Below are 43,317 nucleotides of genomic sequence, written 5' to 3' on the forward strand. Positions count from 1 at the left end.
GCTTAGGCTTGCTGATAACGTTGCCGAACCTGAGATTGTCGAGCGCGCGGCTAAGGCGGAACGGCAGCAGACGCCGTCCGAACCCATGCTGCAATTGAACGGCGTCGCGAGACACTTTGGTAGCCTCAAGGTGCTGCAAGGCATTGACCTTGAGGCTAACGCGGGTGAACTGGTCGGCCTCATCGGTCCCAACGGAGCCGGCAAAACGACGCTGATGCGGTGCATGAGCGATGGCGCCGAACGCTCCGCAGGAACGGTCGTGCTGTGCGGCAACGATATCCGGCAGCTGGCGCCGGAGCGGTGCGTGCATTTCGGGTTAGGGCGCAAGTTCCAGAATGCAAATGTGTTCGAGAGCCTGACGGTGGCGGAATGTTTGAGGATCGCGAGCGCGATCGTCGAACGGCCTTCGCTCATCCGGCGCTCGGCGACCCTCGCCTTACCGCCGTATGCGATCGAGGTTATCCGTACCACTGGACTCGACCGGAAGTTGAGCGCGGTCGCAAAGGATCTGTCGCACGGCGAACAGCAGGCGCTGGAGCTGGCAATGGTGCTCGCCCTGGAACCACGGATCGTGCTGCTCGACGAGCCTACGGCCGGGTTGACGAAAACTGAGCGCACGCAGATCGGTGACGTGCTGGCCGCATTAGCGCACCGGTATCGGCTCTGCTGTCTGCTGGTGGAGCACGACCTGGACTTCGTTGCAGAGGTTGCCACGCGTATCGTCGTCCTGCATCAGGGGCGTATTGTGATGCAAGGCTCCTTCGACGAGGTGGTCAACTCGGAACTGGTCAAGACAATCTATGCCGGGACGGCGCAGGGTACGGGACCAGTCGGCGATGGTGTCCACGGGGAGGCGTTATGAGCCAGAACGCGCTGGAACTCCGGGACGTGACAAGCGGATACCGGAGCTCAGTGGTACTCCGTAAGCTGTCGATGACCGTTGCCAACGGCGAAGCCGTCGCGCTGCTCGGCAAGAACGGCATGGGCAAGACCACGCTGCTCAAAACGATCATGGGCTATCTGCCGAAGAAGACGGGTGCGATCAGCGTCCGCGGGCAAGATATCACCCGCATGGCGCCACATCGGATTGCACGCGCAGGCATCGCCTACGCGCCCCAGGAACACGCCTTGTTCCAGGATCTCAGCATTCGTGACAACCTGCGCATCGGGCTTGAGAAGGCCTCGGTGTTCGAGGAACGCTTTGAGCAGATCGAGCCGGTTTTCCCGGTGTTCACGAGCCGGCTGAAGCAGTTCGCAGGCACGCTTTCCGGCGGCGAGCAAAAGATGTTGCTGGTTGCCCGCGCACTCATGATGCGCCCGTCGATCATTCTTCTCGATGAAATCACAGAGGGCCTGCAGCCGACCGTGATCGACCGCCTGGCCGAAGCGTTGCTATGGGAACGCAGGCAGCACGGCACGACTCTCCTGCTGATCGAGCAGAACGTGCCTTTCGCATTGAAAGTCGCCGACCGCTATGCTGTGCTGAAGCAAGGCGAAATCATCGACGATGGAAACGCGAAGGATGAGAGCGCGGCGGCATCGATCTTCGAGCACCTGCGCGTCTGACACGCCACATTTTATGAGGCATGATGAGCGCTGTGGAAGCAAACAGCTGCTCTACCGGCTAGAGCAATACAAGGAGGAACCGAATGGCGACGAACTCGCGACACCCAGACGCCTCGCTGTCGGCTGACGCTGGTTGGCGCATCGGCGTCCTTTATTCCCGCACGGGCGTCACAGCTGCGACGGAATCGGAACATTTTTTCGGCACTGCACTGGCGATCGAAGAGGTCAACGCCGCAGGTGGCGTCGACGGGCGCCTGTTGGATCCGGTCGTGTACGACCCAAAGAGCGATCCGGATGAATATCGCCGCCTGGCCACCCGGATGCTGCAGGAGGACGACGTCACGGTGATTTTCGGCTGTTCGACGTCGTCGAGCCGAAAGGCGGTGCTGCCGGTGATCGAGCGCAACAATGCGCTACTCTGGTATTGCTCCATCTACGAAGGCTTCGAGTATTCGCCCAATGTGATCTATACCGGGGCCGTGCCGAACCAGAACAGCATGCAGCTAGCCGCGTATCTGCTACGCAATCACGGCCGCCGCTTTTTTCTGGTGGGCACCGACTATGTCTATCCACGCGAGTCGAACCGGATCATGCGAGACATGGTCGAGCAGCACGGCGGTGAAATCGTTGAGGAAATCTATCTGCCCAGCGACGCAGATCCGGCGGCACTCAGAGAGGTGGTACTGCAGATCAAGGCGGTCGGACCCGACGTGGTGTTCTCCACCGTAATCGGTCGCGGTGCGCGGATTTTTTATCAGTTGTACCGCGAGCACGGTATCGATCCTGCGCAGATTCCGATCGCCAGCCTGACGATGGCGGAAGGTGAAACGCGGATGATCGGCCCCGAGCTATGCGGGAGCCATATCATCTCCGCGAGCTATGTCAACACGCTGGACTATCCGGGTAACAAGCGTTTCCTGAGCTCGTGGCATGCACGTTTCGGAGATCAACCCGCCAGCTTGTGGTCGGAGATGGCGTATAACCAGGTTCATCTCTTTGCGCTGGCCTTGGCTCGCACCCGAAGCCTCGACACTGCAAGACTGGTGGAAGCGATCCACGAGGTTGAATTCGATTCCCCTGAAGGCATGCTGAAAATTGATCCGGAGAACAACCACGCGATTTTGACTCCGCGTATTGCGGTGTGCCGACCGGACGGCTCGTTCGACATCGTCTGGGAGGGGCGTGGCCCGATCAAGCCCGATCCCTATCTGACGTCGTACGGCTTCGCCGAATTCTGGCTCGACGGAGAACGGGCATGAGCACGGGGGCTCGTCGGCTATTTGACGATTTGCGCACGCTGCGCGTCCTTGTGATTCACCCGCCCGGTGACGATCGCAGCGTTCTCGAAGAGCAGTTGCGGCGGATCGGTTGCCCTGTGCGCGTCTTGTGGCCGTTTCCGTCTCAACTTCCCGCTGATGTCGACGCAATATTCTTTCTCGTCGGTCCTGAGACGCGAAGCGCAGGAAACTGGTGTGCGGCCGATACCGAAGCGACGCTGATTGCTTTGTCCGACTACGAGAATCCAACCGCGTTAAAAATGCTGCTGGATACGCAGGCGCACGGCGTGATCACCAAACCGTACCGCTCCACCGGTATTCTTAGCACGCTGGTGCTTGCGCGCGCATCTTCCGGCTATCAGCAGCGGTTGCACAGCAAGATCGGCAAACTCGAAGAGGCGATCAAGGCGCGACGCCATATCGAACGAGCGATTCGCATTCTGATGGAGGCGCACCGGTTAAGCGAAAGCGACGCATACGAGCATATGCGTTCGCGGGCGACGGGGCTTAGGGTGACGGTAGGGGAGATCGCTACGATGGTGATCGATGCACATGAGGCGATGGAGAAGCTTGGGCTGGGGAAGGGAACGGCGTTTTGAACTGGCGTAGTTCGCCAGTCAAACCCCGCGTACCTCAATGTCCGTCTGACTTCCCCCAGACGATCGCTTCCGGATGACGTTCCAGATAATCGGAAAGGGCATTGAGCGAGACAAGCGTGCGGCGCAGTTCGGTCAACGCCTCGTGAACGTCCGACTGCATCGGAGAGTCCTGCTGCAGCGTGGCGTTGGCCGCATTGAACGACTGTGTGGCTGCCGTAAGCGAGGTGCGGGCCTGCGGGATCAGCTCCGTGTTGACCTGCTGAAACAGGGTATTCGCGTTCACGAGCGCCTTGTTCAGATTGCTGCCAAGTTGATCGAAGGGCACGCGATCCAGCTTGCTCACTATGCCGGCGAGCTGGTCCTGAAGCTCATCGAGCGCACTGGGTACGGTTGGAAGTTCGACCGGGCTGCGCCGGGTGTCGATGCTGGCAGCGGATACATGTGGGAAAAAGTCTAGCGCCACATAACGCTGGCCGGTCAGGACGCTCCCCATGCGCAATTGTCCACGCAGACCTCGAGCAACCATTTGACGCAGCAGCGCCTTGCCGGCTTCACTATCGCCCTTTCCGAGTGCTTCCCGGTAACGTTGGCCGAGCCGATGGGGGTACAGATTGAGTGTTACGACCATATCGAAGCTATCACGCGACCGATTGAAGTCGACGTCGATCGCACTCACCCGGCCCAGCTCGACGCCGTGGAAGTCGACCGGTGCGCCGACTGACAATCCGCGCACCGATTGCGTGAACCGCAGGCTCACGGCGGCGGCCGGTCCGTCGTCGGCACGATGCATCGCGTCCTCGCGATTGGCAGCAAGATCAAACGCAGTGCCATCAGCAGATTGCGGCTGGGCAACCTGCAATCGAGGCAAATCGAAAACGATGCCTCCTGAGAGGATCGTCGTCACCGACTGGGTGTCGAGTTTCAAACCGTTGGAATCGAGGCGCAAGTCGATTCCGCTCGCATGCCACCAATGCGTGGCCGCAGTAACGTATCGATCGTATGGCGCTTTCACGAAGACATCGATGTCGACCCGGGTGCCTCCCCCGGCTAGAGCGAAGCCGAGCACCTGTCCGACCTGTACGCGCCGGAAATAGACTGGCGCGCCCACATTGATCGATCCAAGTGATTCGGCATGCAGAACGAATCTCCTGCCGTCCTGGCCGCTAGTCAGTAAGGGGGGCGTTTCCAGACCGGCGAACTCTTTGCATTGTGTTGAAGAACTTCCAACATCGACGGCGATATAAGGACCGGAGATAACCGTAGCCAGCCCGGAAATACCGGCTGTGTCGATCCGCGGACGGACGACCCAGAAGCGAGTGCCGCATGTTGCGAACCGCCTGGCGGAGCCATCAAGCTGCACGGCTGCGAGCACACGCGTGCGGTCGTTCGAGAGTTGTAGTCCCGTCAGTTTGCCTATTTCGACATCCCTGTAACGCACACGGGTTTTACCAACCTCGAGCCCTTCAGCGGTGAGGAAGCTGACGCCGACTTCGGGACCCCGTTGCGTGAGCCGAGGAACAAGGAGTGCGAGACAAAGCAAAGCAGCGGCAAGCGGGACGAGCCATACGGCCGAAGGTAACGGACGGCTTCGCATCAGACGCCAATAACCAGAGTAAGGTAGACGAGTGACGCGAAGATTCCGGCCAACGTGCCTGACACGTCTCTGGAGGCTACACCGCGCGTTTTTGCGATTTTCAAACCGTTAATTGAGTTGTGCCACCAGCGCATCAGCACCCTTGTCCAGGCCGGTCTTTGCGGCGCCGAGCGAACCGAAGGCTGCCGGCAGATTCATGGCGTTCGGATATTGCTTCGAAACGTATGCTTTCAGCAGATGACCGCTCTCGCTGTCATAGACTTCAACTGCGTAGGACACCGAACCACTAAAGGCACCTTGACCACCGCGGACTGCCTGCACTCCGTTATACAGATTGCCCGCAAGGTCGAAATGCATGGCCTGTCCGACGAGCAACGTTGTCTTTTCGGCACCGGTCAGCGTCAGCTTGACCCGCAGGGTGTGAGGGCTGGCCTGATTGGCGGCGTCGAATCGCTTGGCCAGTTTCTGCGCGAATGTCTTTGCCATGTAGTCGGCAAGCGCTGTCTTGTCGGCGTCTTTCATGTCGCCAAACTGGTTATCGCTGCCTTGATACACGATGACGGGATCGAGCATCACCTGCGTGTAGCGCGACCAGGTCACGGGGGATGTGTACCGGTAGGGAATCTTGACGGAATCGTCATCCCGGTTGCGCTGCAACTGTGACGAAGAGGCGATGCCGTTGTAGGCGACGGGCTGCACGCTGGCGCATGCCGCGAGAGTCAGCACCGCCGTGACAGTGAAAAGAAGCGGGACGAGTTTATGCTTGAACATGCTGTGTTCCTGAAAGGGCAGGTTGGGCGCCGACTGGCGTTTGGTTGGAGCGAGAGCCGATGTGGCCGCAGAGTACCATCACCTTTATTGAATGTAAACCGTCTATCCGGTTTGTTTGTTGTATAACCGAGAGCGTACAATTCCACCGCTCGCACGAGCGCTTGCCGGGCGGGACCCTGCGGGACGGCTCGCTGAGATTGAGTTACTGCACCGGATTACTTGCCAGACATGTTCGCGACGCGGCGGCCTTAGGGGCATGCCGAATCGTCGCGACGCCATCAAACTCGATAATGGACAACCAGACCCGTTCAGAGATTTCCCGCAAGAAGGCGATTGAAGCCGCTCTTACCATTCTTAGCCGCGATGGTGTTGGCGGACTGACATTCGATTCATTGTCGCGCGAAAGTGGTATTAGCAAAGGCGGATTGCTGCATCAGTTCCGTACAAAGCAGGGGGTGCTTAGCGCATTGCTGGAGCATCAGCGGCTTCAGTTCGAGCAGATTGCGCGAGACTATATGGCGAATGAGGGTGCGGCCAAGGCCGAACCGACCCTGGCGGCGCAGATTGCGATTTACCGGGAGGCGGTGAAGCAGCCGCATTCGGTGGCACGGGCTGTTCTGGCGGCGCTTATCGAGAGTCCGAATTTGCTTGAAGAGAGCAAGGCGAGCGACGAAGCGAAAATGAAGGCGCTGCATGCGGAGGCGAGTGATCCGGATTTGGCGCTATTGCGGTATTTTGCTGCTAGCGGGATCGCGTTTCATTCGTTGTTGGGGCTTTCGCCGTTGAGTGATTCCACCAGGGATGGGTTGTTTGAGCGGCTGCTGGATGAAGATCGGTGGCGGCCCGCACTGGCGGGGCCCAAGGGGAAGAAAAAGGCTGGCAAGTAATTGCCGCCCGGCGCGGTAGTGGTGGTCTTAGCCTGCAGGCAAAACAACCCGCCTATATGTCACCCACATGACACGACCCACGCGCCACCCCTTCCTTCAGCTATATTGCTAAAGCAAAGCGCAAGCCGTCTCCAATAACCTTGCAAACCACACCGGCGTCGCCATGCAGGCTCTCAGTTTCCTACCCGACAGCTTCGCGGAATACGAGGATCTCAAAGCGATCCTCGACGCCGGCAGCGCAAGCTTCGACATCCGCACGGTTTGCGAGGCGCGCGTCCACGGCAGGACCTTTCCTGTCCTGACCGCGAGCATCGGCTCAAGCGATCCGCAAGCCCCAGCCATCGGATTCTTCGGCGGTATCCACGGGTTAGAGCGTATCGGCACCCAACTCGTACTCGACTACATGCGCTCGCTGCTGTCACGTCTCGAATGGGACGAACTGCTGGTGCGGCAATTGCAATCGGTTCGTCTTATCTTTATGCCCATCTGCAATCCGGGCGGCATGTGGGCAGCCACGCGCGCCAATCCGAACGGCGTCGATCTCATGCGCAATGCGCCGCAAGATGCCGACGAACGCGTGCCGCTGCTCGCGGGTGGCCAGCGTCTGGGCGCCTGGTTGCCGTGGTATCGCGGACGTCGCGGCGCACCTATGGAAGTCGAAGCTGCCGCACTGCTCAAGCTGGTCGACACTGAACTGACCTCGCGTCCTCTTAGCTTCGCGCTCGATTGCCACTCGGGTTACGGCTGGCGCGACAGCATCTGGTTTCCGTATGCGCGCACCCGAAAGCTGATGCCGCATCTGCCTGAAATGTACGCGCTCAAGACGATGTTCGAGCGAGCCCATCCTCACCATGGCTATGCATTCGAGCCGCAAAGCCATCAATATCTGCTGCACGGCGATCTATGGGACTACGCATATGACCGCGCGCCGTCGGAGAGTGTGTTTTTGCCGATGACGCTCGAACTCGGCTCGTGGCTATGGATCAAGAAGAACCCGCGCCAACTGTTTTCGCGGCAGGGTATGTTCAACCCGGTGAAAGCGCATCGTACGGCGCGTGTCCTGCGGCGTCATGCAAACCTGCTGGACTTCCTGACCCGCGCCGCCTTTGCGTGGCATCGCTGGCTGCCGCAGGGCAACGGACGTCAGCAGCTTCTGCACAATGCGATTCAGCATTGGTATCGGACGGCGGGTGAATGAGTACGTGGATCCTGTTGCGTGGACTCACGCGCGAGACGCGTCACTGGGGCCGCTTTCCGGCCATCCTGCGTGACGCCGTCAGGACCGACAGCTTGCTGCAGCTCGATCTGCCGGGCAACGGCGCACTCGTCGATCTGCGTGCGCCGGCCCAAGTGCCGTCGATGATTGAGTTCGTGCGGCGGGCGGTATCGCAAAGCAGCGTGCCCGGTCCCTATCGCGTGCTGGCAATGTCGTTGGGCGGGATGGTGGCGACGGCATGGGCGCAGCACTATCCCGAGGAGATTGACCGGCTCGTGCTGATCAACACCAGCATGCGGCCGTTTAGCAGCATGACGGAGCGTCTGCGCCCGCAGGCGTGGCCTCGTTTGCTGCGTGTCGCGGCCGGATGGCGTGACGCCCGCGAAGCTGAGACGATTATCCATCGACTGACGTGCAACGATCCGCAGGCGTTGGCGGGCGACCTCGCCGCGTGGGCCGCGATTCGCGAGAGCGCGCCGGTGAGCCGCGGCAATGCGCTGCGCCAGTTATGGGCGGCGGCCCGCTTCAACGCCGGCGATACGGTGCCGCGCTGCGCGACCCTGATCCTGTCGTCGGCGCAGGACCGGCTGGTGAATCCGGTGTGTTCGGCGAAGCTGGCGGCGGCGTGGGGTGCGGCGCATATCCAGCATCCGTGGGCCGGCCACGATCTGCCGCACGACGATCCGGTGTGGACCAGCGGGACCGTCGGCGCCTGGCTGCCGGAGGTCGTGGATACGATGGGGAAAAGATTCTGAAGAAGTAGACGGCATGGCGCGGGTGAAAATGCCACGCCGCTTGTTTGCCGCTCGGTCCGCCCGGTAAGCCAGTATTCTTTTGCCGACATATCAAGCGTGCTCGCGCCGCGGGCGACCATGCTAATCTGTCTGAGGAATAGCTTCGCCCAGCCTGACCGGGCTTACTGGGCTCACAAGGAGATCACTGCATGTTTTCACGAATCGCCTCGCGCCGTTCCCTGGCGCGTGTTTTTACAACCGCTTCGCTGGCGCTCGCCTGCAACGCCGCCTGCCTGAGCGCAGCGTTCGCCGAGGCCACCGTTCCCGCTTCCCTGACCCCGGGCGAAGCGACCCATGTCGTCGCTGCACTCAAGGCGAGCGGCACGCAGATCTACACGTGCAAGCGCGACGCCAGCAACAATCTCTCGTGGGCGTTCAAGGCGCCGAGCGCCGAGCTGTACGACGCATCGGGCACATTGATCGTCACGCACAGCGCGGGCCCCTCATGGGCCGCCGCGGACGGCAGCAGGATCACCGGCGCGGTACTCCAGCAAGCGCCGAATACCGATCAGGCCGGCAGCATCCCGCTTCTGCTGCTGCGGGCGACCAATGCCGGTGGCCCCGGCCTGCTTTCCACGGTGCGCTATGTGCAACGTCTCGACACGCATGGTGGCGTCGCGCCAAGCGGACCCTGCACGCAGGAAGGACAGGAAGGGCGCAGTCCATATATAGCCGAATACGTGTTTCTCGGCTAAGACCTCGCAATCGGTTTGACACCTGGGGCAACACCTTAGTAAAGCGTTCGTCTGAAAGTCGATGTGCGGATGCACATTGACTTTCAACTATCTGGCGCATAATTCGTATCACGATGCATTCGATTGCCGCCCGTTGTGGAGGAGATCTTGCAAGCGAAGAACGAAGAATCCGTTGCGCACCTGCTGAACGACGTCATCGAATTCGCACGCGGGCGATTGCCTGAACCGACATTCGCCATCGTCGAACCTTTCCTGCTGCACTACTACGATTTCGTCGATGCCGACGATCTGCAAAGCCGCGCGATCGCCGACCTCTACGGCGCCGCACTGGCGCATTGGCAAACCGCCCAGCGCTTCGTTCCCGGCAGCGAACGATTGCGCGTCTATAACCCGATTCTCGAACAGCACGGCTGGCATTCCGATCACACCGTCATTGAGATCGTCAATGACGACATGCCGTTTCTGGTCGATTCGGTGTCGATGGCGGTCAATCGGCTTGGGCTTGCCTTGCACTCGGTCGTGCACCCGGTGTTCCGCATCTGGCGTGGCGTCGATGGCAGTATCGTGCGCGTCGGTCAGGGTGCAGAAGATGCGGCCGACACGCAGTCGCAACTCGCTTCCTTCATCCACTTCGAAGTAGACCGTTGCGGCGACGCCGCCAAGCTCGACTCGCTCAGGGACGACATCGCCAAAGTATTAGGTGACGTGCGCGCGGCAGTGGAAGACTGGCCGAAGATCGTCGCGATTGCGCGCGGCACCATCAAGGACATGAAGGCGCGCGACACCGGCGTCGAAGGTGCGGAAGCGCGTGCCTTCCTCGAATGGATGGTGGACGACCACTTCACGTTTCTCGGCCAGCGCGACTACGAACTGGTTTCGCATGACGTGGGCTTCGGTCTGCGCGCACTGCCCGATTCGGGCCTGGGCATTCTGCGCGACGCGCTGCGGCCGTTCGGCGCCGCCGATGTCACGCCATTACCGGCTGCCGCCGCGCAGATCATCACGGGCGCCTCGCCAATCTTTCTGACCAAAGCGAACTCGCGCGCCACCGTGCATCGGCCAGGTTACCTCGACTACGTGGGCATCAAGCTGACCGGTGCGGATGGCAAGATCATCGGAGAGCGGCGCTTTATCGGGCTGTATACGTCGACGGCGTATATCGTATCGGCGTCCGAAATACCTATCGTGCGCCGTAAATGCGCCAATATCGTGCGCCGCGCCGGCTTTTTGCCGAAGGGGCATCTGGCGAAGTCGCTGGTGACGGTGCTTGAAACGTATCCGCGCGACGAACTGTTTCAGGCCGAAGAAGACCAGCTCTACGACATCGCGCTTGGCGTGCTGCGTTTACAGGAGCATCAGCGCACCCGCCTGTTCGTACGGCGCGACCGCTTCGATCGCTTCGTATCGTGCCTCGTCTTCGTGCCGCGCGACAAGTACAACACCGACTTGCGGCGCCGCATTGCCAACCTGCTTATCGACGCGTTCAACGGCGCCAGCGTCGAGTTTACGCCCTTGCTTTCGGAGTCGACCCTCGCGCGGATTCATTTCGTCGTGCATGCCGAGCCTGGCGCGATGCCGGATGTGGACACCCGCGAGCTCGAAGCACGGCTCGTGCAGGTGACACGCCGCTGGCAGGACGATCTGGCCGACGCGTTGATCGATGCGTTCGGCGAAGAGCAGGGCAACCGTCTGCTGCAGCACTACGCCGATTCATTTCCGGCCGGCTACCGTGACGACTATCCGGCCCGCACGGCGGTGCGCGACATCGAACTGATCGAGCGGCTGCAGGGCAGCGAGCGGATCGCGATGAACCTCTATCGTCCCATCGAATCCGGTCCGCGCGCGTTTCGCTTCAAGGTGTACCGCGTCGGGCAGCCGATCGCCTTGTCGCGCAGTCTGCCGATGCTCGAGCATCTCGGCGTGCGCGTCGAAGAAGAGCGCCCGTATCTGATCGAAGCGCTGAACGCGACCCCTGCATGGATCCACGACTTCGGCCTTGAACTCGCGGATGACACCGAATTCGACATCGAGCGTGTGAAGAACCTGTTTGAAGATGCCTTCGAACAGGTCTGGACCGGCGAGATCGAAAGCGACGACTTCAACCGGCTGGTGCTGCGTGCGCAACTGGCGGCGCGCGAAGTGACAATCCTGCGTGCCTATGCCAAGTATCTGCGGCAAGTCGGTTCGACCTTCAGCGACGCCTACATCGAGCGCGCGCTGACCGGCAATCCCACGATTGCCGGCAAGCTCGTCGAACTGTTCATGGCGCGCTTCGACCCGTCGCTGGGCAACACGCGCGAGCAGCGTGTGGAAGTGCTGCTTAAATGGATCGATAGCGCGCTCGACCAGGTGCCGAATCTCGATGAGGACCGCATCCTGCGGCAGTTTCTTGGCGTGATCAAGGCCACCCAACGCACGAATTACTACCGGCTCGACGAGGAGGGGCACCCCAAGCCCTATCTATCGTTCAAGTTCAACCCGGCGCGCGTGCCAGGCTTGCCTGAGCCCAAGCCGATGTTCGAAATCTGGGTGTACGCGCCGCGCGTCGAAGGTGTGCACTTGAGGGGCGGGAGAGCCGCACGCGGTGGCTTGCGCTGGTCCGACCGGCGCGAGGACTTCCGTACGGAAGTCCTCGGCCTGATGAAAGCGCAGATGGTGAAGAACGTGGTGATCGTGCCGGTGGGTTCGAAGGGTGGTTTCGTCGTGAAGAACCCGCCGCCGCCCGGCGACCGCGAAGCGTGGATGCGCGAAGGCATCGCCTGCTATCAGACCTTCCTGCGCGGCCTGCTCGATCTGACCGACAACCTGGCCGGCACCGAGGTCGTGCCACCGCCCGACGTAGTGCGGCATGACGGCGACGATCCGTATCTGGTGGTAGCGGCTGACAAGGGCACGGCCACGTTCTCTGACTACGCCAATGCGATTTCTCAGGAGTACGGATTCTGGCTCGACGACGCGTTTGCCTCGGGCGGCTCGGTCGGCTACGACCACAAGAAGATGGCGATCACCGCACGCGGCGCCTGGGAATCGGTGAAGCGGCACTTTCGCGAAATGGGCGTCGACACCCAGACCATGGATTTTACGGTGGTGGGCGTCGGCGATATGTCCGGCGATGTGTTCGGCAACGGCATGCTGCTGTCGCCGCATATCAAGCTCGTGGCCGCATTCGATCATCGCCATATCTTTCTCGACCCGAACCCTGATCCGGGCGCCAGTCTGGCCGAGCGTGGGCGCCTCTTTATCCTCGAACGCTCCAGCTGGGCCGACTACGATCCGACGCTGATCTCGGCCGGCGGTGGCGTGTTTCCGCGTACGGCCAAGACCGTGCCTGTGTCGGCGGCGATGCAGGCGATACTCGGCATCAATGCTGTGGCGTTGCCGCCGAACGAACTGATCCGCGCGATTCTGCAGGCTCCAGTGGATCTGCTCTACAACGGCGGGGTCGGCACCTACGTGAAGGCGAGCCGCGAGACGCATGCGCAGGTGGGCGATCGCACCAACGACGCGTTGCGCGTGAACGGCGCGGATCTGCGCTGCAAGGTGGTAGCGGAGGGCGGCAACCTCGGGCTCACGCACCTTGGGCGGATCGAGTTCGCATTGCGCGGAGGCCGCATCAACACCGACGCGATCGACAATTCAGCCGGTGTGGATTGTTCGGACCACGAAGTCAACATCAAGATTCTGCTCGGTCTGGTCGTGAAGGACGGCGAGATGACCGAAAAGCAGCGTAACGCGCAGCTTGCCGACATGACCGATGAAGTCGGGCTTCTGGTTCTACAGGACAACTACTACCAGACCCAGGCGCTTTCGATCGCGGGGCGCTACAGCGTCGAACTGTTCGACGCGGAGACGCGTTTCATGCGCTGGCTCGAACGGGCGGGGCGTTTGAACCGTGTGATCGAGTTCTTGCCGACCGACGAGGAAATCGCCGAGCGGCAAGCTGCCAAACAAGGCCTGACCTCGCCGGAGCGGGCGGTATTGCTTGCCTACAGCAAGATGTGGCTGTACGACGCGCTGCTCGAATCCGATATGCCGGGGGATCCGTTGGTCAGCAGTATGCTGGTCGACTATTTTCCGAAACCGTTGCGTCACCGCTTCAGGGAACCGATACAGCGCCATCCACTGCGGCGTGAGATTCTCGTCACGTACCTGACCAACGCGCTTGTCAACCGCGTGGGCTGCGAATTCGTGCACCGGCTGATGGAGGAGACCGACGCGCAACCGGGCGAGATCGTGCGGGCCTGCATCATGGCGCGCGACGTCTTCGATCTGGAAGACGTATGGCACAGCATCGACGCGCTCGATAACCGCGTAGCCGACGATGTCCAGGCGCGCATGTTCGTCGAGGTGGCGCGGCTCGTGGAGCGGACGGCGCTGTGGTTCCTGCGGCAATTGCAATCGGGCGCCGTCATCGACGTGACCAATCTGCTGACGCGTTGCCGCGATGCCGCGCAGCGGCTCGCGTCACAATGGCCCGCGCTGTTGCCCGCCGCGGACCTGGAAGCCCTAATGGAGCGGCAACGGATTCTGGTGGATGCTGGGGTGGACAGCGAACTGGCGGTGCGGGTGGCGAGCGGCGAAATCTCCGCGGCGTTGCTCGATATAGCCGAGGTGGCCGCCACCTGCGGCAAGAGTCTCGAACTGGTTGCCGGGGTGTATTTCGCGCTCGGCACGCAGCTCAACTATGGCTGGATCGCCGAGCGCGCCAACGCGCTGCCTGCCCCAACGCACTGGGACATGCTGGCTCGTGCTGCTGCGCTCGCCGAACTGGCCCGCCTCAAGCGCGCCTTGACGACGAGCGCGCTGGCGGGCGCCACGGAATCGTCGACGCCGGACGAACTGGTCGAACGATGGCAAGTCCACCGTGCGGCGCCGCTCGAGCGTTATGCGCGACTGGTTGCCGATCTGCGCGCCTCGGGCGGCTCGAGCCTCTCGGTGCTGCTTGTGATCGTGCGGGAAATGGCGCTATTGGAGCGGACCTGAAGCTGGCCGGCAACGGCGAGGTAAGGGCGGTTGTGAGGGGCTCGCAGAGGGGAGTTGGACGCATGGCACCCTGATTGACCATAATAGCGACTCTTGCCATTCCGCCTTGAATCTGCCATGACCGATCACGTAGCATCGAATCCTGCTGTGCCGCGCCTCACGAGCCTATCGCATGGCGGCGGCTGCGGCTGCAAGATTGCGCCAGGCGTGCTGGCCGACCTGCTCAAGCGCAGTGTGCCGCTGCCGGCGTTTCCCGACCTGCTGGTCGGCACCGAGACCGCCGACGATGCAGCCGTCTATCGCCTGAACGACGAGCAGGCAATCATCGCCACCACCGATTTCTTCATGCCGATCGTCGACGATCCGTACGACTTCGGCCGCATCGCGGCGACCAATGCGCTCTCCGACGTGTATGCGATGGGCGGTAAGCCGATTCTCGCGCTGGCGCTGGTCGGCATGCCGATCAACGTGTTGCCGCACGACGTGATCGCGGCGGTGCTGCGCGGTGGCGAAGATGTCTGCACCCAGGCGGGCATTCCGGTGGCGGGCGGTCATTCGATCGATTCCGTCGAGCCGATCTACGGTCTCGCCGCGCTTGGCGTGGTCCATCCGCAGCGCATCAAGCGCAACGCGGGGGCGCGCGCCGGCGACGTGCTGGTGCTCGGCAAGCCGCTCGGCGTGGGCGTGCTGTCGGCGGCCCTGAAAAAGAACCAGCTCGACGATGCAGGCTACGCCGAGATGATTGCGAATACCACCAAGCTGAACCGTCCCGGGACCGATCTCGCCGCATTGCCGGGCGTGCATGCACTGACGGACGTCACGGGTTTCGGCCTGCTTGGACATACGCTGGAACTGGCGCGTGGGGCGGGGCTGAGCGCCCATCTGCGCTATGCGGACCTGCCGTGGCTGACCGGTGTCGAAGCGTTCGCGGATGCGGGCGTGATCACCGGTGCGTCGGGGCGCAATTGGGCTTCGTACAGCGAGAGCGTTGGTTTGAGCGCTGGGCTGCCCGAGCGCGCCTGTGCGTTGCTCACCGATCCGCAAACCTCGGGCGGCCTGCTGGTCTCTTGTGCGCCGGAGAGCGTCGATGACGTGCTGGCGATTTTCCGCGCGGACGGCTTCGATCGCGCGGTGGTGATTGGTGAGATGCGCGACGGCACGCCGCGCGTCGAGGTGGCGTGATCGACCGATGAAAGAAGAATCGCCGAAAGCCATCTTTTACGCCCTCGCCGCGAACATCGGGATTGCCATTTTCAAGTTCGCCGCTGCGATCTTCACGCAGTCTGGCTCGATGTTCGCCGAGGCCATTCACTCGAGCGCCGACTGTGGCAATCAGCTTCTGCTGCTGTTCGGTCTGCGCGAGGCGCGCAAGCCACCCAGTCCGCTGCATCCGATGGGCGCCGGGCGCGAGATCAATTTTTACTCGCTGCTGGTAGCCTTGCTGCTGTTCTTTGTCGGCGGTGCATTCTCCGTCTACGAGGGCGTGCACCGGCTGTTTGCGCGCGAACCGTTGTCGCACGCTTATTTGGCACTGGCTGTACTGGGTGTCTCGGTCGTGCTCGAATCGTTGTCGCTGGCGGGTGCGGTCAGGGAGATCCGCAAGACGCATCCCGACAAATCCATGTGGCGCTGGTTTCGCGAAACGCGCGAATCTGATCTGCTGGTCATAGCCGGCGAGGATATCGCAGCATTGGCGGGTCTTGCGATTGCATTCGTGGCCGTGCTGCTGACGATGATCACCGGCAATCCGGCCTTCGACGCGCTAGGCTCGATCGGCGTTGGCGTGCTGCTGATGGTGATCGCATGGCTGGTGGCGCGCGAAGTGAAATCGATGATTGTCGGCGAGTCGGCGAGCCCGGAAGTGCGGCGTGCAATCGAAGCCCATCTGCGCGCGCGGCCCGAGATTCATGGCATCATCAATCTGATCACACTCCAGTGGGGCCGCGAGGTCGTTGTCGCCGTGCAGGCCGAGATGATCGCGTATCCGAGCGGCCGCGCGATGGTCGACGCGATCAACGTGATCGAAGCCGATCTGCAGGAAACGTTTCCGCAAGTGCGCTGGGTGTTCTTCGAACCGGACGTGCCACGCGATCAACGGGGCTGATCGTCAGTGATCCGTCCAAAGACGATCGGCTCCATTTAGGCCCAACGCGAAGCGAGCGCGCCCGCGGCACGACGCCGCGTGCAGCGCCGAACCGTACTTACTTGAAGCCCGTCACCTCGTGCGGCACGTACAATTCTTCAAGCTGCCTAACCTCTTCCGCGCTCAGTTTGAGCGAAAGCGCCGCAACGGCATCGTCAAGATGATGTGCTTTGGTCGCGCCCACAATCGGCGCGCTAATAACGCTCTTTTGCAGCACCCATGCCAATGCAACCTGCGCACGCGGCACACCGCGGGTGGCCGCAATCTCGCCAACCCGTTCGACGATGCGGCGGTCCGCTTCTTCCGTCTTCGCATACAGCGTACGGCCGAATTCGTCGGTCTCCGAGCGCGCGCTACTGGTGTTCCAGTCACGCGTGAGACGTCCGCGGGCAAGCGGACTCCACGGAATCACGCCGATCCCTTCGCTTTCGCATAGCGGCAGCATCTCGCGCTCTTCCTCGCGATACAGCAGGTTCACGTAATTCTGCATCGTCACGAAGCGGGTCCAGCCGTGCTTTTCGGCAACGTGCAGTGCTTTTGAGAACTGCCACGCATACATCGACGACGCACCGATATAGCGTGCTTTGCCCGCTTTCACGACGTCGTGCAGCGCTTCCATGGTTTCTTCGATTGGTGTGGTGTAGTCCCAGCGGTGGATCTGATACAGGTCGACGTAGTCGGTGCCGAGACGCCGCAGGCTCGCGTCGATCTCCGCCATGATCGCCTTGCGCGACAGGCCCATGCCGTTCGCACCGGCATGCATGCGTCCGTGGACCTTGGTGGCGAGCACGATCTCGTCGCGCTTGGCCATGTCCTTCAGCGCGCGGCCGACAATCTCTTCACTGGTGCCGTCGGAATAAACGTTGGCCGTATCGAAGAAGTTGATGCCGTGGTCCAGTGCCTGCTTGATGAACGGGCGCGAATCGCTCTCGCCGAGTGTCCACTCATGGTTGCCCCGATCCGATACACCGTAGCTCATGCAGCCGAGGCAAAGCCGAGAGACGTCGAGGCCGGTGCGGCCCAGTTTCACATACTCCATGTCACGCTCCTGTGTGTAATGCCGATGTGTTGTACGGACTTTCAAATGCAACAAACGGCGCGAGCGCATCGGTGATGCGCTCGCATGCCTCTTTTAAGCATATTTGAAAATCGCGGACACTGCACGGCCACAGGCGAACGGCGCCCGATCGATCGTCGCGCTCACTTTCTGGTGGCGCTCCGATCGAGGGCGGACGTATTTGCTGCTGGCAGATATTGCCGGTTGATGCACTCCGCCGCTTAGTGCTGCGGCGAACGGAACGGCGTCCAGACTGGCGTATCGCTGTCCCAATGGTCGAGTTCAGATGGACTCATGATTCACTCCTGTCGATTCGTTTGCGGCGCACGGTGGCGCTGCGACAGGGTGAACTGTAGGCTTTCGCGACGTGCGGATAAACGGCGGATCGACGAAATGAATTGTTGTGAATTCAGAACAATGGCGGCAATCGCAGCGTAGAGGCCGCGCTTGCCGTCATCGTTATTGCGGGGCGGATCAGGCGACCCACTCCGTGATCACCGGCGTATCGAGCGTAGGCGCCGATTCGCGCTCCTCGATCGTGCGCTTCGAGCAAGGCGTATCCAGACTGCCGCGGCCGCTCAGCAGCGGGCAGCGGTCGAATAACTCCGCAATCCAGTCGACAAACACGCGCACTTTTGGCGACAGATGCCGGCTGTGCGGATAGACCGCCGAAATCGGCATAGGCATCGGCTTGATCGCGGGCAGCACTTCGACCAGCTGGCCCGACTGCAGATGCGGCAGCACCATGAAAAGCGCCGGCTGGATCAGGCCAAAGCCTTCGAGACCGCAGGTGACGTAGGCATCCGCGTCGTTGACCGACACCGTGCCCTTCATTTTCACCTCGACTTCCTTGCCGTCGACCTTGAAGGCCCAGTCGATCACGCGACCCGTGCGGCTCGAAAAATAATTCACCGCGCTATGTGACTCCAGATCGTCGAGCGTAAGCGGCGTGCCGTACTTCTGCAGATATTCCGGCGCGGCGCACGTCACGCCTTCGAAGATGCCGATCCGGCGCGCCACCAGCGACGAATCCTGCAGCGCGCCGACCCGCACTACGCAATCCACCCCTTCTTGCAGCAGATCGACCGGGCGGTCGGTCAGGCCGAGTTGCAGGTCGATATCCGGGTAGCGAGTGTGGAATTCACACAGGGAAGGAATCACCAGCAGGCGGCCGATCGAGCCCGGCATGTCGATGCGCAGCTTGCCGTGCGGCTTCTTGTTGCCGCTCTGGAAACTGGTTTCGGTTTCTTCGACGTCCGCGAGAATCCGCACGCAGCGCTCGTAGTACGCCGCGCCGTCCGGCGTGAGCGACAGGCGCCGCGTCGTGCGATGCATGAGCCGTGTGCCGAGGAACGATTCCAGATTCTGAATGATGGTGGTGACCGAGGCGCGCGGCAGGTCGAGCGTCTCCGCGGCACGCGTGAAACTGTTGGTGTCGACGACACGGGTGAACACTTGCATGGCCTGGAGACGGTCCATGGCTAACCTCCAAGAAGGGGCTGGCGGCGCGCAACTCCAATCGAATAGGCGCGGATTAGCCCGGTTTTGCCGGGCGCCGAATTCGATTGTTTGGGCGTACCGAATTGTGTTGCCGGATTATAGGCATTTATTTAGAAGTCTGCCGAACCCACAATTCGCACCATTCCAGTTCTATGCGTATTGCGCCGTTCGACATGAATGCATTCAAACCGCCGTACTCCTCGCCGTACACTTTTGTGCCGCTTGACCTTGCTCAGGCGGACGATGCTCGTTCGGCACATGCGGGGCTCGACGTGACGGATGTGACCATCGAAGGGCACGCGCAGGACATCAAGCTGCGGCTGTACCGCCTGACGGGCAAAACCGCACTGCCAGTACTGCTTTATTTTCACGGCGGCGGTTTTGTGCGCGGCTCGCTGGACGATGCCGACTTCCCCGCGCGCTATTTCGCGGAGCACTTACCGGCGCTGGTCGTCTCGGTCGGCTACTCGCTTGCGCCGCAATTTCCGTTTCCCACGGCGCCGGAAGACGCACACCGCGCCGCGCTGTGGGTGCAGACCCGCGCACGGGCGTTCGGCGGTAACGCCAAACATATCGGCGTCGCGGGGCATGACTCGGGCGGTCAGATTGCCAATTGCCTCGCCTTCATCTCGCGTGACCGCGGCGACGTACGGATCGCGGCGCAGGCGCTGTTCGGCCCGATGCTCGATCCGAGTCTCACGCGCCTTGGCGACGAACAGCGGCTTGGCTCCGATATTACTGCCAAGGAGTGCGCCGCCTGCTATCGCGCGTACCTGCCGCAAGCCTCGCAGCGCATGCATCCGTATGCCGCGCCGCTCGAGTCGTTGCGCCTCGCGGGCTTGCCCGCCACGCTGATCGCGACCGCGCAGAACGACGTGCTGCACGTCGAGGCCGAAAAATATGCCAGCAGCCTGATCGATGCAGGCGTGGCGACCCAGGTGGTCCGCTATCCGAGCGTCTCGCATGCCGCGCTCGCGGACCATCCGGACGCGCTGCAGGAGGCTGTGCGCTTTTTTCAGTGCCGCTTCGCTGCGCGCACCCAACGATAAACGTATTTCAATCAACAAACGCCGGGAGCCTTTCATGTCTATCTTTTCTCCTTCGCGCCACCGTCTGGCGCTAGCGGTTCTCACCGTTGTGATCATTGCCGGGCTCGGCACATTCGGCGCGATTCGCGTCGATGCGAGCTCGCCCGCCCACGCCGCGCCGACCATCGTGCCGGAAGTGGATGTGGCAGCCGTGATCCAGAAGACCATCACCGACTGGCAAAGCTATTCGGGGCGCCTCGAAGCGGTCGAGAAAGTCGCAGTACGTCCGCAGGTATCGGGCACGATCGTTTCGGTGAACTTCAAGGACGGCGCGCTCGTGAAGAAGGGCGACACGCTGTTCGTGATCGATCCGCGCCCGTACCAGGCGGAAGTGGACCGCACCGCCGCGCAACTGGCTGCGGCGCAGGCGCAAGCGGGTTATACGCAAAGCGACTGGGAGCGCGCACAGCGCCTGATAGGCGATAACGCCATCGCCAAACGCGATTACGACGAGAAGCAGAACGCCGCGCGCGGCGCGAGCGCCAACGTCAAGGCTGCGCAGGCGGCGCTCGAAACCGCACAGATTAACCTTGGCTATACCAAGGTTATTGCGCCGGTGTCGGGCCGCGTGTCGCGTGCGGAGATCACCGTGGGCAACGTTGTCTCGGCCGGCCCAGGTTCAACGCCGCTGACGACGTTGGTGTCGGTGTCGCCGATCTATGCGTCGTTCGATGCGGATGAGCAGACATATCTGGAGTACATCGGCCGCGAGAAAGACGGCACCAAAGTACCGGTGCAACTGGGCCTCGCTGACGAATCGGGATACTCGCGCACCGGTGTGATCGATTCGGTCGACAACCAGCTCGACACCTCGTCCGGCACGATCCGCGTACGCGCGCGCTTCGACAATCAGGACGGCACACTGATTCCGGGTCTGTACGCCCGCATCAAGGTGGGCGGCAGCGCGCCGCACGCGGCGCTGCTGATCGACGATGCCGCGGTGGGCACCGATCAGGACAAGAAGTTCGTGTTCGTCGTCGACAAGAGCGATCAGGTTGTGTACCGCGAGGTGCAGCTTGGCGCGATGCAAGGCAACCTGCGCGTCGTCAAGTCGGGTCTGCAAAACGGTGACCGGATCGTCGTCAACGGAACGCAACGTGTGCGGCCGGGCGCGACGGTGCGCGCCCATGCTGTGCCGATGAACGGCGACGACGATGCGGACAGCGCGTCGGTAGCACAAACGCAGGGCCATGCGAAAGCGCAGGGCAATTCGTGAGCCCAGTGCTTAACGATTGCTGCTTGCGCGCCGCATCCCAGCGCTTTAATTTCAAGAGCCTCTCATGAACATATCCAAATTCTTCATCGACCGGCCGATCTTCGCGGGCGTGCTATCGGTTCTGATCCTGCTGGCGGGCGTGATTTCGCTCTTCAAGCTGCCGATCTCCGAGTACCCGGAAGTCGTGCCTCCTTCGGTGGTGGTGCACGCGCAGTATCCGGGCGCCAACCCGAAGGTGATCGCCGAAACAGTGGCTTCGCCGCTCGAAGAGCAGATCAACGGCGTGGAAAACATGCTGTATATGCAGTCGCAAGCCAATAGCGACGGCAATCTGACGCTGACGGTGACCTTCAAGCTCGGCACCAATCCAGACCTCGCTACGCAGCTCGTGCAGAACCGCGTCAACCAGGCTCTGCCGCGTCTGCCGGACGATGTGCAGCGTCTGGGCGTGACGACGATCAAGAGCTCGCCGACGCTAACGATGGTGGTCCACCTGATCTCGCCGAACAACCAGTACGACATGACGTATCTGCGCAACTACGCAGTGCTCAACGTCAAGGACCGGCTGGAGCGTATTCAGGGCGTGGGCGAAGTGCAGTTGTGGGGCTCGGGTGACTACGCCATGCGCGTGTGGCTCGATCCGCAGAAAGTGGCACAGCGCGGCCTGACGGCGACTGATGTGGTCAACGCGATCCGCGAGCAGAACATCCAGGTGGCTGCCGGTCAGATTGGCGCTTCGCCTTCGTTGCCGGGCACGCAGTTGCAGTTGTCGGTAAATGCGCGTGGCCGTTTGCAGACCACCGGCGAGTTTGGCGACATCGTTGTCAAGACCGGCCCGGATGGCGCAGTGACCTATCTGCGCGATATTGCCCGTATCGAACTGGCTGCTTCGGAATACGGCCTGCGTTCGCTGCTCGACAACAAGTCGGCGGTAGCGCTCGCGATTAACCAGGCGCCGGGCGCGAACTCGCTCCAGATCTCGGACCAGGTGCGAGCAGCAATGAAGGACCTGAAGGAAGACATGCCCGCAGGCGTGGACTACCAGATCGTCTATGACCCGACGCAGTTCGTGCGCTCCAGTATCGAGGCCGTGATTCACACGCTGCTCGAAGCGATTGCGCTGGTCGTGCTCGTCGTGATCGTGTTCCTGCAGACGTGGCGTGCGTCGATCATTCCTTTGATTGCGGTGCCGGTGTCGATCGTGGGGACTTTCTCGCTGCTGTTGGCGTTCGGATTTTCGATCAATGCGTTGTCGCTGTTCGGCATGGTGCTCGCCATCGGGATTGTGGTGGACGATGCGATCGTGGTGGTGGAGAACGTCGAGCGCAATATCGAAGCCGGGCTGAGCGCGCGCGATGCGACGTACAAGGCCATGCAGGAAGTGAGCGGGCCGATTATCGCAATCGCGCTTACGCTAGTAGCCGTGTTCGTGCCGCTCGCGTTCATGACAGGTCTCACGGGCCAGTTCTACAAGCAGTTCGCGGTGACCATCGCGATCTCGACGGTGATCTCGGCGTTCAATTCGCTGACGCTGTCGCCGGCACTGTCGGCAATGCTGCTGCGCGGCCATGGCGCGAAGGAAGATTGGCTCACGCGGGCGATGAACGTGGTGTTCGGCCGCTTCTTCAAGGGCTTCAACAAGGTGTTTCATCGCGGCTCGACCGCGTACGGCAAGGGCGTGCAGGGCGTATTGCGCCGTAAGGGCGGCATGCTGGCCGTCTACGCGATCCTGCTCGGCGCGACTGTGCTGATCACGCGTATCGTGCCGGGCGGTTTCGTGCCGGCGCAGGACAAGGAATACCTGATCGCGTTTGCGCAGTTGCCGAACGGCGCCTCGCTCGACCGCACCGAAAAGGTGATCCGCGATATGAGCGCGATTGCGCTGAAGCAACCGGGTGTCGAAAGTGCGGTGGAATTCCCGGGCTTGTCGGTGAATGGCTTCACCAACAGTTCGAGCGCAGGGATCGTGTTCGTCACGCTTAAGCCATTCAAGGAGCGCGGCGACAAGGCACTCTCGGCCGGCGCTATTGCGGGTGCGTTGAACCAGCAGTACGGCGCGATCAAGGATTCGTTCGTGGCCGTGTTCCCGCCGCCGCCGGTGCTGGGCCTCGGTACGCTGGGTGGCTTCAAGATGCAGCTGGAGGACCACGGTGCGCTCGGTTACGCGGAGCTGAACAAGGCGACGGAAGCGTTCATCAAGAAGGCCAATACCACGCCTGAACTGGGACCGACTTTCTCGAGCTATCAGATCAACGTGCCGCAGCTGAACGTCGATCTGGACCGCGTCAAAGCCAAGCAGCTCGGCGTGCCGGTGACAGATGTGTTCGACACGATGCAGATCTATCTGGGCTCGCTGTATGTGAACGACTTCAACCGCTTTGGCCGTGTGTATCAGGTGCGGGTGCAAGCGGATGCACCGTTCCGTCAGCATGCCGAGGACATTGGGCAACTGAAGACGCGAAATGCCGCAGGCGAAATGGTGCCGCTGTCGTCGCTGGTGACGGTGACGCCGACGTTCGGTCCGGAAATGGTGGTGCGCTACAACGGGTATACGGCCGCCGACATCAATGGTGGACCGGCTCCGGGTTATTCGTCGGGCCAGGCGCAAGCCGCGGCTGAACGGGTAGCTGCGGAAACCTTGCCGCGTGGCGTGAAACTCGAATGGACCGACCTGACGTATCAGCAGATCATCGCCGGCAATGCGGGCATGTGGGTATTCCCGATCAGCGTGCTGCTGGTATTCCTGGTGCTGGCCGCCCTGTATGAAAGCCTGACGCTGCCGCTCGCGGTGATCCTGATCGTGCCGATGAGTCTGTTGTCGGCGTTGACCGGAGTCTGGCTCACACACGGCGACAACAACATCTTCACGCAGATCGGCTTGATGGTGCTGGTGGGGCTGGCCTCGAAGAACGCGATCCTGATCGTTGAGTTTGCTCGCGAACTCGAACACGACGGGCATACACCGCTCTCCGCGGCGATTGAAGCAAGCCGTATGCGGCTGCGCCCGATCCTGATGACGTCGATCGCTTTCATCATGGGTGTGGTACCGCTGGTGCTGTCGAGCGGCGCCGGCTCGGAGATGCGTCATGCGATGGGTATCGCGGTGTTCTTCGGCATGCTGGGCGTGACACTGTTTGGTCTGATGCTGACGCCGGTGTTCTATGTCGTGCTGCGTACGCTTGCCGGCGGGACGATTCACGTCGCGCAAAAAGACTCGCCGCACTACGCGCTGCCGGTAACGGACGCTTGAAGAGGAAAACAATAATGAAGCAATATCAATCTCTGAGCGGTTGGGGCCGCGCTGCAGCGAGCGGTCTGCTGCTGGCGCTGCTCGCCGCCTGCTCGGTCGAGCCGACCTATAAGCGTCCCGATGTCGACACGTCGGCGGCGTTCAAGGAAGCGCCCACTATCGCGCCGCAGGATGCGGGCACGTGGAAGCCGGCTCAGCCGGCTGACGATGCGCATCGCGGCGAATGGTGGCAGATTTTTGGCGACCCCAAGTTGAACGACCTGGAAGAGCAGGCCGCGGCGGCTAACCAGGATCTGAAGGCAGCGGCGGCGCGTGTGCAGGAGTCGCGGGCATCGTTACAGGCAGCACGTTCCGACTGGTTCCCGAAGTTCGATGCGGGTTTTGGGCCGACGCGCGAAACCGCGTCAGCAGCCTCGCAGTTCCTGCCGCAGAGCACCGGTTCGGAAACCACGACGCTGTGGCGCGCGCAGGGCACCGCGTCGTACGAAACGGATCTGTTCGGCCGGGTTGGCTCGAATGTGAATGCGATCCAGGCGGATGCGCAGCAGAGCGAAGCGTTGTTCCGTTCAGTGCAGCTGGCGTTGCAGGCTGACGTCGCGCAGAACTACTTCCAGTTGCGCGAGCTCGATACGGATCAGGATCTGTACCGTCAAACGGTAGCGTTGCGTGAGAACACGCTCAAGCTGATCCAGCGGCGCTTCAACGAAGGCGATATCAGCGAACTGGATCTGGCGCAGGCGCGTAACGAACTGGCGAGCGCACGTGCGGATGCGGTGGGCATCGCCCGGCAACGAGCCGCGTCCGAGCATAGCCTCGCGATTCTGCTCGGCAAGGCGCCGGCGAACTTCTCGTTCCCGGAAACGCCGCTCGTGCCGGTGGCTGCCCGCGTGCCGCCGGGTCTGCCTTCTGCATTGCTCGAACGTCGTCCTGACGTGGCGGCGGCTGAGCGTGCGATGGCTGCGGCCAATGCGCGCGTCGGGCTGGCGAAGTCGGCGTTCTTCCCGAAGCTGGATATCACCGGTGCGGCGGGGTTTGAATCGGCCACGTTGGCTGATCTGTTCATGTGGTCGAGCCGCACGTTCCTGCTCGGGCCGTTGGCGGGTACGGCCTTGACGGTGCCGCTGTTCGACGGCGGCCGTCGCAAGGCGAACCTCGCTCAGGCGCGCGGCAAGTACGACGAAGACGTGGCGCAGTATCGTCAGCAGGTGCTGGAGGCGTTCAAGGAAGTGGAAGACAACCTCTCCGATCTGCGCCTGCTCGACGATCAGATGCAGGCGCAAAACGATGCGGTCACCGCGTCGCAACGGGCTTCGCATCTGTCACAGACGCAGTATCAGGAAGGGCAGGTGAGCTATCTGGATGTCATCGACAGCGAGCGGCAAGTCCTGCAGACGCAGTTGCAGGCGACCCATCTGGAAGGCACGCAGGCGGTGTCGACGGTGAACCTGATTCGCGCGCTGGGTGGCGGGTGGGGCTCGGATGTTGCTGCTTCCGGCGTGCCGGTGGCAGCTGCGCCGGGTGCGGCAGGTAACGCAAATGCGAGCTCCGCCGCTCCTGCTGCTCCCGCCGTTGTTGCTGTTGTGAAGGATGTGCCACAACAGGTGGCAAAGCAGTAATGGCCTAGCCCTGGTGGTGGGTAACACTAGTACTGGTGCATCAAGGGGCTGAGCAGCGAGCTCAGCCCCTTTGTATATCGTCTGGCGCGATTTCCTTTCCAAAATCGCTTCGTAGACCGCCTTCCGCCTGGCGTCTATCATGATTCGCACCTCATCTGGAGAGAGGCGATGACCTGTCAACCGTTCCGTTGTCCGCGCTGATCCTTCTGCGCGTCACGCCTTTCGAGCTGCGTCAGCGGCTCTGATCCTGCTATCCGCTTACCTGCAGCATGCATTGGCGCATGTTGCAGCGTTCGCTTGCGCCAGGCAAACACATCATTGAACGGGTCCGTCATGAGCTTTTCTATTTCCAACTTGCGCCGGCTGTCGCTTGCGCCGCGCGCATCGTTTGCGCGCTTGAGCGGTGTCGTCATGATGGCATTCACGTTGGCGGTTGCTGCGGCGAGCGCCCACGCCGCCGATACGCCGACGCTAACCATCGGCATCGCCACCACGCCCCAAATCGGTGCTTTGCAGGAAGCGGCGCGTGAGGCCAAGGCGCAAGGGCTCGATGTGAAGATCATTGAGTTCACCGACTGGAATACACCGAACGCGGCGCTCGCGAACAAGGATATCGACGTCAACTACTTCCAGCACATTCCGTTTCTGGAGAACGCCAAGAAGCAAGGCGGCTATAACTTCGTGGCGATCGCACCCGGCACGATCATGAAGATCGGCCTGTATTCGAAGAAAGTCAAAAGCTTCGGTCAGCTGAAGGACGGCGCTACTGTCGCGATTGCCAACGATCCGGTGAACGGCGGCCGTGGACTGCTGTTGCTGCAGCGTGCCGGGCTCATCAAGCTAAAGCCGGGCGTGGACTATCGCGCGACGACGCTCGATATTGTCGACAACCCCAAGCATCTGAAGATCGTCCAGCTCGAAGCGTCGCAACTGGCGCGCTCGCTTGACGACGTGGATCTGGCCGAAGGCTATCCGAGCTTCATCAAGCTCGCCGGGACCGCGGATCCGAATAGCGCGTTGCTGTTCGATGGCGTCGAAAACAAGATCTTCGCAATCCAGTTTGTCGTGCGTCCGGAAAGCGCGAACGATCCGCGTATTCTCAAGTTCATTTCCATCTATCAGCACTCTCCGCAGGTGCGCGCTGAACTCGACAAGGCGTTCGGCAATCTCTACGCGGTTGCGTGGTAATCGCATCGGCCTGCGCTCGCTTGTGATTTAAAGCTTTAGCTAGGACGGATACGATGCCTTCTCTGTTCGACACGCCCGGTTTTATCGCGGCCGCACCGGCCTGGTCCGCACGTCCTGCAGCGCCCGATGCGCAAGGTCCGGCGGTCGTATTCGACCGGATCGGCAAGGTGTTCGGCAACTCGCCCGGCACGGCTCCGGCGCTCGCCGATGTGCAATTGCAAGTGGCGCGCGGCGAAGTGTTCGGCATTATCGGCCGCAGCGGCGCGGGCAAATCGACGTTGCTGCGGCTCGTCAACGGTCTGGAAAACCCCAGCTCCGGCACGGTTAGCGTGAACGGCGTCAGCGTGGGCGAACTGGACGAGCGCGGCCTCGTGGCTTTACGGCGCCGCACCGGCATGGTGTTCCAGCATTTCAACCTGCTCTCGGCCAAGACGGTGCGCGAGAACATCGGCTTGCCGCTAAAGATCGCAGGCGCCTCGAAGGCCGCGATCGAGCGCAAGGTCGATGCGCTGCTCGAACTGGTCGGGCTCTCCGAAAAGCGCAATGCGTATCCTGCAAGTCTCTCGGGAGGGCAGAAGCAGCGCGTTGGGATTGCCCGCGCGCTGGTGCACGACCCCGATATTCTGCTGTGCGATGAGGCCACCTCGGCGCTCGATCCCGAAACGACTCAGGCGATTCTGGCGCTGCTGCGCGATATCAACCGGCGCCTTGGGTTGACGATCATCCTCATTACGCATGAGATGCAAGTGATCCGCGAAGTCTGCGATACGGTGGCCGTGATCGAGCGCGGTCAGGTAGTGGAGACCGGACCGGTCTGGCAGGTGTTCGGCGCACCGCAGCACGATGCAACCCGTGCACTGTTGCGCACGCTGGTGCACGATCTGCCGGCGGATCTCGCCGCTCGTGTGAAGCCGTTGCATGAGGTGACGTCAGGCGACGCGCAGGTGCTACTTGACGTGCGCTTCACCGGGGCGGATGAACGTGAGCCGGATCTGGGCGCGCTCGCTCAGGCGCTGAGTGTCGAGGGCGGGCGCGTGAGCTTCGTACATGGCGGCATCGACCGGATTCAAGGGCATGCGCAAGGACGCCTTGTGGTGACCGCGCAGATTCCCACGGCCGCGGGCCTGGATTTGGCCGACGGCGCACGCGGCGCCGACACGCCCGCTGTCCGCGCACAGATTGCCGCTCTCGTGGAGCGCGCACGGCAGCATGCCAATCACGTGGAGATACTCGGTTATGTCTGACATTTGGCTCTCCGAACTGGCCGGGGCGATTCGCGACACGCTCGTGATGGTCGGCGTGTCCGCCGTGGTTGCGCTGCTGGTCGGCATCCCGCTGGCGCTCGTGCTGGTGACCACCACGCGCGGCGGCATCTTCGAACGGCGCTCGGTCAACACGACGCTTGGCGCACTGGTCAACGCATTCCGCTCGACGCCTTTTATCATCCTGCTGGTCGCATTGCTGCCGCTCACGCGTCTGCTGGTCGGTACGACGATCGGGGTGTGGGCAGCCATCGTGCCGCTTAGCATCGCCGCCATTCCTTTTTTCGCGCGCGTCGCGGAAGTCAGCCTGCGCGAGGTCGATCGCGGTCTGATCGAAGCGGCGCAGGCGATGGGCGCGCAGCGCCGTCATATCATCTGGCATGTGCTGCTGCCGGAAGCGTTGCCTGGCATTCTCGGCGGCTTCACGATCACGGTGGTCGCGATGATCGGCTCGTCGGCGATGGCCGGTGCGGTCGGCGCCGGCGGTCTCGGCGATCTCGCGATCCGTTACGGCTATCAGCGCTTCGATACCACGGTGATGGTGACGGTCATCATTCTGCTGATTGTCATCGTCACGGCCGTGCAGTTCGTCGGCGATCGCTTTGTGCGTCGGCTCGGTCATCGCGCATAATGCACAGGTATCCGACACTTGGTTTGGAGTTTGCATGAACGAGTTGGACCATCCCGCGGCGCGTGACCCGCAGGCGTCATCTGCGTCGCGCGATCTGTCGAGCCTGCTGGAAGCGTTGCGCGCGAGCGCTGCGGAGCGTGACCGCCAGGGCGGCCACGCAGCACAGGAGAAGCAGTGGATTGCCGAGGCGGGTCTGCTGACGGTAGCCGTGCCGCGCGAATTCGGCGGCGCTGGCGCGGCCTGGCCCAAAGTCTACGAAACGATCCGTTCGATTGCGCGCGTCGATAGCGCGCTCGCGCATCTGCTGGGTTTTCAGTGCCTGCAGGTCGTGAGCGTCGATGTATGGGGCAATCCGGCGCAACGGGTGCGCTATCTGCGCGGCACCGTCGAGGGCCGTTGGTGGTGGGGCAATGCGGTCAATCCGCTCGACACCCGGCTGGTTGCAAGCGCAACGGCTGACGGCGGTTTCCGTCTCGACGGACAAAAGGGCTTCTGCTCCGGCACGCGTGGTTCGCGGATGATGACCGTATCGGCGCACGACCCGCAGACCGGCAAGCCGATTTTCGCCGTCGTGCCCACGACGCGCGATGGCATCACCGTCAATGAAGATTGGGACCCGATCGGTCAGCGGCAAACCGATAGCGGTAGCGTGTCGTTTGCGAACGTGAAGGTCGAGCCGGAAGAAGTGCTGCACCGCTCGGAAACACTGCCCACGCCGCGCGCCACGCTGCGTACGCTGGTGTCGCAGCTGGTGTTGACGAACCTGTTCGTCGGCATTGCGCAGGGTGCGCTTGAAGAAGCGCGCCAATACGTGAACAAAAACGGACGGCCCTGGATCAACTCCGGCGTCGACAAGGCCACAGACGATCCTTACCTGATCGCACGATTCGGCGAGATGCGTTTGCAGACAGTCAGTGCCGAGGCGCTGGCGGAGCGCGCCGCGCAAGCACTCGATGACGCCTGGAACAAGGGCACGGCACTCGACGCCGAGGAGCGCGGCCGGGTTGCATTGGCCACATCCGAGGCGAAGATTCTCGCGCACCGGGCCGCCCTCGAGGTGAGTCAGAACCTGTTCGATGCCTGCGGCGCGCGCGCCACCCATGCGCCACTTGCGCTCGACCGTTTCTGGCGCAACGCTCGTGTCCACACGCTGCACGATCCACTCGACTACCGGGTGCGCGACGTTGGCCGTTACGCGCTTAGCGGCGCATTGCCGGAAGTTTCTTTGTACACTTGAGGTCGACTGCGGCACCCGTTGGCGGGTGCCGTTGCTACGTCAATCTCAAGAGGTCGCCGGCTTGCCATTCAATTTACCGACTACGGCCACCGCGCCGTTCTGTCCGTCCGAAGTCCAGGGCACCGTCGCCGTCTCGCAGGGGGCGTCGCTCTGGAAGCGGATCATGCAGTTCGCCGGTCCCGGCCTGCTGATTTCGATCGGCTACATGGACCCCGGCAACTGGGCCACCGATATCGAAGCCGGCTCGCGTTACGGCTATAACCTGCTGTTCGTGGTGGTGCTGTCCAGTCTCGCGGCGATGGCGCTGCAGTGCCTGAGCATGCGGCTTGGCATCGCCACCGGTCAGGACCTCGCACAACTGTCGCGTAGCCGCTACTCGCCGGCCATCGCCCGGGTTCAATGGCTGCTCGCCGAGGTGTCGATCATCGCCTGCGATCTCGCCGAAGTGCTCGGCGGCGCGCTCGCGTTTCATCTGCTGTTCAAGTGTTCTCTTACCACCGGCGTGATCCTGACCGCGTTCGATACGCTGATCGTGCTCGGCCTGAAGGGCAAAAATTTCCGCGATCTCGAAGCCATCATTCTTGGGCTGATCGCCACCATCGGCATTGGCTATATCGTGCAACTGGTGCTGGTGCATCCGCACTGGCCGTCTGTGATGGCTGGACTTGTGCCGTCGTGGCACGCCATCAACAGCCGCGAGCCGCTCTATCTGTCCATCGGCATCCTCGGGGCGACCGTGATGCCGCACAATCTGTATCTGCATTCGTCGATCGTGCAAACGCGCGCTGTCAAACGCGATTCACGCAGTATCGCCTCGGCCATCGGTCTGTCGCGCCTCGATACGATCGTCTCGCTTGTGATCGCGCTGTTGATCAACGCGGCAATCCTGATTCTCGCCGCCGCCGCCTTCAATGCGACCGGGCACAACCAGGTCACGGAAATCGAAGATGCTTACCGGCTGCTCGCGCCGATCGTCGGGACGGGTTTCGCTGCCGTGCTGTTCGCCATCACACTGCTCGCGTCCGGGCAAAGCTCGACGTTTACCGGCACCGTCGCCGGGCAGGTGATCATGGAAGGCTTTCTTAAACTGAAGATTCCTTGCTGGCAGCGCCGCTTCATTACCCGTGCACTGGCGCTGATTCCCGCGCTGATCGGCGTGCGGACGCTCGGCAACGGCGCGGTGGGGACGCTACTGGTCGCAAGCCAGGTAGTGTTGAGCCTGCAGTTGCCGTTCGCGCTCTATCCGCTGATCCGTATGACTAACGACCGTTCGCTGATGGGCGAGTTTGCCAATCGTCTGCCGACCCGGCTGCTCGCGTGGGCGCTATTCGTCGTGATTACGGCCGCGAACCTGTGGCTGGTGGTGCAAACGGTGGGATGGCTCAGCTGAGCGCGCACGCTTGCATGCGACCTGTAGATCGGGGAGGTGTGACAAATACCGTGAAGTGTCGCGAACGACTTGATGAGATGCGCTACCAGAGGTTGTAACGACCTCTGGTCGACACAATGATGCCGGATGTGAAGGCGAGGCTCGAATCTGCCGGATGTGCGGCAGGATGAACCGTCAGCCGGATAGCCGGCGCAAAAACGGGTGACACTAAACAAACCGACCGGAAATCAGTCGGGTCAGGCAGCTTCCGCGATTTGCGTAGCTTCCAACGCTTCCAATGCTTCTTGCGCTTCCAGTTTGGCCGCAGCAGCAGCTTTCTTCGTCTTGCCGGCGCGCGACGGCGGCTGGCAGGCGCCACACACGACGTTGTGCTGCAGATCGTGCTTGTGCGCGACAAACTTGCCCGTGCAACGGCAGCACGGTGTGAGTTGCAGGATCTTGGCGTCGAAGAAACGCACCAGCGTCCACGCACGCGTCAGGTCCAGCACCGGTTCCGTTTCACTGTGTTTGCAGTGTTCCAGATACAGCCGGTAACCCTTGGTCAGCGCATCCAGATGCGAGCAATGCGCTTCGTTCTTCAGGAACAGGTACGTGTTGTAGAACAGCGAAGCATGAATGTTCGCCAGCCACGTCATATACCAGTCTGCCGAGAACGGCAGCATTCCCTTGGGTGGTGAAACACCCTTCACCTCGCGGTAGAGGCGAATCATGCGGTCGCGCGACAGCGTCAATTCGCTCTCGAGCACTTGCATGCGTGCACCGAGTTCGATTAGCGCGATTGCGCGGAATACGTCCTGTGCATCTTCCGTCAGACTTCGCTTGAGCATCGCGGTCACTCCGTTTAAGCGAATTGCTCGGCTGGCTGGCCGGCCAGCAGGATAGCCGCATGAGTCGGCGATACCTCTGCGTGCTTTGTCGTTTGCGTCAACGCCGACAACATTGAGTGGTCGTTGAAGCGGAAGAAGCACAAAAGCTGGTCGGAAGAGGCCAGTTTGACAATTTGCGCGAGCGACAGCCCGGCAAGCAAATCGGCCAATTGCGACGACAAACCCAAACGGAACATCCCGATGGCTTTGTCCTCGCGCAACATACGTTGCGCGAGCATGATGTAAGACAAATTGATCTCGCGGATAGACTCCCGCGTCTCGCTGCTACGGTCCATTTTTGTGTTTCCGAAGCCCCGAATTGCTATGTCGGCTTTTTTGCGCCGTTATGCTTTTTGTACCCTCGCCGGACACTGATGACCTCCGGCGACATTTACGACTTGAAACGTGTCCTGACTGTTTGATACAAGGTGTTACAACTCGTAACACCTTGGAAGCAATTGTATGAAGTGCATTTCAGGAAATCAATACCTTCTCAAAAAAATATCTCACAAAAATACAACAATTTTCGGTAACTCTTTCACGGAGCCGTAATAGAGGCGGCAGCGAGGGTTCCGGAGCGTGTGCAAATCGTGTCTGAGCCGCCACAGGCCTTGCAGAATGGGGCTTGTCGGAATGGTCTGAGGAAATTCGTTTGAATCTCGGTAATAACGCTAATAAGTGCTTCAAACGGAAAGCTAAAAGAAAGAAATGGGCAAAATGCAGTAATAACTACTTGCCACAACGAAGTTTGGGGGACAAAAGAGGATGTAACACATTGCGGGTGACCCAGTTACAAACTCGGCGGCAAATGTAACGTGTGGGTGGAGAGAGTTACCGGCTCCGCCCGAACGTTCGGTCGGAGGCATCGGCAGCGAGATTCCGCTGGATCCCACCGAGCGCGGTCGGGTGTTGTAAAAGTTAGACAGATGGCGAAGCGGCGATCGGCCCGACAGCCTCAGAATCTGCCTGACACCAGGCCGATATTGGTCAAATCGATAAGACAAATCGACGTTACAACTACCCACGGGTGGCCCGTGGCCTCAGATGAGGCGCGCCATCAGGTCGGCATCGTGAAATACCCCGTCGATGCGGAGCGCGTCGACTTCCCGGCCGTAACAGCGAAATCCGAGCGATTCATATAGATGGCGCGCCGCTTCGTTCTGTTTTGTAACAACGAGCTGGATTTGCCGTAGGCCCTCGATCCACTCGCTGCGCGCGAGCAAGTCGTTCAGCAGCGCACGCCCGACGCCGCGACCGGCGGCTTCGGGCGCGACATACATGCCGACCACCACCGCCTTGTGGCGCTCCTTGACCCGCGGCTCACGTCTGAGTCCGACCGTGCCGATCAACCCGAGGTCCTGCGCGGCGAATGCGCCGAGTATGAAATTGCCCTCGGCTGCTTGATCGCCTTGCAGGATGGCCTCGTATTGCGCCGGGCCTTTCTCGAGCGCCTCCTGATGGCTCGTTCCGAACGCCTCCGGGTGCGCCTGCAGACCGCGCAGACGTAACTGGAAGAAAGCGTCGAGATCGGCGAGGTTGAGTTGCCGGATCAGCGGGGCGTGCTCCATGCGTGTTTCTCCGTGCGGGTGGGACTTGAGTGGGCTTCGCATGGTAGCCGTACGACCGCCCACAGGAGGCGAGCTTCAGGAGTTACTTGTGGCGTCCTTCGATGCCGCTATGGCCCGGACCTTCTGCCGAATCTTCTGCGTATGCGCGCAAGGCCACGGCGGTCTGTGGATCGGCAGGAAAGAAGGCCTCGATCGCGAGCTCGGAGAGCGTGACATCCACCGGCGTCCCGAACACGGTCGTGGTGCTGAAGAACGACAGCACGCCAAGCGGCGTGCGCAGGCGCAGCGGTATGGCGATCTGATTGAGGGTGGCGTTGCTGTCCTCTGCCGCGCCTTCCGCGCCCGGGGGCGTGGGATAGGCGGCAAGTTCGTCACGCAGTGCCGCGAGCGTTTCGTCGGCACTGACGTCGATCTGCCGCTGCAACCGCGCCAGCACATGCGTGCGCCACGCGTGCCAGTTAACAATAGAGGAGGCGATACCGTCTGGATGGAGACTGAGGCGCAGGGCGTTGACGGGCGGCGCCAGCAGGGCTTCGCTCGCTGCGCCGACCAGCGGCGCGAGCGAGCGGTTGGCGGCGACGATGGTCCAATGCCGGTCGATTGCGAGCGCCGGATAGGGTTCGTGTCCCTTCAGGACCAGTTCCACCGCTTCACGTGCGGCCGTCAGTTGCGGGTCGGTCAATGGACGCTCGCGAAACAGCGGCGCGTAGCCGGCCGCCATCAGCAGCATGTTACGGGCGCGCAGCGGGACGTCGAGGCGCTCGGCGAGGTGCATCACCATTTCGCGGCTCGGCAGGGCGCGGCCCGATTCGACGAAGCTCAGATGACGGGTCGAGATGTCGGCTTCCGCGGCGAGTAGCAGCTGGCTCATGCGGCGCCGCTGCCGCCAGTCGCGCAACAGTTCGCCGACTGTGCGGCTGGCCGACGATGGGCCCGATGGGCCGGCTTGGGGGAGGGAGAGAGTGCTCATGAGGCAATCATAGCCAGGACGGGGAGGGATTGCCTTACCTCCCAGGTAATCGACTCACCGCACCCCATCGCCGATCCTTCAGTCCGAGCCCGCCCCAAACGCGCTGTTTGCCAGGCGTCGCGCTCAGCCAAGCTACTGAAGGAGTCTGTGATGAACGCACATACCGATCTGATCGACCGCTATTTCGCGGCGTGGAATGAAACGGACGCAGGCAGCCGCCGCGAACTGATCGCCGCGACCTGGAGCACGGATGCCGCGTATCTGGATCCGCTGCTCGCTGGCAACGGTCATGACGGAATCGACGCGATGATTCGCGCCGTCCATGAACGATTTCCGCGCCACACCTTCCGCCGCACCACGGATGTCGATGGCTTCACAAACCGTCTGCGTTTTTCGTGGGAGCTGACCATGCCCGATGGCACGCCGATCGTCAAGGGTTCGGACTTTGGCGTGGTCGATCCGGCCGGACGGCTGCAGGCCGTGACCGGTTTTCTCGACGCCACGCCAGGCGCCGCCTGAGGCCAATCAAAGTCAACTGAGGGCAACCGAGGCCAACCCAGGCCTCCACCTTCCCACTTTCAAGGAGATCATCATGCGCGAGCATCGTGCCGCAGGGTTTGCGGTGACACTCGCGTTCGAACGGGTGCTCGGCACCCTCGACGCAGTCAGCACCGCCATTGCCGGCTTCGCGCTATTGGCCGGCGCGCGGGCGTTCACCTTCACCGCATTGCTGGCATGGCGCGAGCCGGTGCTGGGCGGTGCGGGTCTGATGTTGCTGGGACTGGTGGGCTGGCTGCGCTGGTTTAGCAGTCAAAGAAGAGTGGCCGGGCTGGAAGGCACGAAGCCCTGCTCGGGGTCGCCGGCTTCACGATAAAATGACTGACCGTTTGCCCACCGCACGCGACTGGCTTCTGTGGACGAGCGTTCGCGCGGATCAGCCTGCCTCGTCGCCACCCGGCGCAGGTGTTCCTGATCGAGCGGCGAAACGATCATAAATAGAGGGGGAGTAAATGATACGGGGTTGTGTAGTGATGTTGATCGCCGCGGCACTTGCCGTGCTCGGCGGTTGCGGCAACAAGGAAGGTGACGAGTTCGTCGGTAAGTGGCAGAGCACCAAGGGCCGCGAAAGCGTCGAGATCAGCCGCAATGACGACGGCTTTGTCATCGCCAACACCAGTGGCGGCAGCGTAAGGCCTGGGGTGGCATCTGCCGTATATCGGGACGGCGTGCTGGAGGTCGAATCGACGGGCCGCATTGAAAGCATCCCCTACGACAAGCAACACGACACGATTATCTTGCCGACCATGACCGGCTCGGCGACGTTCAGCCGGGTCAAGTGAGGTTTCGCGGCGCATAGTGCCTATCAGACCGCCGCCGCACGGCATCCGGGCGGCACCTGCTAACATGTGACTCGCCGCGTCGGACGATACGTCCGGACGCGCAACTTGCCGTCACCGTCGAATCCGCCATGTCGCTCATTAGTCTGCTTGATCCGTGGGAGCCGTCGTTTGTGCTCGTCGCCGTGTTCGTTGCCGTCGCGGCGCTGTTTGCGCGCGGTTCGCGCCACATCCGCGTCAGCTTTGCCCGGCGTGCGGCATTCTGGATCGGGCTCGTGCTGTTCTATATTGCGCTGCACACACGCCTCGATTACTACGCCGAGCATCAGTTCTTCGTGCACCGGCTCCAGCATCTGGTGCTGCATCACCTCGCTCCCCTGATCCTGATGGCTTCGTACCCGGGCAGTGTGCTGCGCGCTGGTTTACCGCTGCGCTGGCGCAGCGCGCTGCGGCGTTGGCAACGCCTGAGGCCCGTGCGGATCGTTGCCGCCGTGGCGTTCAATCCAGCCTTTATCTCCATCGTTTTCGTTGTGTCCGTGGTGTTCTGGTTGATTCCGTCCGTCCAGTTCGTCGCAATGCTCGACTGGCGCATCTACACGTTCATGAACTGGTCGGTCGCGGTGAGCGGCCTGCTGTACTGGTGGATGCTGCTCGATCACCGGCCGAGTCCGCCGAGCCGCACGCGTCCAGGCCTGCGGGTGCTGTCTCCGGTGATCACCATGACGCCGCAGATCCTGGTGGGCGCCATCATCACCTTTTCCTCGCAGGATCTTTATCCGGTGTTCACGCTGTGCGGCCGCGCGTTCACGTCGGTGCCGCCCGCGCTCGATCAAAGCCTCGGCGGCCTCATCATGTGGGTGCCCGCTGGGGTGCTCGAAGCGATCGGCGCGCTGATGGCGCTGCGCCACGTGATGCGTCTGTCCACCTTGCCGTCGCGCGTGCCGCCGAAGGCGAGACGGGGTGCGGCAAGGACGAAGCCGGCGCTGCAGGCGGGAAGCTGAACAGTCCGTTTCGGCTGCCGTGCACAACCGGGACTTCTTGCTGGGCTTCACGGTAGCCTGATCCCGTACAGTTTGAACTGAACAAGGACATGTCGTGCTCGAAGAACGATGCGATGTCGTAGTGGTAGGGCTCGGCGCCATGGGCGCGGCCACGCTTTATCAACTGGCGAAGGCTGGCGCGAAAGCGATTGGCATAGACCGATATGCTCCACCGCATGACCAGGGATCGAGTCACGGAGACACTCGCATTACCCGGCTGGCCGTTGGAGAAGGCGCCGAGTACGTGCCGTTGGTGCGCAGGTCCCAGCAAATCTGGCGCGAACTGGAAGCGCGCGACGGCGACGCGCTTTTCGAGCAATGCGGGGTCCTCGTCATGACCTCGAGCGGGACACGCACATCGCATCATGGCGCGGCTGATTTCACGGCGCGCACCATCGAGCTGGCACGTACCTATGGCATCGCTCACGAGGTCCTCACGGCCGAACAGCTCCGGGGGCGTTTCCCGCAATTTGCGCCGCTTCGCGATGACGCGATCGCGTACTACGAACCGGAAGGGGGCTTTGTGCGTCCCGAGCGGTGTATCGCTGCGCAACTGAAAGCGGCGCGAGAACTCGGGGCCGCAGTGATCGCCGGTGCACCGGTTTCCACTGTGGAGTCGGCGAGCAATGTGGTCCGGGTCAGGGCGGGTGATCGGACGGTGGTGGCGGACAAAGTCGTCGTCTGCGCCGGCATGTGGTCGGCTGAACTGTTGGGCGAGCCGTTTAAAAGCTTGCTGAGGGTGTGCAGGCAACAGCTCTTCTGGTTCAAGCTTGAAGAGCCCGTGATTTTTCCTGAAGTCTCGCCGAGCTTCATTCTCTCGCACGGTCCTTTGGAAACGGATTGGTGTTATGGCTTTCCGCCCATTCCCGGTGAAGGCAGCATGAAGATCGCGGCGGAGCAATACACGGCGCAGAGCTTGCCCAATTCGCTTGATCGCACAGTATCCGACGCCGATGTGGCGGCCATGTTCCGCACGCATGTCGCAGGCAAGATCGCCGGCGTGACCGCGGAACGGGTCAAGGCGAGTGTCTGCACCTACACCGTGACGCCTGACTACGGTTTCATCATCGATGATCACCCTGCGCTCAAGAACGTCACCGTGGTTTCGGCCTGTTCGGGTCACGGCTTCAAGCATTCGGCGGCGATCGGCGAGGCGGTGGCGCAGCGCGCTCTCAGCGGAAGCAGCCAGATTGACCTTTCGGCCTTTTCGTTAAGCCGTTTTTCCTGAGGCAGGCGCAAGGCCGCTGTCTGGCTCGTGCGTTTTACCGTAGGCTTGCGGGCTCAGACTGCAGGCGATACCGCCGCCCCAATCATCATTGCCGTCCCGCCAGCGATTATCGTTTCGGCGTGCGATGCTTTGATATAGTTGAACGGCTGAGCGATCGTCCAGATCGCTTGTGTCCTGGCCCAGATGTTCGAGAAAAAGCTGACAGCGTAGCGCCTTTGCTGCGTCGGCGTCCCAGACACTCGCGTTCATTTCGCTATGGCCGTACAGCGAATTCGCATGAAGGTTGCACGATCCGATGGTGGCCCATGCGTCGTCGATCAGCATGAGCTTGGCATGGACGTAGACGTAACGTCGGCCATCGGCTTCCGTTGGCCCTGCGAGTGCGGCGAGCGTGAAATTTTCATAGCGGTCGAGTGCTTCGATCTGCTCGAAAAACGCCGTGCGTTCAGGATTCTTTCGCCACAGAGCCACATGTGGTTCAGGGTCTCCCGGGACCAGAAGAACCACGAATACCCCTCGTTTTAAGGCAGTTTCGAGTGCACCGGCAATGGCGGGCACCGGAAGCGCCTGATTTTCCAGGTAGATCGAGCGACGCGCGGCGTCGATGGCCAACAGATATTGATCGGTGATGGATCGCTCGCCGTTGGCGATGGGATAGGCTTCTTCAAGTCCGGGGGCTGCGTGCGCGTCGCGATAACATTCGGTGTGCACGTTGCGTTGAATCTGCACGGTGCTCGGGCCTTGCGCCTTCGATAAACGCGTTGGGAACGCGAGATTCGAGTGACCGTTAGGTCCATACACGCCAAGCGCCCCATTCCGCTCACTGGTTTCATTCCAGCGCTGAACGAAGTTGTGATGCACATCGCTCGCGCATGGACCAGTGATCTCGACGTAGACGTCGTGGCGTTGTTCTCCGCCTGCGTGCCCAGGCTCGACGACTGCAAAAGTCGGGTTGATGCCGCCGACAAACGCGGTTTCCGACGACTCGCCCGCATCGATCAGCCAGCATTTCTGGTGGTGGCAATAGGCGGCGGGCGCGCGATCCCAGCGAGCGTTCAAACGCGAGTCCCGGGCGGCCAGCCAGTCGAAGTCCGCCTGCGTGCCTTCGAACGTCTGTCCGTATCCGCTGCTCGCGGGGTTGGGGCGCCAGAAAATCACCCGGACGTCGACGCCCCGCTGCGCTGCGGCGTCGAGCACATCGAACAGCGTGCCGCGGCCGTCCGGCATCTGAAAATGCTTCGCCACGAAGGTGACGGTGAGCCAGACACTGTGCTGGGCGTTTTCTACTGCGTCGCAGATGCGGCGAAACGCGGGGCCGCTGTCGACCAGCGGACGAACCCGGTTACCGGCCCGTCGCGGATAGGAACCCTGCGTGACGAACGGGATGGATGTCTGGCCGGGCTCGTTGTTTGTGGTCGGCTCGGAGTGGTGATCCATTGAAGGGTTCCAGGTGGAATTTGATGATCGTTAGAGACGCCGTTTCATTTTCGAGGAGGGGTAGCGCCAGCAAGCTTAAAAGAAAGTTATTCCGCGTTGTCAGGCGTTTTCTTTTCAGGCTCTTATGGCGTTTCGGGGCATTTCGCCTGTCTTTGCCCGAGCATTGCGCACCCGCTCAAAGGAGAATTAACCGGCTATTTGCGGTTTACGTAATAATTGCAGTGTAGCCTCCGTCGTTCCGCCAACCGTCAAAAATGCGCAGGTCATGGCTTTCAGCGAACCAAGGTCTCCATTTTTCAAGTGGATTGTCTCTTCCGCTCAGAATCTGAGTACCGAAAATCGGCAGATATTGCTTGCCAATCTGTTCACGAGAACGGCGTCCATTATTTTTGCGTCGATTTGTGAAATCAGTGTCTGCGCCACCGCCATTTACCTCCACCGGACTGCGCTTTATGCAGGTTGGGGACTCGCTGTCCTCGCGCTGCTGTTCACCCGGCTGCTGTTGATTTACGTTTGCTGCGAGCGTAGCGTTCGCGGCGAGCCTACGCCCACCTCCGCATTCCTGTTGGCGAGCATTCTCTGGAGCGCGGTGTTCGGCTTTGGCAGCCTGCTCTGCAATATCAGCGGCGACCAGACACTCTTTCTACTGGGAAACGTTTGTGCCGTCGGCGTAATAGGCGGCCTGGCAGGTCGCAACGCCGGCATCCCCCGCCTTGTGCTGATTCAGATCACGCTCATTCTCGGGCTATTGGGCCTGGGCGCTGCACTGTCTCCCGGCTCCGGCAAGCTCGTCCTGCTGTTTCAGGCGCCATTCTGCGCGGCAGGCTTCTTTACCGTCGCCTTGCGCAGCAATCGCGACACTGTCGCGTTGCTGACGGCGCGCGAAAACAGCCACCGCCTGGCGCGCCACGACAGTCTGACGGGCTTGCCTAACCGCGCGCGCATCAGCGAGCTCCTGCTCGAGCGCACGGGGACCGGAGTGCAGCAGGGCGACGAGCAATCGTTCGCTGTGCTACTAATCGACCTCGACGGCTTCAAGGCGATCAACGACAGTCTTGGACATGCTGCAGGCGACCAGATCCTGCAGGAAGCGGCGATACGTCTGCGCGATATCCTGCCGGCCGACGGTATCGTCGGACGCCTGGCGGGGGACGAATTCGTTGCGATCTACGATGGCGCCTCCCTGAGCGAAGACGTGCGTGCGCTGGCTGATCGCATCGTCAAGGCATTGGCCCGGCCGTTCGTGCTGAGCGAAGCACGCGTCCACATTGGTGCGAGCGTTGGCATTTCACTGTACCCCGAGCATGGCAAAACCGGGCCGCAATTGCTGATATGCGCGGATCGCGCCTTGTACGCCGTCAAGCGCAATGGCAAAAGTGCCTTTGCCGTTTTCGATGCCGACAAGCACGCCTCAGACGAAAGTCTGAGTCTGCTGCGCAGCGACCTTGAAGGCGCGATGCAGTCTTTTAGCGGCTTGCGGATGGAGTATCAGCCCATCATAGACCTTAGCGACGGCACCATCTCGGGACGCGAGGCGTTGCTGCGCTGGACCCACCCGACGCGCGGCGAGTTGTCTCCGGTCGCATTCATCCCCACCGCCGAACGCACGGGCCTGGTACTCGAACTGGGTGCATGGGCGCTGCGGCAATCGTGCATAGAAGCGGTCACCTGGCGCGATGCGGTTACGGTTGCGGTCAACGTCTCGCCTGTGCAATTGCGTGAGGAGTCGTTCGCTGCGACGGTCGAGTCGATCTTGCACAAAACGAAGTTGCCGCCGGAGCGCCTGCATATCGAGGTGACCGAAACAGTGCTGCTAAGCGACGATATCGCGACCCGGCGCAATGTCGCAACGCTTCGGGCATTAGGCATCGGGCTGGCGCTGGATGATTTCGGAACCGGCTTTTCAACCATGTCGACGCTCGTCCGCTTCTCGTTCGACGAGCTCAAGATAGACAGCTCCTTCGTCAAGGAATCCGTGCACCGGCGCGAATCCGCGGCGGTGGTCCGCGGGATCGTGGCGTTGGCGCGCGAGATGGGCATGCCGACTACCGCGGAAGGTATCGAGACCCACGAACAACTCGACTTCGTCCGCGCCTGCGGATGTACCCACGCGCAAGGCTACCTGCTCGGCAGACCGGAGCGGGCGGAAACTATCGCGCACCGCGAAGAACGGCTCGCCACAGACGGCGTGATTAAAGGCGAGGCAATCGGCTAACGGCGCGCACGCGCCCGTCCGCCGCTTGACTTCCCTACCCGAATTTCAGGCAATCCTTACGCAAAAAGTCCTCAAGTTGCAGCGCGATGCTGCCGTTTACATGCGTCGTGGCGTATGAGAGTCGCCACGCGGTGTTCTGCCCGACTTCGGAATCGTAATAGAAAAGTATTGATCAGCCATTCTGAATGAGCAGCAAAACCCATGCGTCATGTTTATGAGGAAACCTAAAGTAGCTGCATCGTCTGCCGATATTTAGTTAGATATCGCGTGGCACGAATGCGGCGCGCCGGGATTGCGCGGCGAACGACCTACCGAGGACCAGAATTCCATGCATAAGTGGAGGCGCCATTCGCTGCGGATCCTAAGTTGCCTTCTCGTTTGCCTGGAGATGGTTGCGGCCGTGCCGCCCGCCAGGGCAGCCGATGCCTGGTACGATGGAGCGACCCCGGTGTTTCGCCATGTCGAAATGCCGAGCGACATTACGCCTACGGCGATGCTGCAGGACAAGGACGGCCTGATCTGGATCGCCTCGCAGACCGGTCTTGCGAGTTGGGACGGCTATCGCTTCCGCACCTACATTGCCGATCCCAGCAAGCCCGGCAGCTTGCCTTCTTCCTATATCAATGCGCTCTATGAGGACCGCGAGGGCCGCCTCTGGGCAGCCACAGATAGCGGCGGCCTCGCAAGGCTCGATAA

At 61.7% G+C, this 43,317-nt stretch carries 37 protein-coding genes; 27 read left to right on the forward strand and 10 right to left on the reverse strand.

Annotation, left to right across the window (positions count from 1 at the left end; translation table 11 throughout):
* From M0954_RS08315 to M0954_RS08330, 4 genes are all read left to right on the forward strand, one after another.
* Positions 1-862 (forward strand): ABC transporter ATP-binding protein (locus tag M0954_RS08315; protein ID WP_297352613.1); only part of this gene is annotated, 862 nt, incomplete at its 5' end.
* Positions 859-1,566 carry an ABC transporter ATP-binding protein gene (locus M0954_RS08320; protein ID WP_297352615.1) on the forward strand — a complete coding sequence of 236 codons (708 nt, stop codon included), beginning with the start codon at positions 859-861 and terminating at the stop codon, positions 1,564-1,566. The genes M0954_RS08315 and M0954_RS08320, both read left to right, overlap by 4 nt.
* 83 nt (positions 1,567-1,649) lie before the next feature.
* Complete coding sequence (locus M0954_RS08325) at positions 1,650-2,825, forward strand: transporter substrate-binding domain-containing protein (protein ID WP_133893469.1); 1,176 nt, start codon at positions 1,650-1,652, stop codon at positions 2,823-2,825.
* Entirely contained in the window at positions 2,822-3,442 is a 621-nt protein-coding gene (locus M0954_RS08330; RefSeq protein ID WP_297352617.1) for an ANTAR domain-containing response regulator, read from the forward strand. The genes M0954_RS08325 and M0954_RS08330 overlap by 4 nt, the downstream gene beginning before the upstream one ends.
* Positions 3,443-3,476: 34 nt before the next feature.
* Here M0954_RS08330 and M0954_RS08335 read toward each other — a convergent pair whose 3' ends face one another.
* Both M0954_RS08335 and M0954_RS08340 read right to left on the reverse strand, forming a co-directional pair.
* Positions 3,477-5,036: an MlaD family protein gene (locus M0954_RS08335; protein ID WP_133893467.1), complete on the reverse strand. Its 1,560-nt coding sequence runs from the start codon at positions 5,034-5,036 to the stop codon at positions 3,477-3,479.
* Positions 5,037-5,144: 108 nt separating this feature from the next.
* Positions 5,145-5,807: a DUF3313 domain-containing protein gene (locus tag M0954_RS08340; protein ID WP_123388142.1), complete on the reverse strand. Its 663-nt coding sequence runs from the start codon at positions 5,805-5,807 to the stop codon at positions 5,145-5,147.
* A gap of 290 nt (positions 5,808-6,097) precedes the next feature.
* Between M0954_RS08340 and M0954_RS08345 the strand changes: the two genes are divergently transcribed.
* The 7 genes from M0954_RS08345 to M0954_RS08375 all read left to right on the forward strand — a co-directional run bounded on the left by M0954_RS08345 (position 6,098) and on the right by M0954_RS08375 (position 16,486).
* Positions 6,098-6,694 carry a TetR/AcrR family transcriptional regulator gene (locus tag M0954_RS08345; RefSeq protein WP_123388141.1) on the forward strand — a complete coding sequence of 199 codons (597 nt, stop codon included), beginning with the start codon at positions 6,098-6,100 and terminating at the stop codon, positions 6,692-6,694.
* A gap of 163 nt (positions 6,695-6,857) precedes the next feature.
* Positions 6,858-7,892 (forward strand): M14 family zinc carboxypeptidase, encoded by a 1,035-nt coding sequence (locus M0954_RS08350; RefSeq protein WP_122158440.1) that lies wholly within the window; start codon positions 6,858-6,860, stop codon positions 7,890-7,892.
* Positions 7,889-8,665: an alpha/beta hydrolase gene (locus tag M0954_RS08355; RefSeq protein ID WP_297352619.1), complete on the forward strand. Its 777-nt coding sequence runs from the start codon at positions 7,889-7,891 to the stop codon at positions 8,663-8,665. The genes M0954_RS08350 and M0954_RS08355 overlap by 4 nt, the downstream gene beginning before the upstream one ends.
* A 188-nt stretch (positions 8,666-8,853) precedes the next feature.
* A complete protein-coding gene (locus M0954_RS08360; protein ID WP_122158442.1) occupies positions 8,854-9,399 on the forward strand; it encodes a DUF3455 domain-containing protein in 546 nt (181 codons plus the stop codon).
* Between the two features lie 147 nt (positions 9,400-9,546).
* Positions 9,547-14,382 carry an NAD-glutamate dehydrogenase gene (locus tag M0954_RS08365; RefSeq protein WP_297352621.1) on the forward strand — a complete coding sequence of 1,612 codons (4,836 nt, stop codon included), beginning with the start codon at positions 9,547-9,549 and terminating at the stop codon, positions 14,380-14,382.
* A gap of 117 nt (positions 14,383-14,499) precedes the next feature.
* Entirely contained in the window at positions 14,500-15,564 is a 1,065-nt protein-coding gene (gene selD / locus M0954_RS08370; RefSeq protein ID WP_123388138.1) for a selenide, water dikinase SelD, read from the forward strand.
* A 7-nt stretch (positions 15,565-15,571) separates the two neighbouring features.
* Positions 15,572-16,486: a cation diffusion facilitator family transporter gene (locus tag M0954_RS08375; protein ID WP_123388137.1), complete on the forward strand. Its 915-nt coding sequence runs from the start codon at positions 15,572-15,574 to the stop codon at positions 16,484-16,486.
* A 97-nt stretch (positions 16,487-16,583) separates the two neighbouring features.
* Here the strand turns inward: M0954_RS08375 and M0954_RS08380 are convergent, their stop codons facing one another.
* Positions 16,584-17,564 (reverse strand): aldo/keto reductase, encoded by a 981-nt coding sequence (locus tag M0954_RS08380; protein ID WP_122158445.1) that lies wholly within the window; start codon positions 17,562-17,564, stop codon positions 16,584-16,586.
* A gap of 492 nt (positions 17,565-18,056) precedes the next feature.
* Positions 18,057-19,061, reverse strand: a complete 1,005-nt coding sequence (locus tag M0954_RS08385; protein WP_122158446.1) for a LysR family transcriptional regulator — start codon at positions 19,059-19,061, stop codon at positions 18,057-18,059.
* 194 nt (positions 19,062-19,255) lie between these two features.
* On the opposite strand from M0954_RS08385, the gene M0954_RS08390 reads away from it, so the two are divergent.
* From M0954_RS08390 to M0954_RS08405, 4 genes are all read left to right on the forward strand, one after another.
* Entirely contained in the window at positions 19,256-20,131 is an 876-nt protein-coding gene (locus M0954_RS08390; protein WP_122159561.1) for an alpha/beta hydrolase, read from the forward strand.
* Between the two features lie 34 nt (positions 20,132-20,165).
* Positions 20,166-21,386, forward strand: a complete 1,221-nt coding sequence (locus M0954_RS08395) for an efflux RND transporter periplasmic adaptor subunit (protein WP_297352623.1) — start codon at positions 20,166-20,168, stop codon at positions 21,384-21,386.
* Positions 21,387-21,450: 64 nt separating this feature from the next.
* The gene (locus tag M0954_RS08400) at positions 21,451-24,636 is read left to right on the forward strand and encodes an efflux RND transporter permease subunit (protein ID WP_297352625.1); all 3,186 of its coding nucleotides are present in this window, start codon (positions 21,451-21,453) and stop codon (positions 24,634-24,636) included.
* Between the two features lie 14 nt (positions 24,637-24,650).
* A complete protein-coding gene (locus M0954_RS08405; protein WP_297352627.1) occupies positions 24,651-26,252 on the forward strand; it encodes an efflux transporter outer membrane subunit in 1,602 nt (533 codons plus the stop codon).
* A 176-nt stretch (positions 26,253-26,428) separates the two neighbouring features.
* On the opposite strand, the gene M0954_RS08410 is transcribed toward M0954_RS08405, so the two are convergent.
* Positions 26,429-26,665, reverse strand: coding sequence for a hypothetical protein (locus tag M0954_RS08410; protein ID WP_166660816.1), 237 nt, complete (start codon positions 26,663-26,665; stop codon positions 26,429-26,431).
* On the opposite strand from M0954_RS08410, the gene M0954_RS08415 reads away from it, so the two are divergent.
* The 5 genes from M0954_RS08415 to M0954_RS08435 all read left to right on the forward strand — a co-directional run bounded on the left by M0954_RS08415 (position 26,664) and on the right by M0954_RS08435 (position 31,960).
* Entirely contained in the window at positions 26,664-27,440 is a 777-nt protein-coding gene (locus M0954_RS08415; protein WP_297352629.1) for a MetQ/NlpA family ABC transporter substrate-binding protein, read from the forward strand. The two genes, M0954_RS08410 and M0954_RS08415, sit on opposite strands and share 2 nt — an antisense overlap.
* A gap of 53 nt (positions 27,441-27,493) precedes the next feature.
* Positions 27,494-28,684 (forward strand): methionine ABC transporter ATP-binding protein, encoded by a 1,191-nt coding sequence (locus M0954_RS08420; RefSeq protein WP_297352631.1) that lies wholly within the window; start codon positions 27,494-27,496, stop codon positions 28,682-28,684.
* Positions 28,677-29,333, forward strand: a complete 657-nt coding sequence (locus M0954_RS08425) for a methionine ABC transporter permease (protein ID WP_122158452.1) — start codon at positions 28,677-28,679, stop codon at positions 29,331-29,333. Before M0954_RS08420 ends, M0954_RS08425 begins: the two co-directional genes overlap by 8 nt.
* A gap of 34 nt (positions 29,334-29,367) precedes the next feature.
* Positions 29,368-30,570, forward strand: a complete 1,203-nt coding sequence (locus M0954_RS08430) for an acyl-CoA dehydrogenase family protein (protein WP_123388133.1) — start codon at positions 29,368-29,370, stop codon at positions 30,568-30,570.
* A gap of 61 nt (positions 30,571-30,631) precedes the next feature.
* Positions 30,632-31,960, forward strand: coding sequence for an Nramp family divalent metal transporter (locus M0954_RS08435; RefSeq protein WP_122159563.1), 1,329 nt, complete (start codon positions 30,632-30,634; stop codon positions 31,958-31,960).
* Between the two features lie 236 nt (positions 31,961-32,196).
* Here M0954_RS08435 and flhC read toward each other — a convergent pair whose 3' ends face one another.
* From flhC to M0954_RS08455, 4 genes are all read right to left on the reverse strand, one after another.
* Positions 32,197-32,787, reverse strand: coding sequence for a flagellar transcriptional regulator FlhC (gene flhC / locus M0954_RS08440; RefSeq protein WP_122158454.1), 591 nt, complete (start codon positions 32,785-32,787; stop codon positions 32,197-32,199).
* Between the two features lie 14 nt (positions 32,788-32,801).
* Entirely contained in the window at positions 32,802-33,122 is a 321-nt protein-coding gene (flhD, locus tag M0954_RS08445) for a flagellar transcriptional regulator FlhD (protein ID WP_122158455.1), read from the reverse strand.
* A gap of 744 nt (positions 33,123-33,866) precedes the next feature.
* A complete protein-coding gene (locus M0954_RS08450) occupies positions 33,867-34,394 on the reverse strand; it encodes a GNAT family protein (protein WP_123388132.1) in 528 nt (175 codons plus the stop codon).
* 82 nt (positions 34,395-34,476) lie between these two features.
* On the reverse strand, positions 34,477-35,364 hold the full coding sequence (locus M0954_RS08455; protein WP_297352633.1) for a helix-turn-helix transcriptional regulator: 888 nt from the start codon (positions 35,362-35,364) through the stop codon (positions 34,477-34,479).
* A 150-nt stretch (positions 35,365-35,514) separates the two neighbouring features.
* On the opposite strand from M0954_RS08455, the gene M0954_RS08460 reads away from it, so the two are divergent.
* The 5 genes from M0954_RS08460 (at position 35,515) to solA (ending at position 38,969) form a co-directional block, all read left to right on the forward strand.
* Positions 35,515-35,883, forward strand: a complete 369-nt coding sequence (locus M0954_RS08460; protein ID WP_297352635.1) for a nuclear transport factor 2 family protein — start codon at positions 35,515-35,517, stop codon at positions 35,881-35,883.
* 73 nt (positions 35,884-35,956) lie between these two features.
* Positions 35,957-36,238, forward strand: coding sequence for a hypothetical protein (locus tag M0954_RS08465; protein ID WP_297352638.1), 282 nt, complete (start codon positions 35,957-35,959; stop codon positions 36,236-36,238).
* Positions 36,239-36,395: 157 nt separating this feature from the next.
* On the forward strand, positions 36,396-36,704 hold the full coding sequence (locus M0954_RS08470) for a hypothetical protein (RefSeq protein WP_122158459.1): 309 nt from the start codon (positions 36,396-36,398) through the stop codon (positions 36,702-36,704).
* 128 nt (positions 36,705-36,832) lie between these two features.
* Positions 36,833-37,702 carry a cytochrome c oxidase assembly protein gene (locus M0954_RS08475; RefSeq protein WP_297352640.1) on the forward strand — a complete coding sequence of 290 codons (870 nt, stop codon included), beginning with the start codon at positions 36,833-36,835 and terminating at the stop codon, positions 37,700-37,702.
* 94 nt (positions 37,703-37,796) lie between these two features.
* Positions 37,797-38,969, forward strand: a complete 1,173-nt coding sequence (gene solA, locus M0954_RS08480) for an N-methyl-L-tryptophan oxidase (RefSeq protein ID WP_297352642.1) — start codon at positions 37,797-37,799, stop codon at positions 38,967-38,969.
* Here solA and M0954_RS08485 read toward each other — a convergent pair.
* Complete coding sequence (locus tag M0954_RS08485; protein ID WP_297352644.1) at positions 38,952-40,406, reverse strand: phosphatidylserine/phosphatidylglycerophosphate/cardiolipin synthase family protein; 1,455 nt, start codon at positions 40,404-40,406, stop codon at positions 38,952-38,954. The genes solA and M0954_RS08485 overlap by 18 nt on opposite strands.
* A gap of 265 nt (positions 40,407-40,671) precedes the next feature.
* On the opposite strand from M0954_RS08485, the gene M0954_RS08490 reads away from it, so the two are divergent.
* The gene (locus tag M0954_RS08490) at positions 40,672-42,621 is read left to right on the forward strand and encodes an EAL domain-containing protein (RefSeq protein WP_297352646.1); all 1,950 of its coding nucleotides are present in this window, start codon (positions 40,672-40,674) and stop codon (positions 42,619-42,621) included.
* 400 nt (positions 42,622-43,021) lie between these two features.
* Positions 43,022-43,317 (forward strand): two-component regulator propeller domain-containing protein (locus tag M0954_RS08495; protein ID WP_297352648.1); only part of this gene is annotated, 296 nt, incomplete at its 3' end.

This window comes from Paraburkholderia sp. (genome assembly GCF_026225065.1).
Taxonomy (GTDB): domain Bacteria; phylum Pseudomonadota; class Gammaproteobacteria; order Burkholderiales; family Burkholderiaceae; genus Paraburkholderia.

Bases quoted from the DNA above. Each gene is read 5' to 3' on its own strand.
- M0954_RS08320 (WP_297352615.1), top strand. From the start codon at position 859: ATGAGCCAGAACGCGCTGGAACTCCGGGACGTGACAAGCGGATACCGG.
- M0954_RS08325 (WP_133893469.1), top strand. From the start codon at position 1,650: ATGGCGACGAACTCGCGACACCCAGACGCCTCGCTGTCGGCTGACGCT.
- M0954_RS08330 (WP_297352617.1), top strand. From the start codon at position 2,822: ATGAGCACGGGGGCTCGTCGGCTATTTGACGATTTGCGCACGCTGCGC.
- M0954_RS08335 (WP_133893467.1), bottom strand. From the start codon at position 5,036: ATGCGAAGCCGTCCGTTACCTTCGGCCGTATGGCTCGTCCCGCTTGCC.
- M0954_RS08340 (WP_123388142.1), bottom strand. From the start codon at position 5,807: ATGTTCAAGCATAAACTCGTCCCGCTTCTTTTCACTGTCACGGCGGTG.
- M0954_RS08345 (WP_123388141.1), top strand. From the start codon at position 6,098: ATGGACAACCAGACCCGTTCAGAGATTTCCCGCAAGAAGGCGATTGAA.
- M0954_RS08350 (WP_122158440.1), top strand. From the start codon at position 6,858: ATGCAGGCTCTCAGTTTCCTACCCGACAGCTTCGCGGAATACGAGGAT.
- M0954_RS08355 (WP_297352619.1), top strand. From the start codon at position 7,889: ATGAGTACGTGGATCCTGTTGCGTGGACTCACGCGCGAGACGCGTCAC.
- M0954_RS08360 (WP_122158442.1), top strand. From the start codon at position 8,854: ATGTTTTCACGAATCGCCTCGCGCCGTTCCCTGGCGCGTGTTTTTACA.
- selD (WP_123388138.1), top strand. From the start codon at position 14,500: ATGACCGATCACGTAGCATCGAATCCTGCTGTGCCGCGCCTCACGAGC.
- M0954_RS08375 (WP_123388137.1), top strand. From the start codon at position 15,572: ATGAAAGAAGAATCGCCGAAAGCCATCTTTTACGCCCTCGCCGCGAAC.
- M0954_RS08380 (WP_122158445.1), bottom strand. From the start codon at position 17,564: ATGGAGTATGTGAAACTGGGCCGCACCGGCCTCGACGTCTCTCGGCTT.
- M0954_RS08385 (WP_122158446.1), bottom strand. From the start codon at position 19,061: ATGGACCGTCTCCAGGCCATGCAAGTGTTCACCCGTGTCGTCGACACC.
- M0954_RS08390 (WP_122159561.1), top strand. From the start codon at position 19,256: ATGAATGCATTCAAACCGCCGTACTCCTCGCCGTACACTTTTGTGCCG.
- M0954_RS08395 (WP_297352623.1), top strand. From the start codon at position 20,166: ATGTCTATCTTTTCTCCTTCGCGCCACCGTCTGGCGCTAGCGGTTCTC.
- M0954_RS08400 (WP_297352625.1), top strand. From the start codon at position 21,451: ATGAACATATCCAAATTCTTCATCGACCGGCCGATCTTCGCGGGCGTG.
- M0954_RS08405 (WP_297352627.1), top strand. From the start codon at position 24,651: ATGAAGCAATATCAATCTCTGAGCGGTTGGGGCCGCGCTGCAGCGAGC.
- M0954_RS08415 (WP_297352629.1), top strand. From the start codon at position 26,664: ATGATGGCATTCACGTTGGCGGTTGCTGCGGCGAGCGCCCACGCCGCC.
- M0954_RS08410 (WP_166660816.1), bottom strand. From the start codon at position 26,665: ATGACGACACCGCTCAAGCGCGCAAACGATGCGCGCGGCGCAAGCGAC.
- M0954_RS08420 (WP_297352631.1), top strand. From the start codon at position 27,494: ATGCCTTCTCTGTTCGACACGCCCGGTTTTATCGCGGCCGCACCGGCC.
- M0954_RS08425 (WP_122158452.1), top strand. From the start codon at position 28,677: ATGTCTGACATTTGGCTCTCCGAACTGGCCGGGGCGATTCGCGACACG.
- M0954_RS08430 (WP_123388133.1), top strand. From the start codon at position 29,368: ATGAACGAGTTGGACCATCCCGCGGCGCGTGACCCGCAGGCGTCATCT.
- flhC (WP_122158454.1), bottom strand. From the start codon at position 32,787: ATGCTCAAGCGAAGTCTGACGGAAGATGCACAGGACGTATTCCGCGCA.
- flhD (WP_122158455.1), bottom strand. From the start codon at position 33,122: ATGGACCGTAGCAGCGAGACGCGGGAGTCTATCCGCGAGATCAATTTG.
- M0954_RS08450 (WP_123388132.1), bottom strand. From the start codon at position 34,394: ATGGAGCACGCCCCGCTGATCCGGCAACTCAACCTCGCCGATCTCGAC.
- M0954_RS08455 (WP_297352633.1), bottom strand. From the start codon at position 35,364: ATGAGCACTCTCTCCCTCCCCCAAGCCGGCCCATCGGGCCCATCGTCG.
- M0954_RS08460 (WP_297352635.1), top strand. From the start codon at position 35,515: ATGAACGCACATACCGATCTGATCGACCGCTATTTCGCGGCGTGGAAT.
- M0954_RS08465 (WP_297352638.1), top strand. From the start codon at position 35,957: ATGCGCGAGCATCGTGCCGCAGGGTTTGCGGTGACACTCGCGTTCGAA.
- M0954_RS08470 (WP_122158459.1), top strand. From the start codon at position 36,396: ATGTTGATCGCCGCGGCACTTGCCGTGCTCGGCGGTTGCGGCAACAAG.
- M0954_RS08475 (WP_297352640.1), top strand. From the start codon at position 36,833: ATGTCGCTCATTAGTCTGCTTGATCCGTGGGAGCCGTCGTTTGTGCTC.
- M0954_RS08485 (WP_297352644.1), bottom strand. From the start codon at position 40,406: ATGGATCACCACTCCGAGCCGACCACAAACAACGAGCCCGGCCAGACA.
- M0954_RS08490 (WP_297352646.1), top strand. From the start codon at position 40,672: ATGGCTTTCAGCGAACCAAGGTCTCCATTTTTCAAGTGGATTGTCTCT.